Origin of the sequence: Dokdonella sp. (assembly GCF_019634845.1) — a bacterium.
Lineage (GTDB): Bacteria > Pseudomonadota > Gammaproteobacteria > Xanthomonadales > Rhodanobacteraceae > Dokdonella_A.
Genome location: NZ_JAHCAQ010000016.1, coordinates 54,008 through 94,854, shown reverse-complemented (window position 1 = coordinate 94,854; position 40,847 = coordinate 54,008). Strand labels below are relative to the sequence as shown.

Genomic DNA, 40,847 nt, shown 5'->3' with positions numbered 1-40,847 from the left:
GGGACGTGAGTCGGCACTCGCACACCAGCCAACGATGGCACCAGCCCAAAAACCAACCGGCGCAAGCCGCCCACCGATGCACAACGAACCCACCACGAACGTGAGTCGGTCCCCGCGAACGATCAACAAAGCGCGAGCACAGCGATATCGGAGGAACCGACGAGCAAAAAAATACGCGTCCCCGCGGAACCGCAGGCGTCCGCTCCGCGGCGGTCAGCGCGGTGGCTTCTTGGGTGCGTGGCGCCGCGGTGGGGCGAGGCCGCCCGGTTTGGCACCGCGCGCAGGGGGGCGTTTGGGTGGGCGCGGCCGCATTGCTTCGTCCGCTGCGTCGGCGCGGGCGATGCGCAGTTGCTGGCCCGAGACCCACACCTTCTTGAGGTGCTTGAAGATCTCGTGTGGCATGCCGGCCGGAAGGTCGACGTAGCTGTGGTCGTCCTGGATGTCGACGCGGCCGATGTATTTGGAATCGAGGCCGGCCTCGTTGGCGATCGCGCCGACGATGTTGGCCGGCTTGACGCCGTGGGCGTGACCGACTTCGATGCGGAAGGTCTCGAGACCTTCGGCGGGCGTGTGCGCGCTGCGCTCGCGTGGCGCGGGCCGTTCGCGGCGCGCGTCGGGCAGCTCCTGCCCATGCCGCACCTGCGAGCGTTCATCGTGCTCTTCACGGTGGTGCGAGCGCGGTGGGCGCGTTGGGCTGCGCGCAGCCGGCTGCGCCGCGCCGCCTGCCGCCACAGGTCCGTCATGCGGGCGCGGGTCGGCAGCGACCGGCGCGCGCGTGGCATCGGCTGATCGGCGCCGCGTGGCATCGAACGGCGCTTGCGCGCGGTGGCGCTGTGGCGGTTCCTGCGGGGCGCGCTCGCTGCGCGCGCGCTCGGGATGCGCCGGCGGCTCGAGCAGCAGCGGCTTGTCGCCCTGCGCGAGTCGCGCCAGCGCGGCCGCGATCTCGATCGCCGGCACGTTGCGCTCCTGCTCGAAGCGTTCGATGAGCTGGCGGAAGGTGCCGAGGTCGTCGCTGCCGAGCGCATCGGCGATGCGCTGCTGGAAGCGGGCGATGCGCTGGTCGTTGACGGCATCGACGCTCGGCAACTGCATTTCGGCGATGGGTTGGCGGGTAGCGCGCTCGATCGCCTGCAGCATGCGCTTCTCGCGCGGCGCCACGAACAGGATCGCCTCGCCGCTGCGACCGGCCCGGCCGGTGCGGCCGATGCGGTGCACGTAGGCTTCGGTGTCGGTCGGGATGTCGTAGTTGAGCACGTGGCTGATGCGCTCCACGTCGAGGCCGCGCGCGGCCACGTCGGTGGCGACGAGGATGTCGAGCTTGCCATCCTTGAGCTGCTGGATCAGCCGCTCGCGCTGCGCCTGCACGATGTCGCCGTTGATCGCGGCGGCGTCGAAACCGCGTGCCTGCAGCTTGGCTGCCAGCTCCTCGGTCATCTGCTTGGTGCGCGCGAACACGATCATCGCCTCGAATGGTTCCACCTCGAGGATGCGGGTCAATGCGTCGAGCTTGTGCAGGCCGCTGACGTACCAGTAGCGTTGGCGGATGTTGGCGGCGGTGGTGGTCTTGGCCTTGATCGCGATCTCGACCGGTTCACGCAGGTGCTCGCGCGCGATACGCCGGATCGGCGGCGGCATCGTCGCCGAGAACAGCGCGATCTGGCGCGTCTCGGGCGTTTTCTTGAGCACGGTCTCGACGTCGTCGATGAAACCCATGCGCAGCATCTCGTCGGCTTCGTCGAGCACGAGCGTCGCCAGCCTCGACAGGTCGAGCGAGCCGCGTTCGAGATGGTCGATGATGCGCCCGGGCGTGCCGACCACGACGTGGGCCCCGCGCTTGAGGCCGGCGAGCTGGGGACCGTAACTCTGGCCGCCGTAGATCGGCAGCACGCGGAAACCGGGCAGATGGGTCGCGTAGCGCTGGAACGCTTCGGCGACCTGGATCGCCAGTTCACGCGTGGGCGCGAGCACGAGTGCCTGTGGTGCGCTGCTGCCGGCGTCGATGCGGGCGAGGATCGGCAGCGCGAAGGCCGCGGTCTTGCCGGTGCCGGTCTGCGCCTGGCCGAGCACGTCGCGGCCTTCCAGCAGCGGCGGGATCGTCGCCGCCTGGATTGGCGAGGGCGTCTCGTAGCCGACGTCGGTGAGCGCGCGCAGCAACGGCTCGGGCAGGCCGAGCGCGCTGAACGGTGGGGTTTCGGACGAGGTATCGCGGGCGTCGGTCGACATGCGCAGAAGGCGGCCACGCCGCGTAGTAGGGCGCGCGATTGTAGCGCGCCACGACTACGCCCACGGCGTTGACACGCAGCCGTCGGCGCAGTGTGCACGCGACAGCGGCGGCATCCAGGGCAGTGGCGTCATCCCGGCCGCCGGCGAATCTGCCTATACTGGCCACGCGCCGCTCAAGGCGCCCTTCACGCAGAGGTTGCACCCGCTTGGCTACGTCGCAAACGCGTGCCCGTCCGGGCAAGGCGGCAGCTCCCAAGGCTGCCAAGACGGCTCCATCCCGCAACAGCAAGCTGCCGGGCGGCAAGGCTCCGGCCAGAGCCGGCGGCAAGTCGGCCGCAGCAAGCAAGGCCACTGGCAAGGCGCCTGCGCCGAAGAAGGCCAGCAGCAAGGCGTCCGCGCCCAGCAAGGTCATCAACAAGGCTTCCGCGCCAAAGAAGGCTGCCGTCACGGCGCCGCGCAAGGTGGCAACGAGCGGCAAGGCGGTGGCCAAGGCCGGCCCGGTCAAGTCGGCTGCGCGCAAGGCCGCGGTGAGAGCGCCCAAGGTGCTCGATGCGTTCGCGCAATTGCGCAAGCTCGTGCTCGATGCGCTCGATGACCTCAAGGCCCGTGACGTGGTCGAGGTGGATGTGCGCGGCAAGAGTTCGGTGGCCGATCTGCTGGTGGTGGCCAGCGGCACGTCATCGCGCCACGTCAAGTCGATCGCGGACGAAGTGGTGGTCAAGGCCAAGCGTGCCGGCGTGCCGCCGATCGGCGTCGAGGGCCAGCGTGACGCCGAGTGGGTGCTGGTCGACCTCGGCGACGTGATCGTCCATGTGATGTTGCCGCGCACACGCGAGTTTTATGGTCTGGAACGACTGTGGAGCGTGGGCGACTGGACGTCGGACGAGTTGCCCGTCGCCGGATGAGGCGGCGCGTGTCCGGTGCGGCAGTCCGCTGCGCGCGGATCCATCGATGAAGGCGCGCCTGCTCGCGGTTGGCGAACGCATGCCGGCCTGGGTGGCCGCAGGCTGGGCCGAGTACCGCAAGCGCCTGTCACGCGATCTGCCACTCGATCTGGTCGAGATCGCGGCGGGCGCGCGCGGCAAGGGGCGTGATCCACGCCGCGCGCGCGTCGAGGAAGGCCAGGCCGTGCTGGCGGCGCTCGATCGCGACGTCCATGCGGTGGCGCTCGATGGTGGCGGCAAGGCCTGGTCAAGCACGGAACTGGCTGCGCAGCTCGGCCAGTGGCGCATGGCGGGCCGGGATCTCGCGTTGCTCATCGGCGGGCCCGATGGCCATGCGCCCGAGGTACTCGAGCGCGCCGACCAGCGCTGGTCGCTCGGCCCGCTCACACTGCCTCACATGCTGGTGCGGCTGGTGGTGGCCGAACAGCTTTATCGAGCCGTGACGATCGTCCAGGGCCATCCGTACCATCGTGCCTGACCGCGGCCGGGCCTGCGGTTGCGGCGGGCCTAGAGCCGGCCAGCAGGCAATCTGAGGCGAGTCTTAACGAACTTTTCACACGCAAGCGCGACCCTCGCCTGGCTCGGCTACAATCCGCCGCTGCAACGTTCATGGAAAAGTGTTAAACGATTGTTTTCCGGTCGTTGTTCTGGCGTATAATCGTCGAGTGTGACACCGAGTGACCTGCGCCACGAGCACATGGCAGGCGCCAAAACCAAAACGAGAGAGGAGTCCTCCAGAATGAAACGCAATGCCCTCAGCGCCCTCATCGCCCTGTCGCTGCTTGGCGGCGGAGCCGTGGCCCAGGCCCAGGACATGGGTAACTGGTACATCGCGCCGCGCATCGGCGCCGCGATCCCCGACAGCAACCGTGAAACCGACACTTCGGTGTGGGGTGGTATCGGCGCTGGCGTGTGGGTCAACCCGAACCTCGCCGTCGACTTCGAATACGGCATCAACAATGCCAAGTTCAAGAACAGCTCGTGGCGTCCGCATCACGAGTGGGAAAGCACCACTCTTGGCGTGAGCGCACGCTGGTTCTTCGGTGAGGAAGGCGCGCAGTGGCGTCCGTACGTGATGGCGGGCGTTGGCGCGCAGCGCCATGCCGCCTATTCGGGCTTCCTCAGCGCCCCGCCGCCGGGCGGCGCGATGACGACCAATGCGTCGGGCTGGGATCCGATGGCCACGATCGGTGGCGGCGTGCAGTTCAACATGTCCGAGCGCCTCGCGCTGCGCGGCGAACTGGCTGCCCGTTACGACCGCGACGACAACACGCGTGGCAGCGCTTCCGACAGCCTGCCGATCCGCGCCAGCGGCAATGGTGGCGTGACGTTCCGTCCGTCGCACAAGAGCGGCTACGTCGATGCGATCCTCAGCGTCGGCCTCGTGTACAGCTTCGGCGAGAAGGCCGCTGCACCGGCGCCGGTCGCCGCGGTGACCCCGCCGCCGCCCGACTGCCACACGCTCGACGACGATCATGATGGCGTCAACAACTGCGACGACCGCTGCCCCGACACGCCGGCCGGCACGATCGTCGGTCCCGACGGCTGCCCGCAGAAGGTCGTGATCGACCTGCGTGGCGTGAACTTCAAGTTCGACCGTCCGAAGAAGGGTGAGCACAACATCGAGCCGACGCTGGCCGTGCCGACCGCCGACTCGATCGCGATCCTCGATCAGGCGATCGATGCGCTCAACCGCTACCCGCAGATCAAGGTCGAACTCGACGGCCACACCGACTCGATCGGTACCGAAGAGTACAACCAGGGTCTGTCCGAGCGTCGTGCGCAGATCGTGGCCGACTACCTGACTTCGCATGGCATCGGTGCCGACCGCATCACCGCGGTCAAGGGCTTCGGCGAAACGCAGCCGATCGATACCAATGCGACCAAGGAAGGCCGCGCGCGCAATCGCCGCACCGAGCTCAAGGTCGAGAACCCGTAATCGGGATCGCGATACCGCAACACGAAAAAGCCCGGCGCAAGCCGGGCTTTTTCTTTGTGCGGCGGTCGGTCGTGATGCGACGGCGCCCCCGACCCGCGGGCGGTCAGTGCGCCAGCACGGGCGGCAGTTCGGCGGCGATTGCCTTGACCATCGCGTTGGCGACGTGGACGTTGCCGGCAACGAGGTTGCCGCTGGCCGGGATACCGTCGCGGCCCGTGAAGTCGCAGTAGCGGCCGCCTGCCTCGCGTACCAGCAGGCAACCCGCCGCCATGTCCCAGGCGTACAGGCCGGTCTCGAAGTAGCCGTCGACGCGACCCGCGGCGACATAGGCCAGGTCGAGCGCGGCCGAGCCGGTGCGGCGGATGTCTTCGGCCTCGTTCAGCAGCGCGCGCGTCATCGCGAACTGGGCGTCGAGATGGCGGCGCTGGCGGAACGGGAAGCCGGTGACCAGCAGCGCCCCGGCCAGGCCCTCGCGCTTGCCCACGCGGATGCGGCGATCGTTGAGGAAGGCACCATCGCCCTTGCTGGCGGTGAACAGCTCGTCGCGCAGCGGATCGTAGATGACGCCGACGACCGGTTCACCCGCTTCGACCAGCGCGATCGACACGCAAAAATGCGGGAAGCCGCGCAGATAGTTGTGGGTGCCGTCGAGTGGATCGATCGTCCACACGTTGCGGCTCTTGCCGATCTGGCCCGATTCCTCGCCCAGGATCGCATCGCGCGGATAGGCGCGGCGCAGTTCGCGTATGATTTCGGCCTCGGCGAGCTTGTCGACCTCCGACACGTAGTCGTGGCGCTGCTTCTCGATCACTTCGAGGCTGTCCAGGCGGTTCATGTAACGCAGGATGATCTGGCCGGCGGCGCGCGCGGCGCGCACCGCCACATTGACGGCGGGTCTGGGCATGATGGCTGGCTGGACGAAGTGGAAAAGAACATGGCGTGGTTGGCCCACGCCGGCGCGCGAGCCTAGCAGATCGCGCCGGGCGGACCAAATCGCGCGCCTTGCAGGCCGCGCAACGGAATCAGGATGACGTCGCTTACGGACACCCCGCTCGAGTGCATTCGCTGTGTGCTCGTCAACACCTCGCATCCGGGCAACATCGGCTCGACGGCGCGCGCGCTGCGCACGATGGGCCTGCGCCGGCTCGTGCTGGTGGCGCCACAGGCGTTTCCGCATCCGCAGGCCAGCGCGCTGGCGGCTGGTGCCCAGGACGTGCTGGCGGCGGCGCAGATCAGCCCGCAGCTGGCGCCGGCCTTGGCCGACTGTCATCTCGTGCTGGGGGCGACGGCGCGCCATCGCGGCGTCGAGCTCGAAGAGCTGGAACCGCGCGCCGCCGCTGGGCGCATGCTGGCGGCGGCGCAGGCCGGGCAACAGGTGGCGATGTTGTTCGGCAACGAGCAATCGGGACTTAGCAACGACGAGATCAAGCACTGCCACGCCGCGGTGGTGATCCCGACCGACGCGGACTACGGCTCGCTCAACCTGGCCCAGGCCGTGCAGGTCATCGCCTGGGAACTGCGCGAGGCCTGGCTGGCGCAGGCCGGTACCGGTGCGGCGTGCGAACCCCAAGCGCGGCCGGCCGATGCGGCGCAGATGGAAGCGTTTTTCGCCCACTTGGCGCGCACACTGGATGCCATCGATTTCCACAAGGGACGCGATCCGGAGGTGATCCTGCAGCGCCTGCGCCGCGTGTTCCTGCGCGCCGGCACGAGCGAGCGCGAACTGCGCGTGCTGCATGGCATCCTTGCCGACGCCGAGCGCATGGCGCGGCTGGCCGCGGCCGCCGGTGGTGGTGCCGGCGACGCCTGAGCCTGCTCGGCGCTCGGCTGTGACGAGCCGCTTGTCGATGCGCACCGATGCCGGCGCCGACGCGGTATCGGCACTGAGCTGCAGCAGGGCGGTGAACACCTGCACGGGGGCGAGGATGTCCTTGCGCTGGGCCAGCAGGTCGAGCGCGACGCGCGCACGCTGGTTGTCACGCGCAAACTGCGTGAGCCGGCTGCGCCGCGCCGGCATCGGCACCACCTCGCTCAGCGCGAAGAAGCCGTTGCCGAGCGCCAACGCGATGACCGCGAGGATTTCGATCAACATGCACGACGTTGCCGGCCCGTTGGCGCCACGATGCGGCGCAGGGGCGCTCCAGCAACGCACTGCCCGGGGCCGCGCCACGGCGGACCGCTTGCAGCGCCGGCCGCCGACGCTGCTGTACCATACGCGGGCCGCCGGATTGGCGTCCGTGCGGCCCGCGGCACAGTGGCATCCAGGCTCGTCGTCGAGCCGGTTCCGCGAGCGTCCAGCGCTCGCGGCATGCCGGCAGGGGATCTGTCGCGGCTCATTTTCGCCGGCGTCGCGCGACGACGCCCGGCACGCACAGGATCGGGGCACGCATGTTTTCGTTGCAGACCATTTTCGGCAAGGGCGACAAGTTCTACGGCCTGCTCGAGGCCAGTGCGCAGGCGGCACATGATTCGGCGCAGGCGCTGGTGGCCATGCTCGATGCCTCGCAGGCGGCGCCGTCGCTGGAGGAATTCATGCATGCGCGCCGCCGTGAGAAGGACCTGACGGCCGAGATCAGCCGCGAACTCGTCAATACCTTCGTGACTGCGCTCGAGCGCGAAGACATCGAAGCGCTGGCTGCGGCACTCAACAAGATCACCAAGTCGACCGCGAAGTTCGCCGAACGCTATTCGCTGGCCGCCGACCAGCTCGGCGACATCGACTTCAAGGCGCGCGCGGCGCTGCTGGAGAAGGCTGCCGACGTCATCCGCCAGATGGTGTTCAAGCTGCGCAAGGGCATGGACATCGGTGCCATGGGGCAGCTCAATGACCGCCTGCAGGCGATCGAGAGCGAAGCCGACCGCCTCATGCTCGAGCTGTATCGCGACCTGTATGGCGGTCGCCACGAGCCGCTGCGCGTGCTGCTGCTCAAGGACCTGTTCGAATTGCTGGAGAAGGCGATCGACCGCTGCCGCGATGCCGGCAACGTGGTGTTCCAGATCGTGCTCAAGAACTCCTGATCCGGCGCGCTGCCAATGGCCCTGACCCTCGTCCTGCTGGTGGTCCTGATCGCGCTCGCCTTCGAGTACATCAACGGCTTCCACGACACCGCCAACTCGATCGCCACCGTGGTCGCGACCAAGGTGCTCAGCCCCGGTCAGGCCGTGCTGCTGGCTGCCTCGACCAACCTCGTGGGCGCGCTGTTCGGCACCGCGGTGGCCAAGACGATCGCCGCCGGCCTCGTCGACACCCAACTGGTTGCGGTCACCCCGACCGTGATGATCTGCGCGCTGCTGGGCGCCATCATCTGGAACCTCATCACCTGGTGGTGGGGCCTGCCGTCGAGCTCCTCGCACGCGCTCGTCGGCGCGCTGTGCGGCGCCGCGCTGGCCGCGGCCCACAACAACTGGCACGCGATCATCTGGGCCCAGGGTGGCGCCCATTGGTGGGGCGACAAGGGCGTCATCCCCAAGGTGGTGGTGCCGATGGTGGCCTCGCCGGTGGCGGGCTTCATCATCGGTCTGCTGGTCATGGGCCTGCTGTTCTCGCTGATCGATTTCCTCGGTTCGCGCCAGGGCTTGCTGCGGCGCCTGGGCCGCACGCCGTTCGTCAACGCCTTCTTCGGCAAGGCGCAGCTCGCCTCGGCCGCCACCATGGGCCTGTCGCACGGCATGAACGATGCGCAGAAGACCATGGGCATCATCGCGTTGGCGCTGGCCAGCGCAACCACGGCTGGCACCTTCGACGACATCCCGGCGTGGCTGCACTTCCTGCGCATGGAGGACCAGGCCGGCGGCAAGTTCGAGATCGCGATCTGGATCAAGGTGCTGTGCGCGACTGTGATGGCGGCCGGAACCGCGGCCGGCGGCTGGCGCATCATCAAGACGCTCGGCCACAAGCTCGTGCGGCTGCATCCGATCAACGGGTTCGCCGCCGAGAGCGCTTCGGCGAGCGTGATCCTGGCCTGCTCGCACTTCGGCATCCCGGTGTCGACCACCCACAACATCTCGGCGGCGATCCTCGGCGTCGGCGTGGCCAAGCGCGCCAATGCTGTGCGCTGGTCGATCGTCGAGCGCATGGTGTGGGCGTGGATCCTCACGCTGCCGGTGACGGCGGGAATCGCCTGGGCACTGGTGCGCCTGGCACATGCCCTCGATCTGCCGGTGTAGGCGGCGCCGACGCCGGGCCGGGCGTCGACCCTCGAACTGCTAGAAGATGTCGCCGCCGCGCGAGATCGTGGCCTCGATATGGTCACCGAGCTTGCCCAGTTCGCTGATGAGGCGTTCCAGCGCTGCTGCATCGAACTGGCCGTACCAGCGGTTTTCGCACAGGTGCAGGTAGGGCGAGCCGGCGAGATCGCTGACGGCCAGATAGCCCGACCGCTGTTGCCAGTTGAAGCGCAGGCAGCGCGTGGGATCCACCTCGGCGTAGGGACTGACCGGCGTGGAGATGCGCACGAGCTTGCTGCCGTCCTCGTCCTCGAGCTCGGCCAGGTAGATGCCCTGGTGGCGACCACCGGCAAGGGCCAGCTCGAAACTGACCAGGTAGGGATCGTTGGTCTTGAGCTGATGCTTCGCGCCGAGATGGGAGCGGATCTGTTCGAAGCTCTGCACGGGCACACTCCGTCTCCAGCGGTGGGTCGGTATGCTAGCGTGCACTGGTGATGAAGTCAGCGCAGTCGACCTCGACGCAGGCCGGCGTGGCAATCCGTGCCGCGGTCGCGGCGATCCCGCGCGGCTGCGTCGCCAGCTATGGCGAGATCGCGCGCCGCGCGGGCCTGCCCGGGCGCGCGCGACTGGTCGGTCGGGTGCTGGGCGAGGCCGGCGCCGCGTCGCTGCCGTGGCAGCGCGTGCTGCGGGCCGATGGTCGGATCGCGTTTCCCGTCGGCAGCCGTGCGTTCCGCGAGCAGGTGCGCCTGCTGGCCGCCGAGGGGGTGCGGGTGCACCGCGGTCGCGTCGATCTGGCCGCGTTCGGCTGGGATCGCGATCTCGACCGCCTGTTGTGGGCCGCGCCCCGCCCCGGTCGCCGGTCCTGAGGAGTCCGTCACAGGAAGCAATCATCGGCCAGCGCGCTTTTGTGCGCTGCGTCCGGGCGCGTCGCACCGATCCGGAGCAGGATTGCCCGACCTTCGAGCTGGCGGAGAACGACGATGCGGCCCACGACAGGATGGCTGGCGGCGAGCGTGGCCGCAGCAGGCGCGGCTCTGGCTGCGCCGGCGCTCGCGCAGAGCCACTTCCCCGACTCGATCTACCGCAGTGGCTTCGAGGCGCTGGCCGCCGCGCCGCTCGACGACGCCGACGCGGTGCGCTTCCTGACCCAGGCCACGTTCGGTGCCACCGACGCTGACATCGCGCATCTGCGCCTGGTGGGCTACCAGGGCTGGCTCAACGAGCAGTTCACGGCGCCGGCCTCGCACCAGACGCCCTACCTCGACTGGGTGCATGCCATCGTGTGTCCGCCGAGCGACGAATACTGCAACGTCGTCGACGAATGGGGACATGCGCGGCTGGAAAGCTGGGCCATCAATGCGCTGGGCACACCCGATCCGAGTCGCGGCGGGGTCATGCCGACCGACCAGTTGCGCCAGCGTGTCGCCTTTGCACTGAGCGAGATCTTCGTCGTCGCCAACACCAATGGCACCCTCGCCGGGCAGCCGTGGGCGCTGACGAGCTACTACGACATGCTGGCCGACGATGCCTTCGGCAACTACCGCGATCTGCTCGAGGACGTGACCAAGCATCCGGCGATGGGCGTGTTCCTCACCCACATCCAGAACCAGAAGGCCGACGACTCCGCCAACATCCATCCCGACGAGAATTATGCGCGGGAGATCAACCAGCTGTTCTCGATCGGCCTGGTCCAGCTCAACCTCGACGGCACGCCGAAGCTGGCTGGCGGACAGCCGATCCCGAACTACGACCAAGCCACGATCCGCGGCTTTGCCGCCGTGTTCACCGGATGGAACTTCAACGGTGCCGGCTGCAGCCTCCAATACCAGGACGGCGTTCCGCTGTGCTGCGACAACCCCGACAACCACGACCAGTACTTCTACTGTGGTCCGAGCGAATCCTACGACCCGCAGTGGCGGCTGCCGATGCAGCCGGTCGAATACTGGCACGACAACACCTCGACCAAGCAGCTCCTCGTCTATCCGGGCGTGGCGCTGCCCAATGGGGTCCTGCAGCCGGCCAGTGCCCAGGCCGAGCTGAGTCAGACGCTCGACAACATCTTCCACCATCCCAATGTCGGACCTTTCATCGGCAAGCAGCTCATCCAGCGCCTGGTCACGAGCAATCCGTCGCCGGCCTATGTGCAGCGTGTGGCGCAAGCGTTCAACGACGACGGCAGTGCGGCCCATGTGCGCGGCAACCTGCGCGCCGTGCTGCGCGCGATCCTGCTCGATCCGGAGGCGCGCCTGGGACACTGGCAACGCTACGCCAGCTACGGCAAGTTGCGCGAGCCGCTGCTCAAGCTCACCCAGATGTGGCGCGCACTGCATGCGCGCACGCCGACCGGCGACCCGATCTGGAGCGGGCGCGTCGGCAATCTCGGCACCTGGCCGCCGCTGGCCGACCAGATCGGTCAGGCGCCGCTGTACGCACCGACCGTGTTCAATTTCTTCAAGCCCGATTTCGCCCCGTCGGGCGAAATGCGCGATGCGCAACTGGTCGGGCCCGAGTTCCAGATCCTCACCGACACCACCTCGACGGCGCTCGCCAACAAGCTGTTCTGGGAAGTTTTCTGCATGTACGTCGGCAGCACCGACTGCTGGGGTGCCGATCAATCCGCCATGTTGCTGCTCGATGAGACCAGCGATGCCGCGCTCGCGGCCAGCGATCCGGGCGCGCTCATCGACCGCTACAACGGGCTGCTGATGGCCGGGCAGATGTCGCCGTTCATGCGCAACGTGCTGGTCACGCGGCTCAACCAGATGCAGGCGGCCCAATACAACCATCTCGGTCGCGCCCGGTTGCAGGAAGCGCTGTACCTGATCCTCACCTCGCCCGAATACTCGATCCAGAAATGAAATCGCCGAGCGCCACGCTGGCGCGGGAGCAATGACCATGCATGTGAATCGACGCCAGTTCCTGTGCCGCAGCATCGGTGCGGCTCTCGGTGGGGTCAGCGCGTTTTCCGCGCTCGGCAACCTGCGCCTGATCGCCGCTGCGGCGGCCGCCACGCGCAGTCCCGCGTTCAACGACTACAAGGCGCTCGTGTGCGTGCACCTGGGCGGTGGCAACGACGCCTTCAACACGATTGCGCCTTGCGATGCGGCGCATTACGCCACCTATGCCGCCACCCGGCAGGGCCTGGCGCTGAGCCAGGCCAGCCTCAACGCGAACCAGCTCACGCCGCTGCCCCTCGGCGGCGGTTTGCCAGGCGGTCCACCGAGCGATGGTGCGACCTATGGCATGCATCCGTCCCTCGGCAGCATCACCGGCGGCAATGCCGGTCTGCGCGGCCTGTTCAACGGTGGCAAGGCCGCCATCGTCGCCAACGTCGGCACTCTGCTGCATCCGATCACGCAGGCGCAGTACCAGAACGACAGCGTGGCCAAACCGCCACAGCTGTATTCGCACGACGACCAGACCAACCAGTGGATGACCTCACGGCCCGACGACACCAATGCCGATGGCTGGGGCGGACGTGTCGCCGACATGCTCTACAGCGGGAACAGCGGCGAGTTGCCGATGAGCATCACGCTGGGCGGCATCAATCGCTTCCAGCGTGCCGGCGTCGTCAATCAGTACGCGCTCGATTCGTGGCAGGCCGCGGCGCAGGCGGCCGGAGTCGACGGCGACGGCAATCCGGTCGACTTTTTCAGCGTGCCCGGCATGAGTTTCCGCGGCGACGGCCCCGATTCGTCGATGGTTCCGACCGACCCGGCGCGCACCGCCGCCTACGATGCGCTGCGTGCCAGTGGCGGCCAGGCCAACGTGCTCGAGCGCGCCTACGCCGACACCACCAGCCGCGCGATTGCCAATGCGGCCCTGCTCAACGCGGCGATGACCGGCGTGCGCCTGACCACGCGTTTTCCCGACACCGATCTCGGCAACCAGTTGGCTGCCGTCGCGCTGCTGCTCAAGGTGCGTGCCTCGCTCGGCATGAGTCGGCAGGTGTTCTTCGTCTCGGTTGGCGGTTATGACACGCACGGCGACCAACTGATCGACCAGGCCGCCAACCTGCGGGAACTGTCGCAGGCTCTGGCGGCCTTCCATGCCGCCACGGTGGAAATCGGCGTCGAGAATGCGGTGACGACCTTCACCACGTCGGATTTCGGTCGTTCGCTCACGGTCAACGGCAGCGGCACCGATCATGGCTGGGGCGGGCATCATTTCGTGGTCGGCGGCGCGGTGCGCGGCGGCCGGTTCTACGGCACGATGCCATCGCTGGCGCAGTACGACGACGATCATCCGGCCACCAGCAATCCCGATGACACCGGCTACGGCCAGATCATCCCGACGCTCGCGGTCGACCCGTACGTGGCGACGCTGGCTGCGTGGTTTGGCGTGAGCGCGGGCGGCATTGCCGACCTGTTGCCCAACCTCGGCCGCTTCCCGGCCGCCAACCTGCGCTTCCTCGGCTGAGTCATGTCGGCTTTCAGTCCGTGCGGTGGCCGGCTGGCATCGCTCGCCTGCGGCCTGGTGCTGGCCGCTCCGGTCGCGGCGGCCGTGCACGTCGTCACCGCCAACCCCGACATGACCTTCACCCCAGCCAGCCTCGTGATCCATCAGCATGACACCGTGCGCTTCGTCAACGGCGGTGGCCTGCACAACGTTCATGCCGACGACAACAGCTTCGTCTGCGGCCTCGACTGCAACCTGCACACCGCGCCCAGTGCGCAGCCGTGGCAAGTGTCGCGTCGGTTCGATCGGCTTGGCACGCTCGGCTATTACTGCGATGCACATGGCAGCACGAGCAGCGGCATGCGCGGTGAAATCACGGTGATCGACCGCATCCTCGTCGACGGCTTCGATGGCGCGCCGTGAGCACGCTCGCGCCTGCTGCACCGCCGCGTTACCGCTCCACGGCGCGCCCCTATGCTCCGCGCTCGGTCTGGGGAGACCGTCCCGCCGTCGCGCCAGCGATGGCCCAATCCATCACGAGAGGGGAGTCGATCATCATGCGCAGGATCCTTCTGGGTTCGCTGTTGTTGACGTGCGCGGGCGTGGCCATGGCCGCGCCCGGTGGTGTTTCGGTGCGACTGGAGGCGGCGAGCCAGGCGGCCGCGTTCGGCAGCGGCAATGTCGTGTTCACGCTGCGCAACGACGCCGCCACCACGCTGCATGTGTTGCGTTGGCAGACGCCGCTCGACGGCGTGACCAACAACCTGTTCAAGGTCGAGCGTGACGGCATGGAAGTCACCTACACCGGCCCGCTGTACAAGCGCACCGCACCGACCGCCAAGGACTACATCGAATTGGCACCGGGCGAGTCGTTGAGCGCCGATGTCGACCTGAGCGCGTACTACGACATGTCGATGGGCGGCCAGTATGCGGTGCGCTACGAGCGCGACGCCGACAGCGTCCTGCTCGAAGCCGGCCAGGCCGCCAAGGCGGGTGTCGCCGCCACGGTTGCGCTCGACAGCGACAGCGCGCTGCTGTGGGTCGACGGCGCGCCCGCTGCACTCGACTCGCTCGATGCGGCCAAGACGGTCGGCGCGACGCCCGGCCTGCTGGCCGCCACCAACAGCTTTGTCGGCTGCAGCAATACGCGCAAGAGCCAGCTCGCCACTGCGCGCAATTCCGCCGTCAGCTATGCCACCAACGCCAAGAGCTACCTCGATGCCGGCAACACCGGCTCGCGCTACACGTGGTGGTTCGGCAGCTACACCAGCAGCCGTTACTCGACCGTGAAGTCGCACTTCACCAACATCAAGAGCGCGCTGTCGGGCCAACCCTACACCTTCGACTGCAGCTGCACCGACAGCGGCACCTACGCCTACGTCTACCCGACCCAGCCCTATCGCGTCTACCTGTGCGGCGCGTTCTGGTCGGCACCCAACACCGGCACCGACTCGCGCGCGGGCACGCTCGTGCACGAGACCAGCCACTTCAACGTGGTCGCAGCGACGGGCGACCATGGCTATGGCCAGACCAACGCGCACAACCTCGCCACCAGCAAGCCGGCCACGGCGGTCAAGAACGCCGACAACCACGAGTACTTCGTCGAGAACAATCCGGCGCGCAACTGACTTGCAGCGATGTCGCTGGCAGCAGCGGGGCCGCGGTCGCGGCCTCGTTGCGGTCGGCCCGCACGCCAGTGCAGGGGGGCGGCGCGAAACCGAGGCGCCGATCCGTGAGCGGTCAGCCGCCGCCTGGCTCGCCCCCGCACGGCGCGCGCACCGCGTGACGGTGAAGCGAACCGACCTGCAACCATTGCGGCGAGGGCCGGCAGCCTTTGCGTCGATGCGCGCGGACGGGTCACAATGCGGGCCTTCCGTAGCCGGCCCCGACGCATGCCCGACCGCACGCCGCCCGTCACCCGCGCGCTCCTGATCGCCAACATCCTCGTGTTCCTGCTGCAGATGGCGCTGCATGACAGCCAGCCGCCATATCCGCTGACCGTGCCGTTCGCACTGTGGCCGCTCGGCCCCTCGCCCTACAGCGACGTGATCGGCTTCGAGCCGTGGCAGCTCGTCACCTATGCCTTCCTGCATGGCGGCATGCAGCACATCCTGTTCAACATGCTGGCGCTGTGGATGTTCGGCGGACCGGTCGAGGATGTGCTTGGCGGCAAACCGTTCGCGGTCTACTACTTCACCTGCGTGGTTGGCGCGGCGCTGACCCAGCTCGCGGTCATGCATTTCTTCCCCAACGGCTACTTTCCGACCGTGGGCGCTTCGGGCGGCGTATTCGGCCTGTTGCTGGCCTACGGCCTCATGTTCCCGCGCGCACGGATCCTGCTGTATTTCGCGATTCCGATTCCGGCGCGGCTGTTCGTGGTGTTGTACGGCATCCTCGAACTCGTGCTCGGCGTCACCGGCACCCAGGCCGGCGTCGCCCACTTCGCGCATCTGGGCGGCCTGGCCTTCGGCTATCTTCTGCTGCAGTACTGGCGTGGCCGGTTGCCGTGGAAGCCGCGGCGACGCCTCATGTTGTGAGGCAGGACGCGCGCTCGCGGCTGTCGCAGTCGGCCAGCCGAGCGCCGCCCGCGGTACCCTGAATGCGCGTCGCCACCGCGGGATCGTGCGGTCGCTGCAGATCCGGCTCCGGCGCGCTCTGCGGCGATTGCCAGCAGCGAGCGCCGCCGGCACCTGGATTTGCGCGGCCCGGCGGCGCTACCGCGCTGGCGGTAGCGGCGGTTGCGTCCATCCATCGCGCCACGCTGGCTCCGGCCCGAACGCCCGACGGTATCTGCCCATGTCCAAACGCAACCTGCAAGCCTGGCTCGATTACCAGCAGCGCACGCACCCCGATGCGATCGCGCTCGGGCTCGAGCGCGTGCGCGAGGTCTGGCGCCGGCTCGGTGCGCCGCCACCGGCGGCTACCGTCATCACGGTGGGGGGGACCAATGGCAAGGGCTCGACGGTGGCGTTCGTCGAGGCGATCGCGGCTGCGGCAGGGCAACGCGTGGGCGCCTACACCTCGCCGCACCTCGTGCGCTACAACGAGCGCGCCCGCGTGGCCGGCAGCGACTTGCCCGATGCGGGCTGGATCGATGCCTTCGAGCGCATCGAGGCCGTGCGCGGTGACATCGCGCTGACCTATTTCGAGTTCGGCACGCTGGCGGCCCTGTGGCAGTTCGCGCAGGCCGGGCTCGATCTGGCCGTGCTCGAAGTCGGGCTCGGCGGGCGGCTCGATGCGGTCAACATCATCGATGCGGACGCCGCGATCGTGACCACGGTCGATCTCGACCATCAGGACTGGCTTGGCCACGACCGCGACAGCATCGGCGGCGAGAAGGCCGGCATCTTCCGCCGTGGCCGGCCCGCCATCGTCGGTGATGCGCAGGCGCCGGCTGGCCTGCTCGATGCCGCGCGCGCACTCGGCGCGCGGCTCATGCTGGCGGGGCGCGACTACCACTGGCAGGGTCACGTTGGCGCACGCTGGGACTGGCGCTGCGGCGACACGCGACTCGAATTGCCGCGGCCGGCGTTGGCGGCGCCGGTGCAGTTGGCCAATGCGGCGGCGGCGATCGCCGCGCTGCACGCCTTGCGGCCACGCTGCGGCTGGGACGCGGACGCGATCGCGCGCGGCGTCGTGCACGCGCAGGCGGCAGCGCGCCTGCAGCGCATCGCGCGCGAGCCCGAGCTCGTGATCGATGTCGCCCACAATCCGCAGGCAGCGCGCGCGCTGGCGCAATGGCTGCGCGACGAACCTGCGCGCGGCCGTACGCTGGCGGTGTTTGGCGCGCTGGCCGACAAGGACGTGGCAGGCGTCGTCGCGGCCCTGGCCGATTGCGTCGATCGCTGGTTCCCGGCGGCGCTCGATGCGGTCTCGTCACGTGGCTTGAGTGCGGCTGCACTGGTCGCGCGCATGGCCGCGTTGCCGCCCGCGCGCGTCGCCGCGGCGAGCGCGAGTGTGGCCGCCGCGCTGGCGCAGGCGCGGGCGCAGGCCGTGCCCGCTGATCGCATCATCGCGTTTGGTTCGTTCTTCGTGGCCGGCGCCGCACTCGCGGCGCGCGACGAGACTTGATCGAGGTCCGGCACCGCGTTCAGCACCGGCACATCGGCGGCGCGGTCGGCTCCCGTATAATTCGAGCGGTTTCCCGCACCGTGGACCGCCCATGGACCTCTCGCTCAAACAGCGCCTGCTCGGCGCCGCCGTGCTGATCGCGCTCGCGGTGATTTTCGTGCCGATGTTCATCTCGGGCTCTGGGCCGCGCCAGCCGACTTCGCTCGAGACCACGCCGCTGGCGATTCCGCCGGCTCCCGATCGCGAGTTCCAGACCCGCGAACTCGACGTGGCGCCGCCACGGCCGGCAGCGGCCAGTCCGGCAGCGGCCAGCCCCGATCGGATCACCACGGTCGATACCGCGAGCGCGCCCGCGCCAGCGGATGCGACACCGGCCAGCACGGCGCCGCCGGCAACGGCACCGGCTGCCACCAAGCCCACGCTGGCCGCGCCGACCGCCCCCGCGCCGGTCGCGGCGCCTGCCGGCAAGCCGGGCGAGTCGGCGGCCGCGCCCCGTGCGGGCACGGCGGCCCATGCGCGTTATCTCGTGCATCTGGGCGTCTACAGTTCCAGCAAGAACGCGGCCGACCTCGTCGCCGCGCTCAAGAAGGATGGCTTTGCCGCCTATGCCGAGGCCACCGACTATCAGGGCAAGAGCGCCGAGCGCGTGCGGGTCGGTCCGTTCGCCGATCGCGCGGCGGCCGAGGCGGCGCGTCTGCGCATCAAGCAGCTCAAGCCGAGCGTGCCCGGCAGCGTGGTCGAGAATGCCGACGACGCCAAGGCCGATGCCCCGGCCAGCCTGGCGGCCAATCGCGCCGGTGGATTCGCCGTGCAGTTGGGCGCGTTCAAGGCCGCCGACGAGGCCAACAAGCTGCGCGATCGCGTGCGCGGCGCCGGCTTCGCCGCCTTCGTCGACAAGGTCAACGCCGATGGCGCCACCTTGTGGCGCGTGCGCGCCGGTCCCGAGGTCGACCGTGCGGCGGCAGAGAAGTTGCGCACGGGCATCAAGGACCGGCTCAAGGTCGATGGCATGATCGTCACCCAATGAAGCGGTGATGGGTGATTCGTGACCGGTGATTCGTGATGGGCGATTCGGACAGGCAGGGGTGGTGTCACGTGTGCGTTGTTTCGCCCATCACGAACCGCCCAGCGCCGATCACGGCGCCGTCATGAACTGGGCCGACTACGCGATCGTCGCCGTGCTCGCCCTGTCGATGTTGATGGGCCTGTGGCGCGGCTTCATCGCCGAGGTGCTGGCGCTGGCGATCTGGTTCTGCGCATTCTGGGTCGCGTGGTTGTTCGGTCCGCAGCTCGCGCTGCGTCTGGAGGCGACGATCCCGACGCCGTCGGCCCGCATCATGCTGGCCTATGTGCTGTGCTTCATCGCCGTGCTGGTGGCGGGCGCGATCCTCGCCTTCGTCATGCGCAAGCTCGTCGCCGGCAGCGGCCTCAGCGGCAGCGACCGCCTGCTTGGCATGGTGTTCGGCCTCGTGCGCGGCCTCGCGCTCGTGGTGCTCGTCGTGTTCGTGCTCGGCGCGCTGTTCCGGCGCGATCCATGGTGGCAGGAGTCGCGTCTGCTGCCGACGTTCCAGGTCGGCGCCGACTGGCTCGCCGCACGCTTGCCGGCCGAGGTCGCGTCTTACCTCGAACCGGTGGAAAATCTGCTCAAGCAATCCGTGCCGCCCGCGCTGCCCGCGCCCGCTGCGCCTCCTCCAGCCCACTGAAGTCATCACCATGTGCGGAATCATCGGCATCGTCGGCAAGTCCGAGGTCGCGGCGGCGCTCTACGACGCGCTCACCGTGCTGCAACACCGCGGCCAGGATGCGGCCGGCATCGCCACCTTCGACGGCAGGCGCCTGAGCCTGCACAAGGGCGGCGGCCTCGTGCGCGACGTGTTCGACCACGACAGCATGCTCGGCCTGCGCGGCAACATCGGCATCGGCCATTGCCGCTATCCGACGGCCGGCTCGGAGGGCTCGGCCGAGGCGCAGCCGCTGTACGTCAACTCGCCCTACGGCATCGCGTTGGCGCACAACGGCAACCTCATCAACACCGCGGCACTGCGCCGCGAGGTGTTCGAGGACGATCGCCGCCACGTCAACACCGAGTCCGACTCCGAGGTCCTGCTCAATGTGCTGGCGCACGAGCTGCAGATCCTCGACCGCCGCACCCTGACGCCCGACCATGTGTTCAAGGCGGTGGCGGGCACGCACGCGCGCTGCGTGGGCGGCTACGCGGTGGTGGCGCTGGTGCTCGGCCACGGCGTGCTCGCATTCCGTGACCGGCACGGCATCCGCCCGCTGGTGCTCGGCGAACGCGACACCGCCACGGGCAAGGAATATGCGGTCGCGTCCGAATCGGTCGCGCTCGACATTCTCGGCTTCCGCCTGCTGCGCGACGTCGCGCCCGGCGAGGCCGTGCTGCTCACGTCCGACGGGCAGTTGTTCACGCGCCAGTGCGCCGAGCCGGCGCTGCATGCACCGTGCATCTTCGAATACGTGTACCTGGCACGGCCCGATTCGATGATCGAGGACGTGTCGGTGTACAAGGCGCGCCTGCGCATGGGCGAGAAACTCGGCGAGAAGATCCTGCGCGAGATGCCCGGTCACGACATCGATGCGGTCATCCCGATCCCCGACACCTCGCGCACCGCGGCCGGGCCGCTGGCGCAGATCCTCGGCGTGCCGGTGCGCGAAGGCTTCGTCAAGAACCGCTACATCGGCCGCACCTTCATCATGCCAGGGCAGAGCGAACGCGTGAAATCGGTGCGCCGCAAGCTCAACCCGATTGCGCTGGAATTCCGCCGCAAGAACGTGCTGCTGGTCGACGACTCGATCGTGCGCGGCACCACCTCCAGGCAGATCATCCAGATGGCACGCGATGCCGGGGCGCGCAAGGTCTACCTCGCCTCGGCGGCGCCGCCGGTGCGCTATCCCAACATCTATGGCATCGACATGCCGGCCACGGCGGAGCTCGTCGCGCATGGGCGCAGCGTCGAGGAGATCGAGCGCATCCTCGGTGCCGACCGGCTCATCTACCAGGATCTCGACGATCTCGTCTGGGCCGTGCGCGACGGCAATGCGGGCCTGACGGCGTTCGATGCGTCGTGTTTTTCGGGCGAGTACGTCACCGGCGTCGAGCCGGCTTACCTTGCCGAACTCGAGTTCGCGCGTTCCGATGACGCCAAGGCGCAGCGACGCACCACGACTTGATCGAGCCGGGGACTGTGGTCGGCTGCGTGTCCGCAGCGCGCGCCGGCGTGCGTCGATTCGCTCACGGTGCGCCGATGGCGCGCTTGCTCGCATCGCCGCGCTGTGGTTGTGTTCGGTTCCTGACATCCGCTCGCAACCGATGCAGGGATCTCCCGAGGAAGACATGGTCGTCACGCCACCCAACCTTTTTGACGCCGCCGCGCAGTGCCTGGACTGCACCGGCGTCGATGCCAAGCTCGCCGCAACCCACGCGGCGGCGCAGGCGTTTGCCGCGGGCCGGCTCGGCTGCGCGGGCGCGGCGCCGCCGCAAGCGATCCGTGCACCGGGCCGTCCGCCGCGGCCGCGGCTGGTGCCGCCACGGGCCCTGGCCCAGCGCGGCCTGGGCAGCACCGAAGGACGCGCGGCGCTCGTGCACGCGATCGCCCACATCGAGTTCAACGCGATCAATCTGGCCTGGGATGCGGTGTACCGCTTCCGCGACATGCCCGCGGCCTACTACGCCGACTGGGTGCGCGTGGCCGACGATGAAGCGCGTCACTTTGCGCTGATAGCCGCGCGGCTGGCGCAGCTCGGTCACGCCTATGGCGATTTCGACGCGCACGACGGCCTGTGGGAGATGGCCACGCGCACGGCCGATTCCTGTCTCGCGCGCATGGCGCTGGTGCCGCGCGTACTGGAAGCGCGCGGACTCGATGTCACGCCGGGAATGATCGAGCGCCTGCGCGGCGTCGGCGACCTGGCCACGGTGGCCGTGCTCGAGGTCATCCTGGCCGAGGAAGTGGCGCATGTGGCGGCCGGCTCGCGCTGGTTCACCTGGTGTTGCGAGCGCGAAGGGCGCGAGCCGCAGGCGGCGTTCCGCGATCTCGTCGAGTGCCACCTGCGCGGCAGCCTGCGCGGCCCGTTCAATGCGCAGGCACGCTTGCAGGCCGGTTTCACACCCGGTGAGCTGGCCCAGCTCGACGCGTGGGCGACATGAGGCCATCGCGTGGGCGCATCGCCGCATTCGGCCTGGCCTTGATCGTGTGCTGGAGCCTGCTGCTGCTGTTCGTGGCCGGCACCGATTGGCGCACGCCGCCGTGGTCCGATGGTGGACGCGCGTTCCCGGGCAGCAATTTCCGGCCGGCCAAGGGACACGCCGAGATCGACGGGCAGCAGCTGCGCGTGACGGCAGCGGACGAGGGCGACACGGCCCTGCAGGTGGTGCCGGTTCCCGAGCTCGAGGCGGCCCGGTTTCCGCTGCTGAGCTATGAGTTCAGCGACATGCCTCGTACGCTGGAGCTGTCATTCATGTTCCGCCGCGTCGACGGCACCGACGTGGAATCGATTGCGGTGCCGGCGGCGGGGACGCGCACGGTGACGGTCGACCTGTCGCGCGTGCCGGCCTGGCAGGGGCGCATCTCCGAAATCGGCTTTGCCCAGTTTCCGGTCGCGCAGCTCGCAGCGCCGGCGGATGCGTTCCACCCGTTCACGCTGGTCAAGGTCAAGTTGCATCCCGCCTCGTGGCTCGGGCGCTTGCGCGCGCTCGCCAGCGCGTGGACGGCACGCTCGCCGTGGCAGCTCATCTCGATCAGTGCACTGGGGCCGGGTGAAATCGGCGATCGCACCCCGCATCCGCTGCACCCGCCGTTGGTGGTGGCGCTGGCGCTCGGCATCGCCATCGTGCTGGCGCGGCTCATCCTGCGCCTGCGCGGCCGCGCGCTCGCGCGCGGCGCGCTGCTCGGGCTGGCGCTCGGCTGGCTGGCACTCGATCTGTGCTGGCTGCGCGACCTCGACTACAAGCGCCGCGTCGACCGCAGTGCATGGGGCGACACGCCGCTGGCGCAACGGCAGGAGCGCGTGGCCGATGCCGATCTGGCCATGGCCGCGGCCGAACTCAAGACCTTGCTCGCCGGCGAGCCGCCCACGCGCCATGTGCTGCTCAGCACGCGCTCGCCCTACAGCGCGCTGCGCCTCATGTATCACGCGGCACCTCTCAACATGAGTTTTGCCAGCGCCTTGCCCGAGTCGCTCGCGACGGGTTTGGTGCCCGGCACGATCATCGTGCGCTACGACATGCCAGGGGCGCTCGTCGGCCAGAGCCTGTTGTTCGACCGCCGTGTCGTGCGGGTCCAGACGCTGCGTCAGGACCCACGGCTGTCGGTCTACCGGGTCGTGGCGGTGAAGCCATGACCGCCGCATTGTCGTGCCTCATCTGGAGCGTGCCCCTGCTGCTCGGCAGCGGACTGTGGGTCGCGTTGGCGGGATGGCCGCGTGGCGCGGCGGCGCGCTGCTGCGCGCTCGGTGGTGGCTGGATCATCGGCGCGCTCCTGTGCGGCCTCGGCCTGCGCCTGTTCGCGGCGCAGTATCTGGCCGGAGCGGTGGAGCGCGTCGGCGCCGCTGCGGCGCTGGCCGGTGCATTGCTGTGGGTGGCGGCATGGCGGTGGCGGGCGCGCGTGGCCACTGATGTGTGGGTGCCAGCGGCGGCGCCGGCGCGCGGCGCGCGCATCCTGATCGGCGTGCTGTGCGGGCTGCTCGTCTGGCGCGGCGCCTTGCTGCTCGATGACATCCTGCTGCATCCGGTCCTGCCGTGGGATGCGTGGGCCGTGTGGCTGGCCAAGGCCAAGGCCTGGGTGCTGGCCGGTCGCATCGATGCCTCGGTGCCCTATGGCGTCTGGGTCGCGCAGGCCGAAGGTGCGCAGCGCACCGGCGTGGCCTGGATGTATCCCGAACTCGTGCCGTGGACCGCGGTGTGGTTTGCCGGCGGCGCGCACTGGATCGAGCCGCTCGTCGGGCTGGCCTGGTGGGGGCTGGGCTTCGCGCTGCTGGCGCTGCATTACGGGCAATGGCGCGCTCTCGGCGTGACGCCGCTGATGGCGTGGGCGGGTGTCTATGCGCTCGGCTCGCTGCCGCTGCTCGATGCACACGTCGCGCTCGGCGGATACGCCGACCTGTGGATCGCCGCGCTGCTGTCGCTGGGCGCGCATGCCTGGTTGCGCTGGTCCAGTTGCGGCGAGCGGCGTCAGCTCGGACTCGTCCTCGTGGCGATGGCGCTGCTGCCATTGATCAAGCTCGAGGGCGCCGTCTGGAGCCTCATGCTTGGTGTCGCCTGTGTGTTTCGGCTGTTGCCGCGACAGCTGCGTGGACGGCGTTTCGTGGTGATCGTCGCCCTCGTGCTGGTCACGCTGGTCGCCTGCGTCGTATTCGGCCTGCCATGGATCGGCATGGCGCGGCGCTACCTCGACAGTGGCCGCCTGTTCGACGGCGGGCAGATCGGTGCTTCGGCCGTGTCGCTTGCCGCGGCCCTGTGGGGACAGTGGAACTGGAACCTGCTGTGGTTCGCCCTGCCGGCGGCGCTGCTGTGGAACGCGCGGCACTGGACCGCCTCGCCGATGACGCGGCGCCTGCTGGCATTGTTGGCCGTGCCGCTCGTGGTGCTGATGGGGCTGTTCCTGTTCACGACCGCGGCGCAGTATGCGCAGAGCTATTCGGCCGTGAACCGCCTGCTGCTGCAGATCGTGCCACTCGTGGTCAGCGCGCTCGTGCTGCTGATACGGCCACCCGATGTCGCGACGATCGCGGCCCCGCCTCAGCGGGGAGCCGACTCGCCCAGCGCAAGCGCATAGAGTCGCCGCGTCGCGCGCAGCGATTGCTCGAGCGTGTAGTGCGCCTGCCAGCGCGCGCGTCCGCGCGTGCCCAGCGCCTGGCGCGCGACCGGGTCGACGAGTTGCCCGATGGCGGCGGCGAGCGCGCCCGCATCATCGGGCGGGACCAGGATGCCGCCCGCGCCGACACCGACCACGCTGGCGACTCCCGAGCCGTCGATCGCGCTGGCCACCACGGGCAGGCCCGCGCGCATCGCTTCGAGCAGGACCAAGCCGAAGGCTTCGCCGCGATCGCGCGAGGGCAGCACGAATGCGTCGGCACTCGCGTAGGCACTGGCCAGCGCGGCGTCATCGAGCGCACCGGCGAAGTGCACGCGCGCCGCCACGCCACGCGCGCCGGCCTGGACGCGCAGCGCGGCCGCACATTCGCCATCGCCCACCAGCAGCAGGCGGTCGCGTGGACGCGCCGCAAGTGCATCGATGAGCACGTCGAAGCCCTTGTAGCGGCTGAGTCGGCCAACCGCGAGCAGGCGTAGCCCATCACCCGCCGGCCACGGCGTGGTGTCGATTGCGGCTGGCGGCGCGTCGGCGATGCCCAGCGGCACGACATGCACCCTGTCACGCCAGCGCGCCAGTGCATGGCTGGCCTCGGCATAGGCCTGCGAGGTGGCGATCACGGCCTGCGCGCGCGCCAGCATGGCCTGCTCGAACGGGCGGTACAGCCGATAGCCCAGGCGCAGGCGCCAGTCGGGCGCATCGGGTGGCACGTCGGCATGCCAATGCACGAGCCATGGCAGGCGCCGCGCGGCCGGCAGCAGCAGTGCGGCGAAACTCGACGGATTGGGCAGATGCAGGTGCAGCAGCTGCGGCCGGAACTGGCGCAGCATGCGCGCCAGTTGCCACGGGAAGGACGGACTCAGTGGCGTGTACACCGGCGCCGCCAGGCAGCCGACGCGACGTACCTGCACGCCATCGAGTGTTTCCCGGGTCGAACGCCAGTGGCCGGGACGTTGGTGCACGAGCACGCCGACGCTGTCGCCACTGGCGACGCAGGATTCGGCCAGCGCCTGGGTATGCCGCTCGATGCCGCCGCGTTCGGGGGCGTAGTACTTGCCGACGTGCAGGATGCGCATGGCGTGCTCAGGCCGGGTCGGCCGCCGGCCGCCTAACTGTCGTCGCCGTCATCGTCGGGCACGGGCGTGCCGCCCAGCCGCGCCAGTTCGCGTTCGAGGATCGCCAGTTTCTGCGTCAGGCGGCGCACGCGCCGTTCCTGTCGCGAGCGGTCGATGTCGAGCTTGAGCAGGCGCAGCAGGATCAGCGCCACCGCCACGATGATCGGCAACACCGGCGCATAGCTGATGCCGCTGACGCGGCCGAGCCAGCCGACCGTGCCCGGGAACACGCCGAGGACGAAGGTGGCCGCCGCCACGCTCAGCCACCACAGCGCATATGGGCCGTGCAGGTGGTCGCGGCGGACCAGGAACAGGATCGCACCGGCAATCGCGATGCCGAGGATCGCCGAGGTGATCTGGCCGGTCAGCATGCCGTGCGCACCGCGTGCCGCAAGCGGCCTGAGCGCCGTCCCGCATCGAGCTGGGCGATGCACAGCACGGTCGTGTGCAGCATGTAGCGCGCCACCACCAGCCACGAGGCAAAGACCCGCGAGTGGCCGTTGCAGCGCTCGCGCATCGCCACGGGGGTTTCCTCGACCGGCAGGCCGTTCCTTGCGAGCAGCATGAGCACTCCGATGTCTTGATAGTCGAGCAGGCTCGCCTCCGGCGCGGCGAGGATGTCCATGGCGCGACCATCGTACAGGCGCAGGCCGGACGTCAGATCGAGCAACTTGAGCCCGGTCAGCGTGCGCAGGTACCACCACGCCAGCCGCTTGGCGCGACTGAGGCGCTCCAGGCAGGTGCCGATGACGACGCTGGCGCCGCTGCGCGCCTGCGCTTCGAACAACGCCGGCAGGGTGGCCGGCAGGTGTTGGCCATCGGCGTCGAGCGCGATCACACCCGCGTAACCGTGGCGGCGTGCATAGCGGATGCCGGTCTGGGTCGCGCCCCAGGCGCCAAGTCCGAGCGGCAACCGCAGCACGGTCGCGCCGGCCGCCGCGGCGCGGGCGGCCGTGGCGTCATCGCTGGCATCGTCGACGACGAGCACGGCGCAGCCCAAGGTGGCCCGCACGCCGGCCACCACGGCGCCCACGCTCGCGCTTTCGTTGCGGGCGGGGATGACCGCCAGACAATGCGCGGCTTGAAGTGGGGGCGGGTTGAAGGCCACGAGGCGGGGCGGGGCGACAGGGACGGCGATTGTCCGGAACACGGTGGACACGGTCAAATTGGAACGCGTCCCAAGGCCTGTTGGACGGCGCCCCAAGGCCTGCCGCGTGCAGCGCGATGATCGCCCGCAGGTCGGGCGCCGCAGGCCGGCGCACGTGCGCTTCCCCCCGCCTGGGCGGGAAGTTCGACCAACGTGTTCGGTCCACACGTCCGCGCTGCACTCGCTTCCCCCCCCCCCCCGCTCAGCGCGGGGAAGGACTCAGATCGCACACTTTCTTGCTTTCCCCGCTCGTGGCACCAAGCGCACTGTCTACGTCGCCTACCGCACCTTTCTTGTGCTGAACGGCGTCGAGATTGCCGCCTCGGCCGACGACAAGTACGTGACAATGCTGGCCCTTGCCGAAGGCAGCCTCGAACTCGACCCGTTCGCCGCGTGGCTGCGCAGCCGTTGCACGCCCTTGCCCGGACGCGATGCGGTGCAGGAGCCGGCGCCGCGCTACCGCGCCGCAAGCCGGCGCTGACGATGCACGCCGGCCGCAGGGCGTGTCATCCTCGCCGTCCCGGCGCAGGGCGGGACCCGGCGCCTTCCTCCAGACGCAGGCCGCGTGTCCGGTTTGTCCGCCAGCCTGCGTTTATGGTCAACGTGGGCCGGGGGCGATGTGCCGCTGGCGGGGACGGGGAGCCGGTACGGGGTCCGTCCCGAAACAGAAAGGTCGGCCAGGCCCACGGCTCGTCACATGTTGACACGGTGTTAACGATTCACTAGTGTTCGCGCGGATCGGGCTTGGTTGACCAACTTTAACCATAGGGGATGGGAGCAGACCGCTCCGCCCGAGACTCTCTGGGAGATTTCTCATGAATGCAAAGATGAAAGTTCTGTCGCTGGCGCTGGTGGGGATGTTCGGCTACGTCGGCGGCGCGATTGCGGCCTGCCCGGCTGGTCCGACGACGGCTGAGGGTGGTGCGTGGACTGCCAAGTTCGTGAGCGGTGGCAGCTCTTCGATGTCGATCGCGACCCCGGGTCTCGATGGCTCGGAGTGCAAGCTGCGCGTGTCGCTCGGCAACAATGGTGGTGCGCAGGCGCAGGTGATGGATGACACGCCGGCCAACGAACCGCATTATCGTGCGCAGTTCCTGTTTGACGCTGGCGCGCTCACCGGCGCGAACGGTGGTAGTCAAGCTGTTATTTTTCAGACAAATGCGCCTGCGGTGCATGGCGGTTTGCTCCAGGCCGTCAAGATTACGTTCAGTGGCTCCGGCGGTGGCTCGACTACAAGTGGCAAGCGCATTGTAATTCGTACGGCGTGCGAGAGCGGCGCTCTGTCTCTGTGTGGCTCCGCGCCAATCACGTTGCCTAACCAGACTGGCGTCAATCGCATCGAGTTTGACTTGGTCTTTGGCGCGAGCGGAACGGGCGCGCTTCGTTACTGGGTGACCGATGGTGCCGCGTCCGGTGGCAGCGACGGAAGTCCGAGTGGCACGATTACAGTCAATGGTGGCAACGCTGGATGGACTGGCGTGGATAAGGCCTACATGGGTTTGACGGCTCCCACGGCGGTATTCCGCAGCCTCAATGCCGATACGAATGCGTTCTTTGATCGTTTTGATTCGCGCCGCCAGACGTTCATTGGCGGCTGATCAGCCAGCAGTTTCTGTTGTTGCATATTCCAGGAGTGAAAAAATGAAGAAGATTCTTGCGATTGCCCTCAGTCTTGCCACCCCGATCGCGTTCGCCCAGACTTGCGCTGCGCCGGGTGGTCCGATCACGGCCGGTGGTACGACGGTGACCGGCAACACCTGCGGAACCGATAATGGTTTCGGTGGTGGTATCTGTACTGGTTCGCAGGTGTTTGATCCTTCGACGACGGTCGCAATCTACGCTGTGCAGGTAGGTGCGACGAACAACTTCCACATCTCGGTCCAGGATACTGCGCCGTACAATGCCGCAATTGCGTTGATCAACCCGGGCGCATGTGGTCCGGGTGCGCCGTGCTACGCACAGGGCAATGACGCCAACGCGGCCGGCGGCGGTGAGACGCTTCCGGATGGTGGTGGCAACTTCCCGGCGAACATTCCGGCCGGAACCTACTATGCCGCCGTGTTCTCGTTTGACAGTGCGCCCGCCGGTTGCGGCGCGTTCTCGATGACGGTGCACCCGGTGCTGCCGGTTCAGCTGCAGAGCTTCACGGTGGGTTGATCGTCGATCGATCGAGATCGGAACCATGTGATTCCTTGAGGCCCATCCCAGGATGGGCCTCATCTTTTTGGGATATGCAAGATGATTGACTGGATTGCGCTGGCTGTTGGCGCCGTGCTTGGGGCTGCGACGCCGGCGGCGCAGCAGGTGTCGAACGCCCTGTCTGTCGAGGGTTGCGATTTTGGCGAGGTCTATGCGACGGCGCCGGCGAGATGCGATCTGACTCTTTCAAATGCCGGTGATACCGCAATTCGAGTACACGGCTTCCGCGTGGTCAGTGGCAATGGGACTGCCATGCCGGATGACGTGTCGTTGGCGCCGCATTCGACGGTGCAGGTGCGCATGGAGGTTGATACCGGCACGAGTGCGGGGAGAAACAGCTACATTGTGTTGTTTGATTCGACCCCGCCAATGGGTGTGCGAAGCGCCAAGGTCAAGGGTTATGTGCTGACAGCGCTTGACCAGGTTTCGCCGGTCATCGATCTCGGCGTCGTCGATATGACCGCAACGGCGGCGCCACGCGAGTACGCGCTGACCAGCCACGAAGTGGCTGATTTCCGGATCAATGGAGTCGTACAGGCGCCAACTTGGCTCGACGTGACGCTTGCGCAGCCACATGTGCTCAGCGTGAGCGTCAAGCCGGGGGCCTCGTGGGGCCTCCATGAAGATTACATTCGCGTGGCGCTCAACACGCCGCGGCAACATGAGGCCTTGATCAAGGTCAAGGCGGACGTGCGCGGCGATGTCGTCCCTTCTGCGAATCCACTCGATCTGGGGATCATGCGGGCTGGCAATCGAAACGAGGCGCTGGTGCGACTGAACAGTCGGTCACAGAAGGCTTTCAAACTTGGCAAGATTGCAGTGGAAGGCTTCAACGCACGCACCGAAGTTCTGCCGTGCCGGCCCAAGGCCGATGGATGCAAGTTGGTACGGGTGGTCGTCAGCAAGGATCAGGCCGTTGGCTCGTTGCGTGGGACGCTGCACGTTGAATTACCTGAATCGGGTAGGCAACTGTCGGTCTCGACTTGGGGTCTGCTTGTGCCAAAGGACTACAAGATCCGCGACGTCACTCCGGATCCAGGTCAGTCGAAGGCAACCGCACCTGCGAGCCTGCACGACGAGCTCAAGGCGAGCACCCAAGTGAAGAAGAGCGAGCAGGCCCCACCGCCGGGTGATGGGCCGCTGTTGAAGTGGACGGCGTCGAGCCTTGACACCGTGTATGGCTTTCAGATTTTCCGCGCCGACTCCGAGCAGGGGCCATTCTTGCTGATCAACCCCAAGCCGGTCCTCGCCGACATGAACGATGAGAATCCTCAGACGTTCCAATGGCGCGACAACGACGTGCGTCACGGCGCGACGTACTACTATTCGATCGGGATCCTCCGGGTCGACGGCAAGAAGGAGCACTTGGCTGGACCCCAAAAGGTGGTTGCCAAGTGAAAGGTCCACGCGCGTCGATCGGAGCGCGCGCGGAACTCAAGGCGCGGCGCTGATTGGTCAGGAGCGCAGCACACTGGCCTGCTCATACCAATCCCCCAGCACGATGCGCTCGACGGCATTGCCGTCGAGCGCGAACTGATGGCGCGCGGGGCGGTGTGTATGGCCGTGGATGAGCTTGCGCACGCGATGCATGCGCAAGGCGGTCTGGACGGCGTCGGGGTTGACGTCGGTGATGACCTCGGCGACCGACCGTGTGTGGCGCTGGCTCCCCGCGCGTGCCTGGGCCGCGAATGCGCGTCGTTCGGCCAGCGTTCGTGAGAGGAATGCGCGTTGCCACTGCGGGTCGCGGGTCTGCGTGCGAAACGCCTGATACGCCTCGTCGTCGGTGCACAGCGTATCGCCGTGCATGAGCAGGATGCGTTCGCCTTCGATCTCGATCACGCTTGGGTCGGGCAGGATCGTCAGGCGCGCGCGGCGCGCCCAGGCATCGCCGAGCAGGAAATCGCGGTTGCCGTGCATGAAGAACACGGGCACGCCTTGCGCGTGAAGCGCGGCCAGCGCGTCGGCGACGGTGTTTTCCAGTTCGCCCGCGGCATCGTCGCCGATCCAGGCTTCGAAAAAATCACCGAGGATGTAGAGCGCATCCGCGTGCGCGGCCTCATCGCGGACGAAGGCGAGGAATTGCTCGACGATCTGCGGCCGCGCCGTGTCCAGATGCAGGTCCGAGATGAACAACGTCGTCACGTGTCGGTTCCTCGATGGCGCTGGACCTTGCGCAGATGCCGACCGCCGCGCGCCGGCGGCAGGCGCCGGCGGTGTCCGGTTGGCTCGATCCGGCCGGTCACCCGTCCGGCCGGATGACCGTTGTCCGTAGCGACTGGCCCGCGTTATGCCGCGCAATTGGCCGCGGCGGCGATGATCGTGTCAGGGCGCGCGCAGGTACGCCGTGTCGCGCGCGCCATGCGGGTGGCGTGACCGTCAGGGCAGCACCGTCACCTTCTCGATCACGACCGGCGTGAGCGGCACGTCACTGGCGAACGGTGCCTTGGCGCCGGTTGGCACGGCGCGGATCTTGTCGACCACATCCATGCCGGCGATGACCTTGCCGAATACCGCGTAGCCGGGATTGCCGTCACCGGCGTAGTCCAGACGCGGATTGTCGACGGTGTTGATGAAGAACTGTGCGGTAGCCGAGTTGGGGTCCATCGTGCGGGCCATCGCCAGCGAGCCGCGCAGGTTGGACAGTCCGTTCTTCGACTCGATCGCGATCGGCGCGCGGGTTTTCTTCTGGCGCAGATCCGCGGTGAAGCCACCGCCCTGGATCATGAAGCCGGCAATCACGCGATGGAACACGGTGCCGTCGTAGAAGCCGCTCTTGGCGTAGGCGAGGAAGTTCTCGACCGACTTGGGCGCCTTGTCGGGATACAGCTCCAGCGTGATGTCGCCCAGGCTCGTCTTGAGCAGCACCCGCGGCTCTGCGGCGGTCGTCTCGGCCGGCTCGGTCTTCTTCGCCGTCGCTGCCGGCGTGGCCGGTTTGGCCGCCTTGGGCGCCGCCGCCGGTTTGGCTGCCGGTTTGGTCGCCGGTTTGGTCGCCGGGGCAGGCTGCGCGGCGGGTTGGGTCTGTTGCGCCAGGGCGACGGCGGGCAGGCTCAGGACCAGGGCGAGCAGAAAACGCTTGAACACGGGAAACCTCCGACGGAAACGTGATCACGGAACCGCCAATGATAGGGCTTCAGCGCGGCGCGTCCACCGCGCGGACCTGCAATTTGAAATCGAGCTGCTTGATGTGGTCGCGTTCCTGGTCGAGGTCGGCGCGCGTCAGCGGATGCTGCTGCAGCCAGCTCTCGGGCAGCTCCAGTCGCACCGTGCGATCGTCGACGCTCAGCTGCAGCGGCGGCAGCGGCTCGGGTGTGCGGGCCCGCTCGAGCAGGGCTGCCAGGCGCAGCAGCACGGTGACCTTGCGCACCGGCAGGCGCAGGCGCGCGGGCAGCGCGTCGATGCTGGCGCGATCGGGCTTGCGCCGGTGCGAACGCACGATGGCCGCCAGCGCCTGCTGGCCCTGGCGCGTGAAGCCGGCGAGGTCGGAATGGGCGACGATATAGGCACCGTGGACATGGTGCAGGCTGTGCGCGATGGCGAGGCCGATTTCGTGGATGTCGGCGGCCCAGCCCAGCGCGTCGCGCTCGATGTGGCCGAGCTGCCAGCCGGCGGCGACCTGGTCGAACAGCGCCAGCGCCGCATGTTGCACGCGCGCCGCCTGTGCGCGGTCGACGCCATAGCGCGAGGCCAGCGTGGCGATGCTGCCGGCCCGTGGGTCGCCATCGAGCGCACGACCGACGAGGTCGTACAGCAGGCCCTCGCGCATCGCAGTCTCGCAGACCTGCATCTGGGTCAGCGCGAAGGTCGTGAACACGGCTTCGAGGATCGCGGTGCCGCCGGCCAGGATCGCGATACGGTCTTCGGCCAGCCCGGCAAGGCGCAGCGCTTCGACGCTGCCACATTCGAGGATCGCTTCACGCAGGCGGCCCAGCGACTCGACGCTGATGCCCTGTTCGCTCCAGCCGTTGGCCTGCACCACGCTCGCGATCGCCTTGGCCGTCCCTGACGAGCCGATGGCCTCGCCCCAGCCCAGCGCGCGGTAGTCCTCGGCAAACTGCTGCAGTTCCACCGCGATGTCGGTCTGGGCTTGGCGCCAGCGCTTGGCCGTGTACTTGCCGTCGGGGAAGAAGCGCAGCGTGCTGGCGATGCAGCCCACCTGCACGCTCTCGGTGCGCAGCGCCTCGAAGCCCTTGCCGATGATGAATTCGGTGCTGCCGCCGCCAATGTCCACCACCAGCCGGCGCTGCTGCGACTGCGCCAGGTCGTGAGCCACGCCGAGGTAGATCAGGCGCGCTTCCTCGCGGCCGCTGACGATGTCGATCGGATGGCCGAGCGCGGTTTCGGCCGGCAGCAGGAACGCCTGCGGATTGGCGAGCTGGCGCACCGCATTGGTCGCCACCGCGTGCACGCGCTCGTGCGGCAGCGCGCGCAGGCGCTGGCCAAAGCGCGCGAGGCAGGTCAGCGCGCGCTCGCGGTAGTCGGGATCGAGGCCGCCGTTGGCGCGCAGCCCCATCGCCAGCCGAACGCCATCGCGCATGCGGTCGATGATGCGCAGCCCGCCGTGTTCGTAGCGCGCCACCAGCAGGTGAAAGCTGTTGGAGCCGATGTCGATGGCCGCGAGCAGTTCGCCGTCGCGGATGTCGCTCGCCGTTGCGTTGGCCACGATGCTGCCTGCTGCCGATGGGCCGCGATTGTCGCATGCCTGCGTCATGCCGCCGCGCTCAGCGTTCCAGGGCGTCGAGCAGGGCCGACTGGGCGCCGTGGGGCGGGGCACCGTCGCTGTGCGCGCGCACGTAGCTGCCATCGGTCTGCAGCAGCCAGGCCTGCGTGTTGTCGGCCAGGTAATTGGCCAGCGCCTCGTCGTATACGCGCCGCGCAAGCGCGGGGTCGCGGATCGGGAAGCAGGTCTCGATGCGCCACAGCAGGTTGCGTTCCATCCAGTCGGCGCTCGAGCAGTAGAGTTCAGGCGCGCCGTCGTTGCCGAACCAGTACACGCGGCTGTGCTCGAGGAAGCGACCGACGATCGAACGCACGCGGATGCGCTCGGACACGCCGGGGATGCCAGGTCGCAGGGCGCACGCGCCACGCACGATGAGGTCGATCTCGACCCCGGCCTGCGAGGCGCCATACAGCCTGCGGATGACCTGCGCCTCGGTCAGTGCGTTCATCTTGGCGACGATGCGAGCCGGTCGCCCCGCGCGCGCATGTGCGGCCTCGCGCTCGATGCGGTCCATCATGCCCTGATGCAGCGTGAACGGCGCGTTGAGCAGGCATTTGAGGTGGATCACCGGACCGAGCCCCGACAACTGCAGGAACAGCAGGTGGGTGTCCTCGCCGATATCGGGATTGGCCGTCATCAGCCCGAGGTCGGTGTAGGTGCGCGAGGTGACCTGGTGGTAGTTGCCGGTCGACAGGTGCACGTAGCGGCGCAGCACGCCGCCCTCGCGGCGCACGATCAGCAGCATCTTGGCGTGGGTCTTGACGCCGACCACGCCGTACATGACCTGCACGCCGGCCTCCTGCAGGCGGTTGGCCAGTCGCAGGTTGGCCTCCTCGTCGAAGCGCGCGCGCAGCTCGACCACCACGGTGACGTCCTTGCCTTGCCGCGCGGCGTCGACCAGGTGGTCGATCAGCGGCGAGTCGTTGCCGACGCGATACAGCGTCTGCTTGATCGCGAGCACGTCGGGATCGGCGCTGGCCTGGCGCACGAGTTCGATCACGCTGCCGAAGGAATCGAACGGATGGTGCAGCAGGATGTCGCGCTCTCCGATCGCCTCGAACAGGCTGCCTTCCTCGACCACGGTGGGCAGCAGGCGCGGCTGGAACGGCGGGAACTTGAGGTCGGGGCGATCGATCTGGTCGTAGGTGGCGTTGACGCGGTTGACGTTGACCGGGCCCTCGCAGCGATAGACGTCGGCCTCGCCCAGTTCGAAGTTCTGCATGAGCATCCGGGTGATCGCGCGCGGGCAGTTGTCGGCCACCTCCAGACGCACCGCGCGCGCATAACCGCGGCCCTTGAGCTCGTCACGCAGCGCCACTGCGATGTTCTGCACCTCTTCCTCATCCACCACCAGTTCGCTGTTGCGGGTGACGCGGAACTGGTAGGAGCCACGCACCTGCATGCCGGGGAATAGCTCGTCCATGAACTCGTGCAGCACGCTGGACAGGAACACGAAGTCGTGAGGCACCTGCGCCACTTCCGCCGGCAGCCGGATCAGTCGTGGCAGCGAACGCGGCGCCCGCACCAACGCCAGATGACTCTCGTGACCGAACGCGTCCTTGCCGCTGAGCACCACCGCGATGTTGAGGCTCTTGTTGAGGATGCGCGGGAACGGGTGTGCCGGATCGAGCCCCAGCGGCGACAGTACCGGCAGGATCTCGTTGCGGAAGTAACCCTGCAGCCAACGGCGCTGCTTGTCGTTCCACGCGTCGCGCTTGGAAAAACAGATGCCTTCGCGCGCGAGTTCGGGCAGCAGGGTGTGGTTCCAGAACTCGTACTGTGCCTGCACCAGCGTCAGCGTGCGGTCGCGAATGCGTGCCAGCACCTCGGCCGGCGCCATCGCGTCGGGTCCGGGGCGCATTTCGACGAGGTTGGAATGTTCGCGCAGCAGCGCCACCTGCACCTCGAAGAACTCGTCGAGGTTCGCACAGGAGATGCACAGGTAACGCATGCGCTCGAGCAGCGGGACCCTCGGATCGAGCGCCTGTGCGAGCACGCGCATGTTGAACTCGAGCTGGCCCAGTTCACGATTGAGGTAGAGCGCGGGATCCTTGAGGTCGGGCGGCGCGGAGGCGGTCATGCGCGGCATGATGACATGCCGGCAACACGTTCGCAGCGCGGGGCGGCGTCGCGCGACGAGGGCAGGTCAGCGCCAGGCGCAGCAGGCCAGCTTGTCGTCCTTGGAGTCGGGCTCGCTCGGCATGTCACGCTTGCGCTTGGCGAGCACTTCGGGCGTGAGCTGGGCGATGCGCGCTTCGACACGGCTGCGCTCGTAGTAGGACAGGTCGTCGCGCTTGGCCAATGCCTTGAGCTGGCCGAGCGCGTCTTCGGCGTGGCCGGTCAGCCACGCCGCTTCGGCGAAGGCCTCGGCCGCGCGTACCTTGTCGCCGGCGAGCTGGTTGGCGCGCGCGAAAGCGCGCTGCAGGTCCGCATCCTGGCCATTGCGTGCCAGCAGTGGCCGCAACAGGTCCAGTGCGTTGCGCGCATGGCTGTCGTCGGCGCGGCCGAGCAGGGCATCGGCGTAGGCCAGCGTGATGGCACGGTTGCCGGGAAACTCATGGTGCAGGCGCTGGTAGATGGTCATGCTCTGACTGCCGGCGCCGGACTGGTTGAGCGCGTCGGCGAGCGCCAGTTGCAGCACCAGCGAGTCCGGATCGGCCGCGACCAGTGGCCGCAGCTCGGTGGCGGCCTGCGCGGCCTGCTGGGTCAGGGTCAGCGCCAGTGCGTGACCATAGCGGTTGTACACGGTGTCGAACGCGGGATAGTCGTGCAGGTTGCGCGCGTAATAGTCGCGCACGGTGCTCGTGACGGGTGCCGACAGCACCCGGTTGCGTTCGCGCATGAGCAGGAAATAGCGCTGCGCGGCCGGACCTCGCGCGCTGCAGGCAGTGACCGTGACCTGCGGCAGCGCATGGCCAAGGCCGCGGGCGGCGACGCTCACGCTCGTGTCTGCCTCGCTCGCCTCTGCCGCGCCTTCCCGCACCGTGGTGGCAGACGGCGTCGGTGCCACGCTGAGGTCGAGCGGCCCAGCGGCCGGTGCCGTGACGGCGCCGCGCAGTGCGACCGGCTGCGGGCAGCCCAGTTGCTCGGCGCGCGCCTTCGCTTCGGCGATCCGCTTGGTGTCGACGGGGTGGTCGAGCAGGAACTCGGGAATGTCGATGCCGTTGACGCGCATGACCTTCTGCAGTTCCTGGAACGCGCCCGCCATCGCGTTGGGGTCGAAACCGGCGCGCGCCAGCAGCGCAATGCCGACGCGATCGGCCTCGGCTTCGTCACCGCGCGTGAAGTTGATCTGGCGCTGGATCATGAGCGACTGACCGGCGACCAGCGCAGCCGGCGCGGCGTCGTCGGTGCGGCCGGCGGCTGCGATCATGACGCCGACCATCGCCAGCATGATCGGGATCGACATCTTCTTCTGGTCCTCGAACGCGCGCAGGATGTGCTGCTGCTGCACGTGCGAGATCTCGTGGGCGAGCACGCCGGCGAGTTCATCCTCGCTGCCCATCACGTTGATGAGTCCGGCGTTGACGGCGACGAAGCCCCCGGGCGCCGCGAACGCGTTGATCTGCTGGTCGCGCACGATGAAGAACGTGAATCCCGAATCGGCGCGGTCGCTGGCCGCCACCAGGCGATAACCGAGCGAGCCGATGTAGTCGCTCAGCAGTGGATCGTCGAGCACCATGTCGTAGGCGCGCATCTCCTGCAACATGCCGGCGCCGTACTCGCGCAGTTCCTGTGGCGTTGCCAAGGCGGCGGCGGAGCTGCCGATGTCGGGCAGCTTGACCGCGGCCGGCTCGCCGGCACCGGCGCCGGCCGCGGCGGCGAGCAGGCAGGCGGCGCTGGCGATGGCGAGGGAGCGAAGACGCATGCGACGGGGAAGGAACGAGGTCACGGTCAGACCACCTTAGCGCGCGCCCGTTCGCGCCGCCACCGGCATACCACGCGGCTCGGCGCACAAGGGTCAGCGGCGATTCATCGCTGCTTGCAAGCCGGCCCGTCAGGCCGCATCTTGCGCACCTTCAGGAGTCCGCCATGCCGCGCATCGAAGTCTTCACCAGCGCCAGCTGCCCATATTGCATCGCCGCCAAGCAGCACTTGGCGCGCAAGGGGTTCAGCTACGAGGAAATCCGCATCGATCTGGATCCGACCCGCCGCAGCGAAATGCTCGAGCGCGCGGCCGGCCGGCGCACGGTGCCGCAGATCTTCATCGACGGCACCCATGTGGGCGGCTACGACGACATGGTGGCCGCCGATCGCGACGGGCGGCTCGATGCGTTGCTGGGGACGCGCGCATGAGCGGGCGCAGCGCGCAGTTCAGCGCCTTCCGCCAGCGCATGAACGATCGCATCCTCAATCACGACAATCAGGTCGTGCGGCGGTTCTTCGCGCTCGACACGCAGACCTACAAGTCCGGTGCACTCGACGTCAGGACCAAGGAGATGCTGGGCCTGGTCGCCTCGCTCGTGCTGCGCTGCGACGACTGCATCAGCTATCACGTGGCGCAGTGCGTCGAGGCGGGCCTGAGCGAGGACGAGTTTTTCGAAGTGTTCGGTGTGGGTCTCGTCGTTGGGGGCTCGATCGTGATTCCGCACCTGCGCCGTGCGGTCGACTTCCTCGATGAGCTCACCGCGCCGCCGCCAGCCCCGGCCGACTGACCGCTGGCGCAGGCACCAGGCGCGCCGACCGGTCAGCGGCGCGCCACTGCGGCATCGAAAGGCGACCGCCGCCGCGAGCGGATTCGCGCCGATCAGCGCGTCGCGGGGATGCGCAGCAGTTGGGTCGGCGTGCCATCGCGGCCGCGGCCGCTGAGCCGGTCGAACCCGATCTGGTCGAATTCGGCCACGGTCACGCCGTCCAGGCCGAGACTGCACGCGAGCACGGTGGTGTTGTTGCCGTCGCTGCGGCAGTCGAGTACCGCCGTGCCATCACCATTGACGAGCTGGGCATGACCCTCGCTGTGCCCGGCCTGCAGCCACCAGTCGAACTGGCGCGGCGCCAGCTCGCCGTCGGAGACCAGCACCCAGCGCCCGGCCAGGCGGGCGGCGCCTGCTTCGCGCGGATCGAATGCGTCGCGGGACAGCGTCAGCTCGCGCACGTTGCGATCGCGACCATCCTCGTTCTGCACCAGCCAAGCGCGCGCCGTGGTCGGCGACAGGAACTGGATTTCGATGCGCGGCCCGAGCTGCGCGATCGGTTGCCGACCCAGTGGCGCGAACAGCGAATCGCCCTGCTGCAGGCCAACCAGCTGTGACGTCACTACGCGGTCGACACTGCGGGCGCTGCCGAAGTACCAGGTCGGCGCACCAGAGCCATCGAAGCCGAACAGGTGGATCGCCAACTGTGGTCCCTGCAGCTCGAGGCTGAGTCCACTGCCGCCCGCCGCGGCGCCGGCATCGGAACCCTCGGCTTGCGGCCACCAGAACCCGGTCTCGGGGCGCGGGCCGTCGCGCGTGGCGTCGGTGTCGACGGCGCGGAAGGCCAGCAGGTCACCGGCTTCGTCGCGCACGCTCACTGCGTACACCGGACCGCGTGGCAGTGCCACGCCGGTCAGTGCCGCCGCGTCAACCGTGAGCGCATAGCGCGTGCTGCGGCCCGCGTCGCAGCCGGTGGCGGGCCAATGCGTGGTGATCTGGACCACTTCGCCACTGACCGCGGCGCCCGCCACGTTCGGTGCGCAGTTCAGCGGCGCGTTGCCGGCCAGTTGAAATACCACCGAATCGGCCGACATGGGCAGCGCGGACGACAGACTGGCCACGCGCACGCGCACGGTTGCGCCTTCCGGGGGTGCGCCGCTGGCCGCGGCAAAACCGCTGCCCATGAGCGCACAGGCCAGCATGAACAGGCACTTGGTGAAGCCGTTTGTTGTAAGGCGATGCTGCATTCGCGGATAATGCGCGACCGCGCGGTGCCGGGCAAGCCCGCTGCAGCCGCGGTTCATTCTCGCAATCGCGCGCGTCGACGGTCCGTTCCGGCAGCAGTCGCCGCAGCCGATGGGCGCGCGCGACCCAACGATCTGGAGTTCCCCGCATGACGACGACGATCGCGGTCATCCGCGGCGACGGGATTGGCCCCGAAATCATGGACGCGACGCTGCAGGTGCTCGACGCACTCGGCGCCGGCCTGCGCTACGAATTCGTCGAGGCGGGCCTGTCGGCCTACGAGAAGACCGGCGAATTGCTGCCGCAAGCCACGCTCGATGCGATCGCACAACATCGCGTGGCGCTCAAGAGTCCGCTCACGACGCCGGTCGGCGAGGGCTTCAGCTCGATCAATGTCGCGCTGCGGCGCCGCTTCGACCTGTACGCCAACGTGCGGCCGGCGGTGTCGTTTCCGAACACGCGCTCGCGGTTTGCGCAGAACGTCGACCTCATCACCGTACGCGAGAACACCGAAGGTGCCTATGCCGGTGAAGGCCAGCAGGTGTCGGAGGACGGCGCCACCGCCACGCTGATCCAGAAGATCACCCGGCGTGGTTCCGAGCGCATCGTGCGTTACGCCTTCGATCTGGCCGTGCGTACGGGCCGCAGGAAGGTCACGGTGGTGCACAAGGCCAACATCCTCAAGTCGACCTCGGGGCTGTTCCTCAAGGTCGCGCGTGAGGTGGCGGCGCAATATCCCGCGATCGAGTGCAACGAACTCATCGTCGACAATTGTTGCATGCAGCTCGTGATGCGCCCCGAACAGTTCGACGTGATCGTCACCACCAACCTGTTCGGCGACATCATCTCGGACCTGTGCGCAGGCCTGGTCGGTGGCCTCGGCCTTGCCCCTGGCGCCAACATCGGTGCCGACGCGGCGATCTTCGAGGCCGTGCATGGCTCGGCCCCTGACATTGCCGGCAAGGGCATCGCCAATCCGTGCGCGCTGCTGCTCGGCGCGGCGCAGATGCTCGACCACCTGCAGCAGGCCGCACTGGCCGGCCGGCTGCGCGACGCCATCCGCGCCACCCTGGAAGCGGCCGACTCGCTCACCCCCGACCTTGGCGGCAGTGGCACCACGCAGGGTTTCGCGCGGGCCATCGCGGCACGCCTCGGCTGAGGCGTGCGGCACCGATTGTTGCATTCGTGCGACACGGATCGCGCCACCGCCGGCAGGCC

At 68.5% G+C, this 40,847-nt stretch carries 38 protein-coding genes; 26 read left to right on the top strand and 12 right to left on the bottom strand.

What is annotated here, in order from left to right:
- Positions 1-213: 213 nt before the first annotated feature.
- The gene (locus tag KF903_RS12080) at positions 214-2,223 is read right to left on the bottom strand and encodes a DEAD/DEAH box helicase (protein ID WP_291215128.1); all 2,010 of its coding nucleotides are present in this window, start codon (positions 2,221-2,223) and stop codon (positions 214-216) included.
- Positions 2,224-2,750: 527 nt separating this feature from the next.
- Between KF903_RS12080 and rsfS the strand changes: the two genes are divergently transcribed.
- The 3 genes from rsfS to KF903_RS12065 all read left to right on the top strand — a co-directional run bounded on the left by rsfS (position 2,751) and on the right by KF903_RS12065 (position 5,106).
- Complete coding sequence (rsfS, locus tag KF903_RS12075) at positions 2,751-3,128, top strand: ribosome silencing factor (protein WP_291215145.1); 378 nt, start codon at positions 2,751-2,753, stop codon at positions 3,126-3,128.
- Positions 3,129-3,174: 46 nt separating this feature from the next.
- Positions 3,175-3,645 carry a 23S rRNA (pseudouridine(1915)-N(3))-methyltransferase RlmH gene (gene rlmH, locus KF903_RS12070; RefSeq protein WP_291215126.1) on the top strand — a complete coding sequence of 157 codons (471 nt, stop codon included), beginning with the start codon at positions 3,175-3,177 and terminating at the stop codon, positions 3,643-3,645.
- Positions 3,646-3,906: 261 nt separating this feature from the next.
- Positions 3,907-5,106, top strand: coding sequence for an OmpA family protein (locus KF903_RS12065; protein WP_291215123.1), 1,200 nt, complete (start codon positions 3,907-3,909; stop codon positions 5,104-5,106).
- 103 nt (positions 5,107-5,209) lie between these two features.
- On the opposite strand, the gene KF903_RS12060 is transcribed toward KF903_RS12065, so the two are convergent.
- Positions 5,210-6,010 carry an inositol monophosphatase family protein gene (locus KF903_RS12060; protein ID WP_291215121.1) on the bottom strand — a complete coding sequence of 267 codons (801 nt, stop codon included), beginning with the start codon at positions 6,008-6,010 and terminating at the stop codon, positions 5,210-5,212.
- 123 nt (positions 6,011-6,133) lie between these two features.
- Here KF903_RS12060 and KF903_RS12055 point away from each other — a divergent pair, with 123 nt between their 5' ends.
- From KF903_RS12055 to KF903_RS12045, 3 genes are all read left to right on the top strand, one after another.
- Positions 6,134-6,916: an RNA methyltransferase gene (locus tag KF903_RS12055; RefSeq protein ID WP_291215119.1), complete on the top strand. Its 783-nt coding sequence runs from the start codon at positions 6,134-6,136 to the stop codon at positions 6,914-6,916.
- 578 nt (positions 6,917-7,494) lie between these two features.
- The gene (locus KF903_RS12050; protein WP_291215116.1) at positions 7,495-8,124 is read left to right on the top strand and encodes a DUF47 family protein; all 630 of its coding nucleotides are present in this window, start codon (positions 7,495-7,497) and stop codon (positions 8,122-8,124) included.
- 15 nt (positions 8,125-8,139) lie between these two features.
- On the top strand, positions 8,140-9,273 hold the full coding sequence (locus tag KF903_RS12045) for an inorganic phosphate transporter (RefSeq protein WP_291215114.1): 1,134 nt from the start codon (positions 8,140-8,142) through the stop codon (positions 9,271-9,273).
- Between the two features lie 39 nt (positions 9,274-9,312).
- Here KF903_RS12045 and KF903_RS12040 read toward each other — a convergent pair whose 3' ends face one another.
- Positions 9,313-9,717 (bottom strand): hypothetical protein, encoded by a 405-nt coding sequence (locus KF903_RS12040; RefSeq protein WP_291215112.1) that lies wholly within the window; start codon positions 9,715-9,717, stop codon positions 9,313-9,315.
- A 50-nt stretch (positions 9,718-9,767) separates the two neighbouring features.
- Between KF903_RS12040 and KF903_RS12035 the strand changes: the two genes are divergently transcribed.
- From KF903_RS12035 to KF903_RS11975, 13 genes are all read left to right on the top strand, one after another.
- On the top strand, positions 9,768-10,139 hold the full coding sequence (locus KF903_RS12035) for an MGMT family protein (protein WP_291215110.1): 372 nt from the start codon (positions 9,768-9,770) through the stop codon (positions 10,137-10,139).
- A 114-nt stretch (positions 10,140-10,253) separates the two neighbouring features.
- Entirely contained in the window at positions 10,254-12,131 is a 1,878-nt protein-coding gene (locus KF903_RS12030) for a DUF1800 domain-containing protein (protein WP_291215108.1), read from the top strand.
- Between the two features lie 37 nt (positions 12,132-12,168).
- A complete protein-coding gene (locus tag KF903_RS12025) occupies positions 12,169-13,692 on the top strand; it encodes a DUF1501 domain-containing protein (RefSeq protein ID WP_291215106.1) in 1,524 nt (507 codons plus the stop codon).
- Positions 13,693-13,695: 3 nt separating this feature from the next.
- Positions 13,696-14,094 carry a plastocyanin/azurin family copper-binding protein gene (locus KF903_RS12020; RefSeq protein ID WP_291215104.1) on the top strand — a complete coding sequence of 133 codons (399 nt, stop codon included), beginning with the start codon at positions 13,696-13,698 and terminating at the stop codon, positions 14,092-14,094.
- A gap of 134 nt (positions 14,095-14,228) precedes the next feature.
- Complete coding sequence (locus KF903_RS12015) at positions 14,229-15,299, top strand: M35 family metallo-endopeptidase (protein ID WP_291215101.1); 1,071 nt, start codon at positions 14,229-14,231, stop codon at positions 15,297-15,299.
- Positions 15,300-15,563: 264 nt separating this feature from the next.
- Positions 15,564-16,208 (top strand): rhomboid family intramembrane serine protease, encoded by a 645-nt coding sequence (locus KF903_RS12010; RefSeq protein WP_291215098.1) that lies wholly within the window; start codon positions 15,564-15,566, stop codon positions 16,206-16,208.
- A gap of 259 nt (positions 16,209-16,467) precedes the next feature.
- Positions 16,468-17,742 carry a bifunctional tetrahydrofolate synthase/dihydrofolate synthase gene (gene folC / locus KF903_RS12005; RefSeq protein WP_291215096.1) on the top strand — a complete coding sequence of 425 codons (1,275 nt, stop codon included), beginning with the start codon at positions 16,468-16,470 and terminating at the stop codon, positions 17,740-17,742.
- A gap of 91 nt (positions 17,743-17,833) precedes the next feature.
- Positions 17,834-18,769, top strand: coding sequence for an SPOR domain-containing protein (locus tag KF903_RS12000; RefSeq protein WP_291215093.1), 936 nt, complete (start codon positions 17,834-17,836; stop codon positions 18,767-18,769).
- Between the two features lie 121 nt (positions 18,770-18,890).
- Positions 18,891-19,445: a CvpA family protein gene (locus KF903_RS11995; RefSeq protein WP_291215090.1), complete on the top strand. Its 555-nt coding sequence runs from the start codon at positions 18,891-18,893 to the stop codon at positions 19,443-19,445.
- 10 nt (positions 19,446-19,455) lie between these two features.
- Complete coding sequence (purF, locus tag KF903_RS11990) at positions 19,456-20,934, top strand: amidophosphoribosyltransferase (RefSeq protein WP_291215088.1); 1,479 nt, start codon at positions 19,456-19,458, stop codon at positions 20,932-20,934.
- Positions 20,935-21,073: 139 nt separating this feature from the next.
- On the top strand, positions 21,074-21,910 hold the full coding sequence (locus KF903_RS11985; protein WP_291215085.1) for a ferritin-like domain-containing protein: 837 nt from the start codon (positions 21,074-21,076) through the stop codon (positions 21,908-21,910).
- Positions 21,907-23,103, top strand: coding sequence for a hypothetical protein (locus KF903_RS11980; protein WP_291215083.1), 1,197 nt, complete (start codon positions 21,907-21,909; stop codon positions 23,101-23,103). Before KF903_RS11985 ends, KF903_RS11980 begins: the two co-directional genes overlap by 4 nt.
- The gene (locus KF903_RS11975) at positions 23,100-24,536 is read left to right on the top strand and encodes a hypothetical protein (protein ID WP_291215081.1); all 1,437 of its coding nucleotides are present in this window, start codon (positions 23,100-23,102) and stop codon (positions 24,534-24,536) included. Before KF903_RS11980 ends, KF903_RS11975 begins: the two co-directional genes overlap by 4 nt.
- On the opposite strand, the gene KF903_RS11970 is transcribed toward KF903_RS11975, so the two are convergent.
- Genes KF903_RS11970 through KF903_RS11960 form a run of 3 tightly spaced genes read right to left on the bottom strand, consistent with a single transcriptional unit; the run spans position 24,500 to position 26,795 of the window.
- Positions 24,500-25,648, bottom strand: coding sequence for a glycosyltransferase (locus tag KF903_RS11970; protein WP_291215079.1), 1,149 nt, complete (start codon positions 25,646-25,648; stop codon positions 24,500-24,502). The genes KF903_RS11975 and KF903_RS11970 overlap by 37 nt on opposite strands.
- A 32-nt stretch (positions 25,649-25,680) precedes the next feature.
- Entirely contained in the window at positions 25,681-26,058 is a 378-nt protein-coding gene (locus KF903_RS11965) for a DUF2304 domain-containing protein (RefSeq protein WP_291215076.1), read from the bottom strand.
- Complete coding sequence (locus KF903_RS11960; RefSeq protein ID WP_291215073.1) at positions 26,052-26,795, bottom strand: glycosyltransferase family 2 protein; 744 nt, start codon at positions 26,793-26,795, stop codon at positions 26,052-26,054. Before KF903_RS11960 ends, KF903_RS11965 begins: the two co-directional genes overlap by 7 nt.
- A gap of 334 nt (positions 26,796-27,129) precedes the next feature.
- On the opposite strand from KF903_RS11960, the gene KF903_RS11955 reads away from it, so the two are divergent.
- The 4 genes from KF903_RS11955 (at position 27,130) to KF903_RS11940 (ending at position 30,431) form a co-directional block, all read left to right on the top strand.
- On the top strand, positions 27,130-27,315 hold the full coding sequence (locus KF903_RS11955; RefSeq protein ID WP_291215070.1) for a hypothetical protein: 186 nt from the start codon (positions 27,130-27,132) through the stop codon (positions 27,313-27,315).
- A 334-nt stretch (positions 27,316-27,649) separates the two neighbouring features.
- The gene (locus KF903_RS11950) at positions 27,650-28,432 is read left to right on the top strand and encodes a hypothetical protein (RefSeq protein ID WP_291215068.1); all 783 of its coding nucleotides are present in this window, start codon (positions 27,650-27,652) and stop codon (positions 28,430-28,432) included.
- A 43-nt stretch (positions 28,433-28,475) separates the two neighbouring features.
- The gene (locus KF903_RS11945) at positions 28,476-28,991 is read left to right on the top strand and encodes a hypothetical protein (RefSeq protein WP_291215065.1); all 516 of its coding nucleotides are present in this window, start codon (positions 28,476-28,478) and stop codon (positions 28,989-28,991) included.
- An 81-nt stretch (positions 28,992-29,072) separates the two neighbouring features.
- A complete protein-coding gene (locus KF903_RS11940; RefSeq protein ID WP_291215062.1) occupies positions 29,073-30,431 on the top strand; it encodes a hypothetical protein in 1,359 nt (452 codons plus the stop codon).
- Positions 30,432-30,488: 57 nt separating this feature from the next.
- Here the strand turns inward: KF903_RS11940 and KF903_RS11935 are convergent, their stop codons facing one another.
- From KF903_RS11935 to KF903_RS11915, 5 genes are all read right to left on the bottom strand, one after another.
- Positions 30,489-31,175 carry a UDP-2,3-diacylglucosamine diphosphatase gene (locus KF903_RS11935; RefSeq protein WP_291215142.1) on the bottom strand — a complete coding sequence of 229 codons (687 nt, stop codon included), beginning with the start codon at positions 31,173-31,175 and terminating at the stop codon, positions 30,489-30,491.
- 234 nt (positions 31,176-31,409) lie between these two features.
- Positions 31,410-32,114 (bottom strand): peptidylprolyl isomerase, encoded by a 705-nt coding sequence (locus tag KF903_RS11930; RefSeq protein ID WP_306581313.1) that lies wholly within the window; start codon positions 32,112-32,114, stop codon positions 31,410-31,412.
- Positions 32,115-32,163: 49 nt separating this feature from the next.
- On the bottom strand, positions 32,164-33,693 hold the full coding sequence (gene ppx / locus KF903_RS11925) for an exopolyphosphatase (protein WP_291215060.1): 1,530 nt from the start codon (positions 33,691-33,693) through the stop codon (positions 32,164-32,166).
- Between the two features lie 58 nt (positions 33,694-33,751).
- Positions 33,752-35,839: a polyphosphate kinase 1 gene (ppk1, locus tag KF903_RS11920; protein ID WP_291215057.1), complete on the bottom strand. Its 2,088-nt coding sequence runs from the start codon at positions 35,837-35,839 to the stop codon at positions 33,752-33,754.
- 57 nt (positions 35,840-35,896) lie between these two features.
- Entirely contained in the window at positions 35,897-37,618 is a 1,722-nt protein-coding gene (locus tag KF903_RS11915) for a M48 family metalloprotease (RefSeq protein WP_291215055.1), read from the bottom strand.
- A gap of 164 nt (positions 37,619-37,782) precedes the next feature.
- Here KF903_RS11915 and grxC point away from each other — a divergent pair, with 164 nt between their 5' ends.
- Positions 37,783-38,046 carry a glutaredoxin 3 gene (gene grxC, locus KF903_RS11910; protein WP_291215052.1) on the top strand — a complete coding sequence of 88 codons (264 nt, stop codon included), beginning with the start codon at positions 37,783-37,785 and terminating at the stop codon, positions 38,044-38,046.
- Positions 38,043-38,405 carry a carboxymuconolactone decarboxylase family protein gene (locus KF903_RS11905; RefSeq protein WP_291215050.1) on the top strand — a complete coding sequence of 121 codons (363 nt, stop codon included), beginning with the start codon at positions 38,043-38,045 and terminating at the stop codon, positions 38,403-38,405. Before grxC ends, KF903_RS11905 begins: the two co-directional genes overlap by 4 nt.
- A gap of 92 nt (positions 38,406-38,497) precedes the next feature.
- Here KF903_RS11905 and KF903_RS11900 read toward each other — a convergent pair whose 3' ends face one another.
- On the bottom strand, positions 38,498-39,631 hold the full coding sequence (locus KF903_RS11900; RefSeq protein ID WP_291215048.1) for a hypothetical protein: 1,134 nt from the start codon (positions 39,629-39,631) through the stop codon (positions 38,498-38,500).
- A 146-nt stretch (positions 39,632-39,777) separates the two neighbouring features.
- Here KF903_RS11900 and KF903_RS11895 point away from each other — a divergent pair, with 146 nt between their 5' ends.
- Complete coding sequence (locus tag KF903_RS11895; RefSeq protein ID WP_291215045.1) at positions 39,778-40,788, top strand: isocitrate dehydrogenase; 1,011 nt, start codon at positions 39,778-39,780, stop codon at positions 40,786-40,788.
- Positions 40,789-40,847 lie beyond the last annotated feature (59 nt).

Bases quoted from the DNA above. Each gene is read 5' to 3' on its own strand.
- KF903_RS12080 (WP_291215128.1), bottom strand. From the start codon at position 2,223: ATGTCGACCGACGCCCGCGATACCTCGTCCGAAACCCCACCGTTCAGC.
- rlmH (WP_291215126.1), top strand. From the start codon at position 3,175: ATGAAGGCGCGCCTGCTCGCGGTTGGCGAACGCATGCCGGCCTGGGTG.
- KF903_RS12065 (WP_291215123.1), top strand. From the start codon at position 3,907: ATGAAACGCAATGCCCTCAGCGCCCTCATCGCCCTGTCGCTGCTTGGC.
- KF903_RS12060 (WP_291215121.1), bottom strand. From the start codon at position 6,010: ATGCCCAGACCCGCCGTCAATGTGGCGGTGCGCGCCGCGCGCGCCGCC.
- KF903_RS12055 (WP_291215119.1), top strand. From the start codon at position 6,134: ATGACGTCGCTTACGGACACCCCGCTCGAGTGCATTCGCTGTGTGCTC.
- KF903_RS12050 (WP_291215116.1), top strand. From the start codon at position 7,495: ATGTTTTCGTTGCAGACCATTTTCGGCAAGGGCGACAAGTTCTACGGC.
- KF903_RS12045 (WP_291215114.1), top strand. From the start codon at position 8,140: ATGGCCCTGACCCTCGTCCTGCTGGTGGTCCTGATCGCGCTCGCCTTC.
- KF903_RS12035 (WP_291215110.1), top strand. From the start codon at position 9,768: ATGAAGTCAGCGCAGTCGACCTCGACGCAGGCCGGCGTGGCAATCCGT.
- KF903_RS12030 (WP_291215108.1), top strand. From the start codon at position 10,254: ATGCGGCCCACGACAGGATGGCTGGCGGCGAGCGTGGCCGCAGCAGGC.
- KF903_RS12025 (WP_291215106.1), top strand. From the start codon at position 12,169: ATGCATGTGAATCGACGCCAGTTCCTGTGCCGCAGCATCGGTGCGGCT.
- KF903_RS12020 (WP_291215104.1), top strand. From the start codon at position 13,696: ATGTCGGCTTTCAGTCCGTGCGGTGGCCGGCTGGCATCGCTCGCCTGC.
- KF903_RS12015 (WP_291215101.1), top strand. From the start codon at position 14,229: ATGCGCAGGATCCTTCTGGGTTCGCTGTTGTTGACGTGCGCGGGCGTG.
- KF903_RS12010 (WP_291215098.1), top strand. From the start codon at position 15,564: ATGCCCGACCGCACGCCGCCCGTCACCCGCGCGCTCCTGATCGCCAAC.
- folC (WP_291215096.1), top strand. From the start codon at position 16,468: ATGTCCAAACGCAACCTGCAAGCCTGGCTCGATTACCAGCAGCGCACG.
- KF903_RS12000 (WP_291215093.1), top strand. From the start codon at position 17,834: ATGGACCTCTCGCTCAAACAGCGCCTGCTCGGCGCCGCCGTGCTGATC.
- KF903_RS11995 (WP_291215090.1), top strand. From the start codon at position 18,891: ATGAACTGGGCCGACTACGCGATCGTCGCCGTGCTCGCCCTGTCGATG.
- purF (WP_291215088.1), top strand. From the start codon at position 19,456: ATGTGCGGAATCATCGGCATCGTCGGCAAGTCCGAGGTCGCGGCGGCG.
- KF903_RS11985 (WP_291215085.1), top strand. From the start codon at position 21,074: ATGCAGGGATCTCCCGAGGAAGACATGGTCGTCACGCCACCCAACCTT.
- KF903_RS11980 (WP_291215083.1), top strand. From the start codon at position 21,907: ATGAGGCCATCGCGTGGGCGCATCGCCGCATTCGGCCTGGCCTTGATC.
- KF903_RS11975 (WP_291215081.1), top strand. From the start codon at position 23,100: ATGACCGCCGCATTGTCGTGCCTCATCTGGAGCGTGCCCCTGCTGCTC.
- KF903_RS11970 (WP_291215079.1), bottom strand. From the start codon at position 25,648: ATGCGCATCCTGCACGTCGGCAAGTACTACGCCCCCGAACGCGGCGGC.
- KF903_RS11965 (WP_291215076.1), bottom strand. From the start codon at position 26,058: ATGCTGACCGGCCAGATCACCTCGGCGATCCTCGGCATCGCGATTGCC.
- KF903_RS11950 (WP_291215068.1), top strand. From the start codon at position 27,650: ATGAATGCAAAGATGAAAGTTCTGTCGCTGGCGCTGGTGGGGATGTTC.
- KF903_RS11945 (WP_291215065.1), top strand. From the start codon at position 28,476: ATGAAGAAGATTCTTGCGATTGCCCTCAGTCTTGCCACCCCGATCGCG.
- KF903_RS11940 (WP_291215062.1), top strand. From the start codon at position 29,073: ATGATTGACTGGATTGCGCTGGCTGTTGGCGCCGTGCTTGGGGCTGCG.
- ppk1 (WP_291215057.1), bottom strand. From the start codon at position 35,839: ATGCCGCGCATGACCGCCTCCGCGCCGCCCGACCTCAAGGATCCCGCG.
- KF903_RS11915 (WP_291215055.1), bottom strand. From the start codon at position 37,618: ATGCGTCTTCGCTCCCTCGCCATCGCCAGCGCCGCCTGCCTGCTCGCC.
- grxC (WP_291215052.1), top strand. From the start codon at position 37,783: ATGCCGCGCATCGAAGTCTTCACCAGCGCCAGCTGCCCATATTGCATC.
- KF903_RS11905 (WP_291215050.1), top strand. From the start codon at position 38,043: ATGAGCGGGCGCAGCGCGCAGTTCAGCGCCTTCCGCCAGCGCATGAAC.
- KF903_RS11900 (WP_291215048.1), bottom strand. From the start codon at position 39,631: ATGCAGCATCGCCTTACAACAAACGGCTTCACCAAGTGCCTGTTCATG.
- KF903_RS11895 (WP_291215045.1), top strand. From the start codon at position 39,778: ATGACGACGACGATCGCGGTCATCCGCGGCGACGGGATTGGCCCCGAA.